The 57,119-nt window shown below is 64.4% G+C and carries 52 protein-coding genes (1 of these 52 running past the window's edge); 24 read left to right on the top strand and 28 right to left on the bottom strand.

Going from position 1 to position 57,119, the window contains the following annotated elements:
* Nucleotides 1-804, bottom strand: partial view of a phosphatidylinositol-specific phospholipase C/glycerophosphodiester phosphodiesterase family protein gene (locus ACIQC0_RS13400; protein WP_400535476.1) — the 5' portion only. 51 nt of this gene lie to the left of the window's left edge; the window shows 804 of its 855 coding nt (coding positions 1-804); the start codon lies at nt 802-804; the stop codon falls past the left edge of the window.
* Between the two features lie 304 nt (nt 805-1,108).
* Here ACIQC0_RS13400 and ACIQC0_RS13405 point away from each other — a divergent pair, with 304 nt between their 5' ends.
* From ACIQC0_RS13405 to ACIQC0_RS13415, 3 genes are all read left to right on the top strand, one after another.
* The gene (locus tag ACIQC0_RS13405) at nt 1,109-1,396 is read left to right on the top strand and encodes a hypothetical protein (RefSeq protein ID WP_400535478.1); all 288 of its coding nucleotides are present in this window, start codon (nt 1,109-1,111) and stop codon (nt 1,394-1,396) included.
* Between the two features lie 233 nt (nt 1,397-1,629).
* Nucleotides 1,630-2,475 (top strand): matrixin family metalloprotease, encoded by an 846-nt coding sequence (locus tag ACIQC0_RS13410; protein ID WP_400535480.1) that lies wholly within the window; start codon nt 1,630-1,632, stop codon nt 2,473-2,475.
* A gap of 186 nt (nt 2,476-2,661) precedes the next feature.
* Complete coding sequence (locus ACIQC0_RS13415; protein WP_400535482.1) at nt 2,662-4,293, top strand: phospholipase D family protein; 1,632 nt, start codon at nt 2,662-2,664, stop codon at nt 4,291-4,293.
* Between the two features lie 19 nt (nt 4,294-4,312).
* Here the strand turns inward: ACIQC0_RS13415 and ACIQC0_RS13420 are convergent, their stop codons facing one another.
* The 5 genes from ACIQC0_RS13420 to ACIQC0_RS13440 form a co-directional block, all read right to left on the bottom strand.
* Nucleotides 4,313-5,749 (bottom strand): DUF222 domain-containing protein, encoded by a 1,437-nt coding sequence (locus tag ACIQC0_RS13420; protein ID WP_400535484.1) that lies wholly within the window; start codon nt 5,747-5,749, stop codon nt 4,313-4,315.
* Between the two features lie 113 nt (nt 5,750-5,862).
* The gene (locus ACIQC0_RS13425; protein ID WP_400535486.1) at nt 5,863-6,336 is read right to left on the bottom strand and encodes an SRPBCC family protein; all 474 of its coding nucleotides are present in this window, start codon (nt 6,334-6,336) and stop codon (nt 5,863-5,865) included.
* 121 nt (nt 6,337-6,457) lie between these two features.
* Nucleotides 6,458-6,970: an OsmC family protein gene (locus ACIQC0_RS13430; protein WP_400535488.1), complete on the bottom strand. Its 513-nt coding sequence runs from the start codon at nt 6,968-6,970 to the stop codon at nt 6,458-6,460.
* Nucleotides 6,971-7,039: 69 nt separating this feature from the next.
* Nucleotides 7,040-7,741: a cache domain-containing protein gene (locus tag ACIQC0_RS13435; RefSeq protein WP_400535490.1), complete on the bottom strand. Its 702-nt coding sequence runs from the start codon at nt 7,739-7,741 to the stop codon at nt 7,040-7,042.
* Nucleotides 7,738-8,493 carry a FadR/GntR family transcriptional regulator gene (locus ACIQC0_RS13440; RefSeq protein ID WP_400535492.1) on the bottom strand — a complete coding sequence of 252 codons (756 nt, stop codon included), beginning with the start codon at nt 8,491-8,493 and terminating at the stop codon, nt 7,738-7,740. The genes ACIQC0_RS13435 and ACIQC0_RS13440 overlap by 4 nt, the downstream gene beginning before the upstream one ends.
* Nucleotides 8,494-8,746: 253 nt before the next feature.
* Here ACIQC0_RS13440 and ACIQC0_RS13445 point away from each other — a divergent pair, with 253 nt between their 5' ends.
* The 8 genes from ACIQC0_RS13445 (at nt 8,747) to ACIQC0_RS13480 (ending at nt 18,119) form a co-directional block, all read left to right on the top strand.
* Entirely contained in the window at nt 8,747-10,282 is a 1,536-nt protein-coding gene (locus tag ACIQC0_RS13445) for an APC family permease (RefSeq protein ID WP_400535494.1), read from the top strand.
* A gap of 20 nt (nt 10,283-10,302) precedes the next feature.
* Nucleotides 10,303-10,908, top strand: coding sequence for a dimethylamine monooxygenase subunit DmmA family protein (locus ACIQC0_RS13450; RefSeq protein WP_400535496.1), 606 nt, complete (start codon nt 10,303-10,305; stop codon nt 10,906-10,908).
* A complete protein-coding gene (locus ACIQC0_RS13455; protein ID WP_400535497.1) occupies nt 10,905-11,876 on the top strand; it encodes a PDR/VanB family oxidoreductase in 972 nt (323 codons plus the stop codon). The genes ACIQC0_RS13450 and ACIQC0_RS13455 overlap by 4 nt, the downstream gene beginning before the upstream one ends.
* 9 nt (nt 11,877-11,885) lie before the next feature.
* Entirely contained in the window at nt 11,886-12,980 is a 1,095-nt protein-coding gene (locus tag ACIQC0_RS13460; RefSeq protein WP_400535499.1) for a heme-dependent oxidative N-demethylase family protein, read from the top strand.
* A 224-nt stretch (nt 12,981-13,204) separates the two neighbouring features.
* Nucleotides 13,205-13,639, top strand: a complete 435-nt coding sequence (locus ACIQC0_RS13465; RefSeq protein ID WP_400535501.1) for an HPP family protein — start codon at nt 13,205-13,207, stop codon at nt 13,637-13,639.
* Between the two features lie 91 nt (nt 13,640-13,730).
* On the top strand, nt 13,731-14,288 hold the full coding sequence (locus tag ACIQC0_RS13470) for a hypothetical protein (protein WP_400535503.1): 558 nt from the start codon (nt 13,731-13,733) through the stop codon (nt 14,286-14,288).
* Nucleotides 14,285-17,167, top strand: a complete 2,883-nt coding sequence (locus ACIQC0_RS13475) for an ATP-binding cassette domain-containing protein (RefSeq protein WP_400535505.1) — start codon at nt 14,285-14,287, stop codon at nt 17,165-17,167. Before ACIQC0_RS13470 ends, ACIQC0_RS13475 begins: the two co-directional genes overlap by 4 nt.
* A 127-nt stretch (nt 17,168-17,294) precedes the next feature.
* Nucleotides 17,295-18,119 carry an alpha/beta fold hydrolase gene (locus ACIQC0_RS13480; protein WP_377214240.1) on the top strand — a complete coding sequence of 275 codons (825 nt, stop codon included), beginning with the start codon at nt 17,295-17,297 and terminating at the stop codon, nt 18,117-18,119.
* A 66-nt stretch (nt 18,120-18,185) separates the two neighbouring features.
* Here the strand turns inward: ACIQC0_RS13480 and ACIQC0_RS13485 are convergent, their stop codons facing one another.
* The 3 genes from ACIQC0_RS13485 to metH form a co-directional block, all read right to left on the bottom strand.
* The gene (locus ACIQC0_RS13485; RefSeq protein WP_400535507.1) at nt 18,186-19,418 is read right to left on the bottom strand and encodes a saccharopine dehydrogenase family protein; all 1,233 of its coding nucleotides are present in this window, start codon (nt 19,416-19,418) and stop codon (nt 18,186-18,188) included.
* Nucleotides 19,419-19,588: 170 nt separating this feature from the next.
* Nucleotides 19,589-19,741 (bottom strand): hypothetical protein, encoded by a 153-nt coding sequence (locus ACIQC0_RS13490; protein WP_377214238.1) that lies wholly within the window; start codon nt 19,739-19,741, stop codon nt 19,589-19,591.
* A 43-nt stretch (nt 19,742-19,784) separates the two neighbouring features.
* On the bottom strand, nt 19,785-23,447 hold the full coding sequence (metH, locus tag ACIQC0_RS13495; RefSeq protein ID WP_400535510.1) for a methionine synthase: 3,663 nt from the start codon (nt 23,445-23,447) through the stop codon (nt 19,785-19,787).
* A gap of 188 nt (nt 23,448-23,635) precedes the next feature.
* Between metH and ACIQC0_RS13500 the strand changes: the two genes are divergently transcribed.
* Nucleotides 23,636-24,547 carry an alpha/beta fold hydrolase gene (locus ACIQC0_RS13500; RefSeq protein WP_400535512.1) on the top strand — a complete coding sequence of 304 codons (912 nt, stop codon included), beginning with the start codon at nt 23,636-23,638 and terminating at the stop codon, nt 24,545-24,547.
* Nucleotides 24,548-24,589: 42 nt separating this feature from the next.
* Here ACIQC0_RS13500 and ACIQC0_RS13505 read toward each other — a convergent pair whose 3' ends face one another.
* The 3 genes from ACIQC0_RS13505 to ACIQC0_RS13515 form a co-directional block, all read right to left on the bottom strand.
* On the bottom strand, nt 24,590-25,465 hold the full coding sequence (locus ACIQC0_RS13505; RefSeq protein WP_400535514.1) for a glycerophosphodiester phosphodiesterase: 876 nt from the start codon (nt 25,463-25,465) through the stop codon (nt 24,590-24,592).
* Nucleotides 25,466-25,860: 395 nt separating this feature from the next.
* Nucleotides 25,861-26,196, bottom strand: coding sequence for a hypothetical protein (locus ACIQC0_RS13510; RefSeq protein ID WP_400535516.1), 336 nt, complete (start codon nt 26,194-26,196; stop codon nt 25,861-25,863).
* 76 nt (nt 26,197-26,272) lie between these two features.
* Nucleotides 26,273-27,667 (bottom strand): hypothetical protein, encoded by a 1,395-nt coding sequence (locus ACIQC0_RS13515; RefSeq protein WP_400535518.1) that lies wholly within the window; start codon nt 27,665-27,667, stop codon nt 26,273-26,275.
* Nucleotides 27,668-27,707: 40 nt separating this feature from the next.
* Between ACIQC0_RS13515 and ACIQC0_RS13520 the strand changes: the two genes are divergently transcribed.
* The 6 genes from ACIQC0_RS13520 to ACIQC0_RS13545 all read left to right on the top strand — a co-directional run bounded on the left by ACIQC0_RS13520 (nt 27,708) and on the right by ACIQC0_RS13545 (nt 36,028).
* Nucleotides 27,708-27,947 carry a hypothetical protein gene (locus ACIQC0_RS13520; RefSeq protein ID WP_400535520.1) on the top strand — a complete coding sequence of 80 codons (240 nt, stop codon included), beginning with the start codon at nt 27,708-27,710 and terminating at the stop codon, nt 27,945-27,947.
* 185 nt (nt 27,948-28,132) lie between these two features.
* A complete protein-coding gene (locus ACIQC0_RS13525) occupies nt 28,133-30,103 on the top strand; it encodes an N-6 DNA methylase (protein ID WP_400535522.1) in 1,971 nt (656 codons plus the stop codon).
* Nucleotides 30,100-31,392, top strand: a complete 1,293-nt coding sequence (locus ACIQC0_RS13530) for a hypothetical protein (protein ID WP_400535524.1) — start codon at nt 30,100-30,102, stop codon at nt 31,390-31,392. The genes ACIQC0_RS13525 and ACIQC0_RS13530 overlap by 4 nt, the downstream gene beginning before the upstream one ends.
* On the top strand, nt 31,393-31,911 hold the full coding sequence (locus ACIQC0_RS13535) for a hypothetical protein (protein ID WP_400535526.1): 519 nt from the start codon (nt 31,393-31,395) through the stop codon (nt 31,909-31,911).
* 81 nt (nt 31,912-31,992) lie between these two features.
* Nucleotides 31,993-35,094, top strand: a complete 3,102-nt coding sequence (locus ACIQC0_RS13540) for a type I restriction endonuclease subunit R (RefSeq protein ID WP_400535527.1) — start codon at nt 31,993-31,995, stop codon at nt 35,092-35,094.
* A gap of 160 nt (nt 35,095-35,254) precedes the next feature.
* Nucleotides 35,255-36,028, top strand: a complete 774-nt coding sequence (locus tag ACIQC0_RS13545) for a DUF6994 family protein (protein ID WP_400535529.1) — start codon at nt 35,255-35,257, stop codon at nt 36,026-36,028.
* Nucleotides 36,029-36,231: 203 nt separating this feature from the next.
* Here the strand turns inward: ACIQC0_RS13545 and ACIQC0_RS13550 are convergent, their stop codons facing one another.
* From ACIQC0_RS13550 to ACIQC0_RS13595, 10 genes are all read right to left on the bottom strand, one after another.
* Nucleotides 36,232-38,250: an ABC transporter ATP-binding protein gene (locus ACIQC0_RS13550; RefSeq protein WP_400535531.1), complete on the bottom strand. Its 2,019-nt coding sequence runs from the start codon at nt 38,248-38,250 to the stop codon at nt 36,232-36,234.
* Nucleotides 38,247-39,995, bottom strand: a complete 1,749-nt coding sequence (locus ACIQC0_RS13555; protein WP_400535533.1) for an ABC transporter ATP-binding protein — start codon at nt 39,993-39,995, stop codon at nt 38,247-38,249. The genes ACIQC0_RS13550 and ACIQC0_RS13555 overlap by 4 nt, the downstream gene beginning before the upstream one ends.
* 103 nt (nt 39,996-40,098) lie before the next feature.
* Nucleotides 40,099-41,088: a cyclase family protein gene (locus ACIQC0_RS13560; protein WP_400535535.1), complete on the bottom strand. Its 990-nt coding sequence runs from the start codon at nt 41,086-41,088 to the stop codon at nt 40,099-40,101.
* A complete protein-coding gene (locus tag ACIQC0_RS13565) occupies nt 41,085-41,342 on the bottom strand; it encodes a hypothetical protein (RefSeq protein ID WP_400535536.1) in 258 nt (85 codons plus the stop codon). Before ACIQC0_RS13565 ends, ACIQC0_RS13560 begins: the two co-directional genes overlap by 4 nt.
* A 10-nt stretch (nt 41,343-41,352) precedes the next feature.
* Nucleotides 41,353-42,690: a TRAP transporter large permease subunit gene (locus tag ACIQC0_RS13570; protein ID WP_400535538.1), complete on the bottom strand. Its 1,338-nt coding sequence runs from the start codon at nt 42,688-42,690 to the stop codon at nt 41,353-41,355.
* A gap of 83 nt (nt 42,691-42,773) precedes the next feature.
* The gene (locus tag ACIQC0_RS13575; protein ID WP_400535540.1) at nt 42,774-43,556 is read right to left on the bottom strand and encodes a DUF1932 domain-containing protein; all 783 of its coding nucleotides are present in this window, start codon (nt 43,554-43,556) and stop codon (nt 42,774-42,776) included.
* A 20-nt stretch (nt 43,557-43,576) separates the two neighbouring features.
* Nucleotides 43,577-44,206, bottom strand: a complete 630-nt coding sequence (locus ACIQC0_RS13580; RefSeq protein WP_377214225.1) for a methyltransferase — start codon at nt 44,204-44,206, stop codon at nt 43,577-43,579.
* A gap of 35 nt (nt 44,207-44,241) precedes the next feature.
* A complete protein-coding gene (locus tag ACIQC0_RS13585; protein ID WP_400535543.1) occupies nt 44,242-45,249 on the bottom strand; it encodes a tripartite tricarboxylate transporter substrate binding protein in 1,008 nt (335 codons plus the stop codon).
* A 67-nt stretch (nt 45,250-45,316) separates the two neighbouring features.
* Nucleotides 45,317-46,819, bottom strand: a complete 1,503-nt coding sequence (locus ACIQC0_RS13590; RefSeq protein WP_400535545.1) for a tripartite tricarboxylate transporter permease — start codon at nt 46,817-46,819, stop codon at nt 45,317-45,319.
* Nucleotides 46,820-46,821: 2 nt separating this feature from the next.
* Nucleotides 46,822-47,325, bottom strand: coding sequence for a tripartite tricarboxylate transporter TctB family protein (locus tag ACIQC0_RS13595; RefSeq protein WP_400535548.1), 504 nt, complete (start codon nt 47,323-47,325; stop codon nt 46,822-46,824).
* A gap of 117 nt (nt 47,326-47,442) precedes the next feature.
* On the opposite strand from ACIQC0_RS13595, the gene ACIQC0_RS13600 reads away from it, so the two are divergent.
* The gene (locus tag ACIQC0_RS13600) at nt 47,443-48,246 is read left to right on the top strand and encodes an IclR family transcriptional regulator (RefSeq protein WP_377214221.1); all 804 of its coding nucleotides are present in this window, start codon (nt 47,443-47,445) and stop codon (nt 48,244-48,246) included.
* A gap of 164 nt (nt 48,247-48,410) precedes the next feature.
* Entirely contained in the window at nt 48,411-50,705 is a 2,295-nt protein-coding gene (gene katG / locus ACIQC0_RS13605; RefSeq protein ID WP_377214220.1) for a catalase/peroxidase HPI, read from the top strand.
* A gap of 88 nt (nt 50,706-50,793) precedes the next feature.
* Here katG and ACIQC0_RS13610 read toward each other — a convergent pair whose 3' ends face one another.
* Nucleotides 50,794-50,982: a hypothetical protein gene (locus ACIQC0_RS13610; RefSeq protein WP_377214219.1), complete on the bottom strand. Its 189-nt coding sequence runs from the start codon at nt 50,980-50,982 to the stop codon at nt 50,794-50,796.
* Between the two features lie 170 nt (nt 50,983-51,152).
* Here ACIQC0_RS13610 and ACIQC0_RS13615 point away from each other — a divergent pair, with 170 nt between their 5' ends.
* The gene (locus ACIQC0_RS13615; protein WP_377214905.1) at nt 51,153-51,629 is read left to right on the top strand and encodes a sensor histidine kinase; all 477 of its coding nucleotides are present in this window, start codon (nt 51,153-51,155) and stop codon (nt 51,627-51,629) included.
* Between the two features lie 102 nt (nt 51,630-51,731).
* Here ACIQC0_RS13615 and ACIQC0_RS13620 read toward each other — a convergent pair whose 3' ends face one another.
* Nucleotides 51,732-52,343, bottom strand: a complete 612-nt coding sequence (locus ACIQC0_RS13620; protein ID WP_400535553.1) for an NADPH-dependent FMN reductase — start codon at nt 52,341-52,343, stop codon at nt 51,732-51,734.
* Between the two features lie 220 nt (nt 52,344-52,563).
* Here ACIQC0_RS13620 and ACIQC0_RS13625 point away from each other — a divergent pair, with 220 nt between their 5' ends.
* Both ACIQC0_RS13625 and ACIQC0_RS13630 read left to right on the top strand, forming a co-directional pair.
* Nucleotides 52,564-53,484 (top strand): SRPBCC family protein, encoded by a 921-nt coding sequence (locus tag ACIQC0_RS13625; protein WP_400535556.1) that lies wholly within the window; start codon nt 52,564-52,566, stop codon nt 53,482-53,484.
* 133 nt (nt 53,485-53,617) lie between these two features.
* Nucleotides 53,618-53,956 (top strand): hypothetical protein, encoded by a 339-nt coding sequence (locus tag ACIQC0_RS13630; RefSeq protein ID WP_400535559.1) that lies wholly within the window; start codon nt 53,618-53,620, stop codon nt 53,954-53,956.
* Between the two features lie 54 nt (nt 53,957-54,010).
* Here the strand turns inward: ACIQC0_RS13630 and ACIQC0_RS13635 are convergent, their stop codons facing one another.
* Together ACIQC0_RS13635 and ACIQC0_RS13640 are read right to left on the bottom strand one after the other, a co-directional pair.
* Complete coding sequence (locus ACIQC0_RS13635; protein ID WP_400535562.1) at nt 54,011-54,295, bottom strand: hypothetical protein; 285 nt, start codon at nt 54,293-54,295, stop codon at nt 54,011-54,013.
* Between the two features lie 246 nt (nt 54,296-54,541).
* Nucleotides 54,542-55,366, bottom strand: a complete 825-nt coding sequence (locus ACIQC0_RS13640) for a hypothetical protein (RefSeq protein ID WP_400535564.1) — start codon at nt 55,364-55,366, stop codon at nt 54,542-54,544.
* A gap of 186 nt (nt 55,367-55,552) precedes the next feature.
* Between ACIQC0_RS13640 and ACIQC0_RS13645 the strand changes: the two genes are divergently transcribed.
* Entirely contained in the window at nt 55,553-56,272 is a 720-nt protein-coding gene (locus ACIQC0_RS13645; protein ID WP_377214213.1) for a GntR family transcriptional regulator, read from the top strand.
* On the opposite strand, the gene ACIQC0_RS13650 is transcribed toward ACIQC0_RS13645, so the two are convergent.
* Both ACIQC0_RS13650 and ACIQC0_RS13655 read right to left on the bottom strand, forming a co-directional pair.
* Complete coding sequence (locus ACIQC0_RS13650) at nt 56,269-56,730, bottom strand: PTS glucose transporter subunit IIA (protein ID WP_400535568.1); 462 nt, start codon at nt 56,728-56,730, stop codon at nt 56,269-56,271. The genes ACIQC0_RS13645 and ACIQC0_RS13650 overlap by 4 nt on opposite strands.
* Complete coding sequence (locus ACIQC0_RS13655) at nt 56,730-56,960, bottom strand: glucose PTS transporter subunit EIIB (protein ID WP_377214211.1); 231 nt, start codon at nt 56,958-56,960, stop codon at nt 56,730-56,732. The genes ACIQC0_RS13650 and ACIQC0_RS13655 overlap by 1 nt, the downstream gene beginning before the upstream one ends.
* Between the last annotated feature and the right edge of the window lie 159 nt (nt 56,961-57,119).

A 57,119-nucleotide genomic window follows, 5' to 3' on the forward strand; every position in this document is an offset into this window, starting at 1 on the left:
GTTGATGTGGTCAACGCCGGCGTCGTAGAGCTCGTTCCAGACGGCCTCGCGGGCGTCGCCGGCCTGGTCCGGGGTGGCCCAGAAGCGGACGCGGTAGCCGTTGGCGTGCGCGGTCTCGACGTAGGCATGCAGCTTGGCGCGCTCCAGCTCCGGCATGGGGCCGACGCCCGGCCAGGTGAAGAGCTTGGTCCAGTTGTTGCTCACGATCGGCATGAAGCTGGCAGGCATCCCGGAGGTGAGGTCGCTGGCGCGCCCGTCGTAGAAGCCGAACCGCATGTCCTTTGCCTGCATGGTGGCCAGTGGACGGTTGCCGCTGATGACGGCGGTGACGGGGCCGGGCTTGACGGTCCCATTGACGTAGCGGGTCATGATGGACGGGTACTCGGCGAGTTCCTTCTCGACGGCGGCATAGGTGGCTTCGCCCTCGCTCTTGATGTCAATCATCAGCTGCACGCTGCCGCTCCACTTGGGGTAGACGCTGTGGCCACCCTGGCGCACCAGGTCCTCGAGCGGGTCCAGGTAGAGGCTCTCGAGGGTAACGCCGGGCTTAACGTCCTCAAGGTCGTGCGCGACGAGCAGTTCGCCGTCCACCAGCCACACGTCCGCCTCGACGCTGGTGAAGCCGTGCTCCAGGGCGTCGAACAGCGGACGCTCGTGCTCGTAGTCGTTGTGGGCGTGGGCGGCCGCGAGCGGCTGTCCGAGCACGGGGGCAGGCGTGGGAGCTTCGGCGCTGGCGGGTGCAACTGCCGTTCCGGTGAGGGCGGCCAGGACGGCCACGGCGGCAAGGGTGCTCTTTACAAACACGGGATTCTCCTAGGATCAGGTTTCTTTGCCGGCGTGGGGGTGGTGCCGGGCAAACGTGAAAAGCCTGCCGTGCGCGGGAGAACGGCGGAGGTCCTGGAAGTTGAATGCAGATTAACTCAGCGGTCCGGTACAGAATATGTGTCCCTATACGTGAGGCCGCCGTGGGCATATAGTGCGGGTCATGTCTTCAAAATTGCCAAGACTGGCAATTCTCGCGCTCACGGTGATGTTCGGAGCAGCGGGCTGTGCCGCGGAACCTACCCCTCTTCGCCTTCTTACATCGGACAGACCTGAAAAAAGTGGGATGGAAGCACTACTGAGGGGAACGCTGGCGGCTGACGAAAGCGGTTGCGTTCACGCGAAGACGGCGACGGACCCGGTGGGTCTTGTCTGGCCCCTCGGGTACACGGTGCAAGGCGACGCAGAGTCCTTCGAAGTGCTCGACGCCGACAAGAACGTTGTGGCACGTTCGGGCTCGCCCCTTGCCATCGGCGGAGGCGGCGTTGGCGGCGTAGTCCAGGACAACTGGACTGAACGAGACTGTGCCAAGGACAGAATCTGGCTAATAGGGAACATCTCCGAACAAGAATGACCGGCATTGCCCGGCAATGAGCCGTTCCTGCCATTACAATCAGCTGACCGTCGCGGAATGCGTTATGGGGATAAGGGGGCGCGGTGGAATCTGGGTTCGGTATGAGGAACTCGCCAAAAACCGGGCAGGAGCTTCCCGCCATCCGGCGTTCACCGAGCGGGCGCATTCCACAGTGGGCCATTGATGAGGCGTTTGGAACGCTGCAGGATCCAGAGCCGTGGCGGACTGCTCCATTGCCTCCGGTAGAAAGGCCGAAGCGCTACGGTCCGAAACGCAGGCCGGGCGCTGCCCGCTGGAGGCCAAAGTCCGTCCTCGGCTGGGCCATCGCGGTCCTCATCGGCATGTCCCTGGCCGGATCCCTGGTGAGCCGGCTCGCTGTTGCCACAGTGCTGCCTCATCTTCCCGGCGCCGACGTCCCACCCGCTGGGGTAGAAGCGGCCGGCGCTCCCCTGAGTGTCCCGCCGGCCACAACGGATTCCACCGCCTATGTCCTGCACCCGGCTCCGGACCAGGACCAGCAGTTCGTGGCCTATGACCCGTGCCGGCCGCTGCACTACGTGGTCCGCCCGGACTTCGCGCCTCCGGGCACGGACCGGCTGATCCGTGAATCAGTGGCCGCGGTGTCCGCGGCCACTGGTCTGCAGTTCGTGGACGACGGTGCTACCGATGAGGCACCGTCCGCAGAGCGCGAGTCCTACCAGCCCGACCGTTACGGCAAGCGGTGGGCGCCAATACTGATCGCTTGGTCCACGCCGGAGGAGTCACCTGATCTTGCCGGGAGGGTCGCCGGGACCGGCGGCAGCTCGTCAATACGTATCGACAGAGAACCCTACGTCTACGTCACGGGGCAGGTTCACCTTGACGCCCCCGACCTCTCACAGACCTTGGCGGGTCCTGACGGGCCGGCACTGGTGCGCGCGGTGATCATGCACGAGCTCGGGCACGTGGTGGGGCTCGACCACGTGAACGACCGCACACAGTTGATGCATGAGGAGAACACCGGCCAGCTGGGCTTCGGCGCGGGTGACCGCGCGGGCCTGGCGGTCCTGGGCACCGGAAAGTGTGTCCCCCGGCTCTAGGAAGCATGACGACGGCGGGAGGCGGCGGCCGCGAACTTTCCCGAAGCTGGGATTCTAAAAATCTTGCCATTCCTGCGCCCGGAACGGTCAGGTCCGTTTTCGGGTGACATTTGCCGCCGCAGCCGTAGGCTACTGAGTAGGCCGGACGCCCGATGCCCGGCCTCAGCTCCCGAAGGGAACGGCAAAGTGGACAGTACTGCTGCTTACTGGTTCTTGAGCGGCGCCGAGCGTGAGCACGCGGCCACCGGTGTGCACGCCGGCCCTGCGGAAACGCCGGCCTGGTCGGAGGGCAACCTGGTCCGGCCTCTGATCCACGGCGCCACCTACTTCGCCCGGCTGCGAGAGGAATTGGAGGCGCTTCAGCCGGGAGACCGCGTGTGGTTCACCGACTGGCGTGGCGACGGCGACGAACGGCTGACAGAGGACGGGCCGGAGATCGGGGAACTACTGGCCCGGCTGGCACGGTCGGGCGTGGAAGTCCGGGGCCTTATCTGGCGGTCCCACGGCGAGCGCCTGTCAGCCCCTATGAGCAACCGGTCCAATGAGCTCCTCACCCGCGAAATCAACGACGCCGGCGGCGAGGTGCTGCTGGACCAGCGCGTGCGCGCCTTCGGTTGCCACCACCAGAAACTGTTCGTCATCCGCAGGCAGAGCGATGCCTCCCGGGACGTCGCGTTCGTGGGCGGCATCGACCTTTCCCACAGCCGCCGGGACGACGCCGAGCACATGGGGGATCCGCAGGCGGTGGACATGGATCCCCGGTACGGGAAGAAACCGCCGTGGCACGACGCCGCCGTCGAACTCCACGGCCCGGTGGTGGCCGATGTGCTGGAACTCTTCGCCGAACGATGGAACGACCCCCATCCCCTGGACCGGCGCACCCCGTACCGGATGCTGCTGCAGCGGCTGGCGGACATGCCCCGGCATCCGCAGCCCCTGCCGGACACCGCGCCGCCCCCGCCGCCGGCCGGGCCCCACGCGGTGCAGCTGCTGCGCACCTACGGGGTAAAGCATCCGCCGTTCCCGTTCGCGCCAGGCGGCGAGCGCAGCGTTGCCCAGGCCTACACGAAAGCGTTCTCCCTGGCCCGTTCGCTGATTTACATCGAGGACCAGTACCTGTGGTCGACTGAAGTGGCGGCGGGTATCGCGTCCGCCTTGGAACAGAACCCGGGCCTGAAGGTGATCGCCGTCGTGCCACGCTATCCGGACTCGGACGGCCGGCTCGGCGGGCCGCCCAAGAGGCTGGGGCAACTGCACGCCATCGAGACCATCCGCCGCGCCGCGCCCGACAGGTTCGGCGTGTTCAACCTCGAAAACAAGGCGGGAACGCCGATCTATATCCATGCCAAGATCTGCATCATCGATGACACCTGGTTCACCTGCGGCTCGGACAACTTCAATCGGCGGTCCTGGACCACTGACAGCGAGCTGACCTGCGCGGTGATCGATACCAGCGCCGGCAACACTCCCGGCGGCGGCTCCGGTGGCTCCCGGCCCCCTGGCGATACGTCCACTGCCCACACGTCCCTCGCCCACGCCGTCCGGCGCCAGCTGTGGGCTGAACACCTGGGCCTTGACGAGGATGATCCGCGGTTCGAGGATTCGGCGGACGGGCTGGACCTGTGGAACGCTGCCGCCGATGCACTGGACGGTTGGCACGAGGCCGGCAGCCAGTCGCCCCGGCCCAAGGGCCATGCCCGGCACCACAGCACTAAACCACCCACGCGCCTGCAGCGCTTGTGGGCAGGTCCGGCAAACCGCTTCTTCGTGGACCCGGACGGACGCCCCCGAAAGCTGCGCGGCACCACCAAGTTTTAGCGGGCGCGCCATCAGGGCGTCAGGCAGCGAGGCGCGTCAGGATGGCCTGTTCCAGCGGACTAACGGGAACGGGCAAGCATTCAGGTGGTAGTAGGGGTGGCTCCCGGTCAGGGTGCTCCGCGGGATAGTGCCGGCCGGTGGGTGAAATCCAGCCTGGCGGTTCATTCTTCGTTGCCTGCGTCGGCGTCCAGGTGGACCGGTGTTTGAGCCGGTGGTGCTTGGGGCACGCTTGTCCCAGGTTGCTGATTCCGGTGGATCCGCCTTGTTGCCAGGCGGTGAGATGGTCGACCTCGTTGTCGAGGAATTGGTTGCTGCACCCCGGAAAGGTGCATCCGCCATCCCGCATCCTGAGCCAGCGCTTCAGCGCCTCCGGAAGGCGGTAGCTGGTCCGCCCGATTTCGAGCGGCGCCCCGTCGCGGGGATCCACCAGGACGCGGTAGAACGAGCTGGAGCCGTCAGCAATGAGCCGGCGAGCCACCGACGGTGGGACCGGCCCCAGCCCGTCGATCTCGGCGGGTTCATCGGTCAGGCCAAGGAGCGAGAAGACCGGGACGGTGACCAGCACATCAGCCTTGGGAGCGGGCACGTCTCCCGGGTTCTCACTCGCACTGCCCAGCAGCATCCCGGCGGCGATGTCGGCACGCAGCTGCGCGAGGTTGCGGGGTTCGCCAGGGTCTTGAACGCCGCGGGCCAGAGCGGTTGTCCTGTTCCAGATGGCACAAGCGGTATCACCCGGCAGGTAGAGCGAGAGCCAGGCCATGCCGTCCCGGTCCGGGGCGTATTCCATGCGCCGGTCCGCCGTGCTCTTTGCACGGCGCAGCTCCATGGACTCGGGGTGGTGGCGTTCACGCCAGGCCCGGACCTTTCGTCGGAAGCGGGCGGGAATCAGGTCGCCCGGCTCCCCACCCCGTGCCGGTGCTTCCGGGTCGAAGAAGTGCCTTTCCAGGGCAGACACCGCCGCCGGGTTGAGGCCGGTGGTTTCATCCACCACGATGCGGGCGTGCTGCCAGCCGACGGCGCCGCTCTCCAGCGCGTCGAGCGTCGCCGGCAGCGAGGTGGTCAGGGCGTGAGCCTCTCCAAGGAGGGCCGAGGCGGCGCATTCGCCGATGGTGAGCACGCAAGCGACCTCGGCCACCAGGCTCATCTCACGCGCGGACGCTTCATGGGCCGTGGCAGGCGGGCCCTCCAGCGCATCGGCCGCGTCCGAGTATGCCCTGACCAGCCGAACCTTCGCCGCCGCCGTCATCGCCTCGATCCGCGCCAGCACCGCCAATCCGTCCAGGCAGGTCTCCGAGAGTTCCTGCAAGGGATCAGCGTCGCAAAGCCGGCCAGGCCCCCGCGGGTCAGCCGGCGGCGAAACGATAGCGGCAAGCTCATTCAACAGGCCAGCCATCGAGGCCACGGCAGCAGCCATCGCGACCCTGCTTCCCGCCTCAACAGCCACCCCGGATTCCATACCCAAAGCATGACAGGGGGGTCTGACATTTTAGGAAGGTGCCGGGGACCCGCGAAAAGAAAGCGGACGACGGCGGGACCTCCCGCCGTCGTCCGCTTTGTCCGCCGGTCTTTCTAGAATTGCCCGGTCGGGCCGCTGTCCTTGACTTCACCACGCCAGCCGCCGGTTTCGGCACCGCGCGATTCGATGAAGTCCTTGAACTTCCGCATGTCGGCCTTGACCTGCATTTCGTCGATTTTCATGGCCGCTCCTGCCTTTTCAGTGGCGGTTTCGGGCGCCCATTCGAAATGGACTTTGACCTTCGTGTGGCTGGCATCCAGCGGCGTGAACCTGATGATGCCGGCATGGGACTTGCCATCGGTGCTGCGCCAAGCGATCCGGTCGTCAGGCTCCTGGTCGACGATCTCAGTATCAAACTCCCGCTGGACCCCACCCACGTTGGTCACCCAATGGTTGGTGGTGTCAGTCAGCTGGGTTACCGATTCCACACCGGACATGAACTGCGGAAAGGATTCGAACTGGGTCCACTGGTTGTAGGCGGTCCGCACCGGTACAGCGACTTCAACGGTCTCTTCAACGTGTTCCATCTGCTTCCTCCTTACGACGGACGGCCGCAACAGCGAACCGGCAGTAGTTGGTCATCCTGCCGGTCAGGCAGCCGCCACCTTTGCACCATATGAGCGATGACTACCCGTGTCCAGACCCTGCCTAACCGATCCGGAGATCAAGCTCCACGGGCACTGCCCGGCGGACTGCATCATCGACGGGGCAATGCTTCAGGCCCCATTCGACAACCTCCCGGACGGCAGCCTCATCGGCGGCAGGTCCCACCCGGACGGCCACCCGCATGCTGGCGGGACCGGCGCTGACCTCTTCGGAGACGCCCAGAATGCCCCGGTCGTCGGACTCACTGTCCACGTCGACCTGGAGGCCCGGCAGTTCCACGCCCTGCTCGGCAGCGCGCATGACCATGAGGGTTGCGGCGCAGGAGGCATAGGCGGCACGGAAGAGCCAGCCGGGCGAGGGCGCAGAACCGGTTCCGCCCACTCCGGCGACCATATCCGTCTCCAGGGAGAAGCCATCCGCGCCAGTGACGCGGATGCACAGGCCGTCCATCACAACAGCCGAGGCGACGGAATCGCGGTAGCGGGCTTCATCGGCATGGGCGCCCAAGTATTCCCTCGCCGACTTGATTGCTTCGGCAATTCGCGGGTTGCTCATCGGTTACCTCCGTCTGGGTCGGTAGAGCTGCCGGCACTCCTCCGTCGGGCGCCGCCGTTCGCGCCTAGCCTAGCGGGAACTCAGCAGCGAAAGCCCAAGATGCGGTGCTTCAATTGGGAGCAATTGATTGTGACTGGGGATACTGCGGATTCTCTCACCGACCAAATACGCCCCGGAGTTTCCCACGACGACGCGGCGGCTTTCGTTTAGCAATGCAGCGTCGCCCGGAATGGCACGCAAAACCGGCATGAAGATGGCTTCAAGCTGGCGAATTCGTATGTCGCAGCCAGCCACCCCAACAAAACGCCCGTCCACGTGTACAGGGGCGGTAAGCGTCAGGATGTACTCGTCCAAGCCAAGGTAGTCGACGTACGGGCCCCAGAGTGAATGCTCCCCTGTCCGGCTGGCCGACGTGAAAAAGGGCATATTCTGATAGTCATAGAAGCGTTCACCACCAGGTGTGAGATCAAATTCCAACTTCTCAATGCCTTGTTCCTTCCTGGTCCACCACTCAAGGAAGCCGTCGCGGTTTTCAATTGCGTCTGCCGAGAAGATAACTCCTGCGCCAACGACGAAACTATGACCTTCCAGGAATTCCCTCGCTATTTTTTCCAAGCGTGCTACGTCCCTGGGAGCGATTTCGAGAGGTATCGACCGATCGTGCCAAGTCGAGGAGACCTGTGTCGCGCAGTCGTGAACATCACGGCTGAGGGTGTTCATCCATGCAGCAATTTCCTTGGCGGCTTCAACCGCACCGGTGTGAGTTTTCATGCGCGCTCCTGCCTCGGGTATCCCAGCGACAACTTCGCATCCACCAGATGGTGGACGTCATGTCGGATATGCGCCAGCACCAGTTGTTGAGCGTCCTCAGGTGCATCGCTCGCGATGGCGCGGGCCAATGCGAGATGCTCGGCCGCCACCTGCTCCGGGTCGCGAACCATGGACACAGCTGACCACAGCGCCTGCACCGTTTCTGCCTGTAGTCGAATCTCAGCGTTCATCAGCCTTGGTGACTGAGCCAACACTGCCAGTTCAATATGGAATCTGCTGTCTGCGCGTGCGCGCAACTCAGGCTTATCGGTCATAACGACGCCCCGCGCAAGATCCAGGAGCCGATTCGCCTCGTGCGGTTCAGCCCGCTCGCACGCAAGTCTTACGGTCGCTGCGGCAATGGCAGCATGTTCGTCGCCAACGTCCCGGATCTCGGCGATGGATGTATCCCGGAACCAGCTCCTGATTACATCAGCCGATGTAAACGGCTGCTTGACGATGAACGTTCCTCCGCTGCGCCCTCTGCGAGTGGCCACGATCCCTTGATCTCGGAGATCAGAGAGCGCTTCCCGCAGGGTGGAGGGCGCGACACCGAACATTTCTGACAGTGCCATCTCAGGGGGGAGCCGTTCACCAACCTTGAGGAGTCCCAGTGAGATCGCCTTGGAGATCCGGTTCACGATGGCTTCCGACCGTTCCGTCTCCGGCAGGGACCGGTACACCTGAGCTTGAAAAGCGGTTGTAGATGCCAACACGACTCCATCGGAATAGGGACTTCAACAGCACCGCCCGGAACCTGCCCTTCCCAGCGGATTTGCTCTGTGTGCAGTCTACTGCAGCCCCGACAAAAACACGGAAATCATGACTTTAGTCCGCGCGGAAGCGTTGAAGCCCGCGACATGCGGGGCAAGTGCCCGGCTATTGCGTTATTAATAATATGAAACTAGGGTTTTTAGCACGTGGTCTCGCTCACAGGTAGATGCGGACCGAACCGAAGGAGTCTAAATGCGTGTAGAGGTGCCCGAATCTGCCGGGGAGGCTGGCGTCGACGACGACGCCCAGCACCTGGCCAGCCTTGGCTACTCGTACGATCGGCAGTTCAAGCGGGAGATGACGTTCTGGGGAAACGTGTCCCTGGGCTTCACGTACTTGTCGCCGGTCGTGGCTATCTATTCACTGTTTGCACTGTCCCTCAGCGTCGCGGGGCCACCGATGTTCTGGTCTTTGGTGATTGTGGGGGTTGGGCAGCTTCTTGTTGCAACCGTGTTCGGCGAAGTGGTCGCAGCATATCCGGTCGCCGGCGGCGTCTATCCCTGGTCACGCAGGCTTTGGGGCCGCAAATGGGGCTGGATGAGCGGCTGGGTTTACCTCGTGGCGCTCCTCACCACCATCGCCAGCGTCGCCTATGGCGCTGGACCTTTCCTGAGCACTCTCATCGGAGTGGAAAGCACCGTCGACGCCACCGTCATTTCCGGCCTTGTAGTCATTGCCCTGGCCACCATCCTTAATCTCGGCGGTACCAAGGTGCTGAACGCCGTGGCAATGATCGGTCTCCTGGCGGAACTCGGCGGTGCCTTGGTCGTCGGTACTTGGCTGCTCGTTACAGCCCGGCACCATGATCTCAGCGTCCTCTTTAACGCGTTCGGTGCCGGGGAAGGCAATAACTATTTCGTGGCCTTCGCTGCTGCCGGCCTGATTGGCATCTTCCAGTACTACGGATTTGAAGCCTGCGGCGACGTCGCCGAAGAAGTCCCCAACCCTGGCCGGACCATCCCCAAGGCGATGCGGATGACCATCTACATTGGCGGGTTCGCGGCCATGTTTGTGTGCCTGTCTCTGATCCTGGCTGTTCCCGACTTCACCGCCGTAATATCCGGCGCGGACGCCGACCCCGTCGGAAACATCCTCGTCTCAGCCTTCGGCCCGGTTGGCTTCAAGGCAGTACTCGCCGTCGTCCTCGTCTCGTTCCTTTCATGCGTGCTGAGCCTGCAGGCAGCCACCTCCCGTCTTGCCTATTCAATGGCCCGGGACGGAATTCTTCCGGCCAGCACGCTCCTAAGCACCTTCAGCGAGTCCCGCCGCGTACCGCCTTATGCCTTGCTCCTGGCGGGACTGGTACCGGCACTGATCGTCATCGGATCGAAGATTTCCAGCGACGCACTGACGGTCATCATCTCCTTTGCTGCAATGGGCATGTACATGGGCTTTCAGATGGTGGTCCTTGCCTCGCTCAGAGCCCGCCTCCTCGGATGGAAGCCGAACGGGGCCTTCCAGCTTGGTGCCTGGGGCATCCCGGTCAACATCGCGGCGCTCATCTGGGGTGTGCTTGGAATGGTCAACATGGCTTGGCCGAGGACACCGGAGGACGGCTGGTTCGCCAACTATGTCGTCCTGATTTCCGCCGTCACCGTCGTCGCCATCGGCCTTGCCTACATGGCTTGGAAGAAGCCGCACCTCAAGGGTGACGCTCCGGCCGCAGACGCCGTTCCTGGCACCGAATCCACGCCCGCACTGGCGTCCGCCACCCGACGGTCTTTGTAGGGCGAGAGGTAGCAGATCCCATGTTAATCACCGGAATAAAGAGCCGGCCCGTGTATGACGAGCTGGCGCCAATGGCAAGCGGACTGCACCACATAGCTGCCGCCCAGGGCAGTGGCGGCAAGCCCTTGATTCGCCTTCTGGAAGCCATGACTCCAGGTCAGCTGGCCACCACGACTGTCCTGTACTCCACGGAATCATTCACAGGGCAGAACTATCTGGCCGATATCCAACAGTTCAAGGTATGCGATCTCATCGTGTATTCGAGCAACGCCGATGCCGTCCGCGCACTCGATGGCAAGCTCGCGACAGCACAGATGGGCACCCGCCTGTATGTTTCGGGTTCAGAGGGGTTCATCGGGACCTCAATGCAGGTAGCCACCGCTTACGGCATGAACCGGGACGAAGTGCTGCGCGAGCACGCGGGTTCCTTTGTCAGGCGCGTGTGGTGCGCGCACTGTGGGCATTACTCGGAGAATGTCACCCGCAGGGTCTTCAGATGTCCCCGCTGTGAACGCAGCCTAGTCGTCCGCGACCACTACTCGGGGCGCCTCGCCGCGTTCCAGGGAGTAAAAGCCGACGGCGAAGTCCCCGGCGAACTGCCAGAGGATGAGGAGCTGGACACATGAGCGGCGCACACCATGGAGCCCTGCAACTCAAGGTCAAGCGTATTGAAGAGCTCACGCTGGAAATCAACAGGTACACCTTCTGCGCTGCCGACGGGTCCTGGTTGCCGCCCTTCTCCGGCGGCAGCCACATCACGATCCTCATCCCCACCGATGGCGGGACCAAGCGGAACGCGTATTCGCTGATGAGTTCGCCGTATGACACCAGCGAGTACCAGATAGCTGTCCGCAGGGTCGACGACGGTAAACGCGGCTCCCTATCCATGCACACGAACGTCCGTGAGGGGGATGTGTTGCTTGCTTCCATTCCGGCGAACCTTTTCCCGGTCTCCAAGCACGCCAGGCACCACCTCTTCATCGCCGGCGGCGTAGGCATAACTCCAATCTATGCGCAGCTTGATGAACTGAGCCTCAAGGGAGGCGCGTTCGAACTCCATCTTGCAGTCAGGGGGCCGGAACATGCGGCCTTGGGACATGAGCTGAAGGAACGGTATGGCCAGAGGGTTACCCTTTACGGCGATGACGGCATAACCCGGCTGAATGCCAGGGAGATCCTGGCGGGACGCCCACTTGGTACGCATGCGTATGTTTGCGGACCAGCGGGCATGGTCGACGACGTCATCGAGGCGGCACATGTCCTCGGGTGGACAGACTCGAACATCCACTTTGAACGGTTCGAGGACCTCGGGTCTACCGGTGATCCGTTCACCGTAACCCTGGCCCGTTCCGGGGCTGTAATCGAGGTGTCCCCCGAGCAATCGCTCCTGGAAGCGGCAGAAGAAGCCGGCCATAAACTGCCCTACCTGTGCCGTGGAGGCGCATGCGGCGAGTGCGAGACCCAAGTCCTGGACCTTGAAGGCACCATCGACCACCGGGACGACTGGCTGACGGAATCGGAACGGGCAACGAACAAGCTCATCATGCCCTGTGTCTCCCGTGCCACCTGCTCAAGACTCATCATCGACGCTTAAAGGACCACAATGACCGCAATTTCTGAGTCCGCTCAATTCAAAACGGATGAAACGTACACGCCGGACGGGGAATACCAGTTTCAAAACTCCCGCGAGGCCGTACGCCGCCTCCCCTTCCCGTTCCCGGATGACAACTACATGTACTCCATGAACCTGGAACCGCACGTTCCGGCAGGCAACGGAGCACTGAGGGCAGCATTCGATATCGATGAACACTACATTTCCGAATGCGCCCACCGCGCCCAGATGCTGAAGGACATGCCAGGCGTTCATTACCTGGCGCTGCCCCACATGCTGGAAGCCCAATGGGACCTGCTTGAGCTCATCTTCGAGTCATACGCCAGTGATTTCCCCGAACACTTCACCCTCACTAAGAACGGGAATGAATGGCGGTGGCAGAACCGGCTCCTGGGCGTCGATGATTCGTTCACGTTCGGCGATCCCGCCACCCTGCCGATGGAGCCGATGGAGTACGCCACGCGTCAGGCGCAGGGAGAGTTTGTTGTGCTCGAAGAGCGGGACAACACTCTCGTCATCGGCGCGGGCATGACCACCCAGCGGGCCGATTACTCACTGCAGTTCAACATGGGCATGAGCTTTTTCGAATTCCACGGACCCGTCCCGAAGCTTCATGAAACGGGCATCCTGGACAGGGCCCTAAAGTTCCTGCTCCGAATGAAGCCGGGACATCCCGTAAGGCGCGTCAATTGGTCCCTCACGGTCCATCCGCGCCTTGAAACCTCAGTAGAAACGCTTCCGGAATGGGCGCCTGACCGTGCGACTGTCACCGCTGACAACGCGGGCGAAAAGGTGTACCTCCGCATCGAGCTGCAGCCCCTGCACCGGCTTCCCCGTTCAAACGCCATAGTCTTCCCCGTCCGCACTTATCTGGTCAGCCTCGCTGAACTGGTCCAGTACGCTCCAGATTGGGCAAAACGAATGCATCGTGCCCTGGCCTCCCTGGATTCGGAACTCGTCGATTACAAGGGCTTCCACCGCTACCACGCTGCTGCGGTTGAGTGGCTGGCAAGGCATGACGACGGCGCGCCCCTCGCGACCGGCTATCCCTGGGCCCCGGAAGGTATCCAGCCCGGCGTCGAATAGCCCAACAAGGGCGAAGCAAGGCAGGAACACCAGCCGCAGCAGTTTCAGCGCCGCGGCTGGTGATCCGCCCCTTTCCTGTTCAGGGCACGCTAGCCTATCCGTTGCCGGATTCCGGAGGAAAACCTATGTCCGTTACCCTTCCTGCCCGGCCGGCCACTGGTCCTACAAAGCACCCATCTCGGTGGTCATCACAGGCTCCTGCCCGGCCTCCTGCGGCGAATGTCATGGCAGCAACCCTTACGAGCCTCGTGGCACTGACCTGCCTCGTGCTGCTCGGTAATCTTTCGGGCCACCTCCTGCTCATCCCACCGATGGCTGCCTCGATGGCGCTTGTGGCCGCGGCGCCACAATTGCCCCTCGCCCAACCCAGGAGCGTGGTCGGTGGCCAGGTGGTTTCCGCCCTGATCGGTATTGCGACGGGACTGGCTAGCCACTCCATCTGGGCTGCCGCAGTTGCAGGCGCCTTGGCCGTCGGCACGACTATGTGGCTGAAGATGCCGCACTCACCCGCAGCGGCCACGGCAGTAATAGGCACCATGGTGACGACAGGACAGGTGTCGTTCGTGATCTGCACCAGCGTCGCCGCATGCGTGCTCGTCGGATTTGGCATTCTCAGCTCACGCCTCCGCGGAGCCAGCTATCCCCTCTATTGGCTCTAGCTACCGGCGAATCGCCGTCCCCGCGACGGCCACCGCGTCACACAACGCCACGCCATCCCGCTGACCACGGCCAAAGTCCTACGCTTTACAGGTGACTTTGACTAACCTCCGCACCGCCGCCGCGAGCTCCCTCGCCGCCGCTGGCCTCCTGTTCTCCCTCGCTGCCTGCTCCGTCCCGGCAACCAGCCAATCGCCGTCGTCCCCCGCCGCAGAATCAGCGAGCGCCAGTGCCACCGCTTCCGGCCCGTGCGAGGGCGTCCAGGTCATCGTCGATTCCGGTGCCCTCGAGCAGGAGGCCGCGGACACCTCCGCCTGCATCGCCGTGGAAGGCCCGACGGCGGCCGCCAAGGTCCTCGAGGAAGCCAACGTTAAGACGGTGGGCACCGAGGCGTACCCCAACGAGCTGGTGTGCCGCGTAAACGGCGTGCCCGCCGCTGACTTCGACATCAAGCACAAGGGCGGCACGTACCGCGAAGAGTGCAAGAAGATGCCGGCCGCCTTCGCGTACTGGGCCCTCTGGGTCAAGGCGACCCCCGACGCCGAATGGGCCTACGCCCAGGAAGGCCTCGCCACCCTGAAGGTCAGCCCGGGCCAGAGCCTGGAACTGCTCTTCACGGTCGACGGCGAACCGGCCGCGCCCAAGGCATGACCTTCCGACCCGCGCCGTTACGCGCGGCGGCGGCTCTCGCCGTCGTCTTTGTCGCGGCGCGGGTCATCTACCGCGTCCTGTTCAACGGGGCGGGGACCGGCGCGCCACTGCTGCTCGATCTGCCGCCGGTTCGGCTGCCCGCCCCCTACGCCCATGTGGTCCTTTTCGGCCCGGTGACCGGACAGGGGCTGTGGGACGCGGCCCTGTCCGCCCTGCCGATCGCCGGGGTCATCCTCGCGTTCGGCGTCGTCAATGCCTTCGTGGACATCTCCCGAGGGTTCCTGTTCCTGGCCCGCGGCGGCCCCCTGCAGGGCATGGGCCGGATGCTGGTGGTGGCGTGGGCGGCGCTTCCGGCCATGGCCGACGCCGTGACCTCTGTGCGCCTCGCCTTCCGGCTGCGGGGCGAACGCTTCGGGTCGCGCGCCCTGGTGCCCGTGCTCGAGCGCACCCTCGAGCACGCCAGCCGGGTTGCCGCTGCCCTGGAGCTGCGCGGCTTCGGCAGCCGGGCAGCTCACCGTCCGTCAGGGCACCGCCCCTCAGCGCACCGCCCCGTGGACGACGGCGGCGGCCCGCTTCTTGTGCGCGACGCCCGGTTCCGCATCGGCGAGGCACAGATACACGTCGCTGCTCTCCAGCCCGCGCGCGGGTCCGTCACCGTCATCACCGGGCCGACCGGCTCGGGCAAGTCGACCGTCCTCCGGGGGATCGCCGGGCTCCTCTCGCACATTGATGGCGGCTACATCTCGGGCACGCTGCGCGTCGAAGGACTGGACCGCGCCAGCACCCCGCCCCGCGACACCGCCCGGGTGATCGGCGTCGTACTGCAAAACCCGCGCGCCGCCTTCGCCAGCACCAAGGTCCGCGACGAAATCTCCCTCGGCCTTGAGCTGCGCGGGGTTGCGGCCGCTGATGCCAATGCCCGCGTCCTGGAGATCGCCGAGAGCACCGGGGTGTCCGCGCTGCTGGACCGGAACCTGAGCACCCTTTCCGCGGGTGAGGCGACGCTCGTGGCCATCGCCGCCGCCGTCGTCGAACATCCGTCGCTGCTCCTGGTGGACGAGCCGCTCGCCGACCTCGACACCGCCGCCCGCACCCGCGTCACCGCCGTGCTGCACTCCCTCGCGCGTGACGCAGGGGTTTGCGTGATCGTGGCGGAGCACCGAGCGCAGCCTCTTGTTCCGGTGGCCGATTCGTGGTGGACCGTCAACGGCGGCGCGCTGGTTCCGGGTGTCGCGCCTGTGCTGGCGGCACCGTCGCTCCCGGCCGCTGTGCCGCAGCCGGCCCATCCAGCTGACTCCCCCGTGCTGGTTGCCGCAAACCTCGCCGTGCACCGCAAGGGCCAACCGTTGGTGCGCGACGCGTCCCTGACGCTGCACCGCGGCGAAATCGCTGCCCTTGTGGGGCCGAACGGTGCCGGGAAGTCGTCGCTGCTGGTGGCGCTCGCGCTTCATAACGGCAAGGCGGCTGACGGTAACACAGGGAACATAACGTCCGACGGCGGCAGGGTCGCCCTGGTGCCGGATGCCTCCGACGACCTCTTCACGAGGGATACCGTCGCGGGCGAGCTTCGCGCGGCGGAGCGGCGGGTGGCACGCCAAAAGAACGGGGCGCGGACCGCGGCCGGCTTTGCTGCGTCGCACCTGGCCCGTCTGCGGGGAAACGTGGCGACGCCCATCGGAAACGAGCATCCCCGGGACCTGTCCGCGGGCGAGCGCAGGATCCTGGCCATCGCACTGCAGACCATGGACCAACCGGACGTCCTCTTGATCGATGAGCCCACCCGCGGACTCGATCCCGCGGCGCTAACAGCGGTGGCGGCGGCACTGCGGGCTGCGGCGGAGGCAGGTTCGACTGTCCTGATCGCCACCCATGACCACGACTTTGCGCACAGCCTCGGCGCCCGGATCATCCCGATGCGGGACGGGGTCGCACCCGCAGCCCCGCAGGAAAAGGTAGAGGCCAGTGCAGCCGCAACACAAAGCCCCGCGACACAAGCCATCGCCCTGCCCCGCTTCGACAACCAGCCAGTAGGCCCTCCGGCCCCCGCCAAACCCCGCCGGATCCGGATGCCGCGCGGTGCCGAATTGGCTATTCTCGCGGCGGCGAACCTGCTGGCCCTCGGCGCCTTCTGCTGGCCCCTGCTCGCAACGGCCCTGCCCCAGGATGCCGCGGCTGCGCTGCCCTACGCGGCGCTGGCCATCGCGCCGCTCGCCGTCGTCGCTGTCGTTGTGTCCCTCGACGGGTCGGTCCGCTCGGCACATACGGTGGCGCTGCTCGGTGTCCTGGCTGCGGTGGGGACGGCCGTGCGGGTGGCGAGCACCGGCGTCGGGGGTGTGGAGGCGGTGTTTATCCTGCTGATCCTGGCCGGGCGGGCGTTCGGTCCCCGTTTCGGCATGCTGCTGGGCGCGGCCACGATCGCCGTTTCGAGCGCACTGTGGGGCGGGATCGGGCCGTGGACGCCGTTCCAGATCTTTGCCTGTGCGTGGGTGGGTGCCGGGGCGGGCCTGCTCCCCCGGCGGGTGCGCGGGCGGGGGGAGCTGTGGATGCTGTGCGGCTATGGTGCGGTGGCGTCATACCTGTTCGGGCTGCTGACGAACCTGTGGTTCTGGCCGTTCGCCGTGGGTGCCGGCACGGGCATTTCCTACCTGCCCGGCGCGCCGCTGGAGACCAACCTGGCCAGCTTCCTGCTGTACTCGCTGGTGACGTCGACGGCGGGATGGGACACGGTGCGTGCCGTGACCACGATCGTCGGGATCATCCTGGTGGGGCGGGCAGTCCTCGCCGCGTTCCGGCGGGTGAAGCCGGTGTCCGGTGCGGGCGGGCAAGCCGCGCAGGCTTCCTCCGCCCAGGCCCGGGACCGGCTTCACCTCGGGGTCTGAGGACACCGGACAGCCGACATCATGGTCCCTGTCGGGGAGCCTTGAAGGTCATAGAGCGAGGATTCTAGGATTCGCTATTTCCTGTGGATAGTCTGGGACAGGACGCCTACGGAGGGTCAGTGAGAACGTGATCAATGCAGCTGCCGCCGTAATCGGCCGGAACAATGTCACCATATCGGGCCGGGATGACGGGCCAGTGATGATGTTTGCCCACGGTTTTGGCTGCGATCAGGCTATGTGGCAGAAGCTTCTGCCTTATTTCGTTGATAATTACCGGCTGGTGCTTTTTGATCATGTTGGTGCAGGACACTCCGACATCAGCGCCTATGACTGGGAGAAGTACGGGTCCCTGAATGGTTACGCTGCGGACCTGCTGGAGATTTGCGCCGCCCTTGAACTTGAGGACGTCATCTTGGTGGGCCACAGCGTCAGCACGATGATCGGCGTGATCGCCGCAGTGCAGGACCCCAACCGTTTTTCCCACTTGGTCCTGCTCGCTCCTTCGCCCCGTCATACGGATGACCCGTACGACGGCTACGTGGGCGGCTTTTCGCGGGAAGACATCGAGGGCCTGCTGGCATCTCTGGACAGCGACTATTTCGCCTGGGCCGCGGCCTTGGCCCCCGTGGTCATGGGCAACCCGCAGGCGCCTGAATTAGCGGAGGACCTGCGTGTCAGCTTCTGCAGGACAAATCCAACCATCGCACGGCACTTCGCCGGCGTAACCTTTTTCTCCGACACCCGCCCTGAACTGAAAAAAGTGCGCACCAGCTGCCTGATTCTGCAGTGCTCCGAAGATCGGCTTGCCCCACCGGACGTGGGCGCCTACCTGCACCAGAACCTGGAACACAGCACCCTGGTGCAGCTCCGGGCGACCGGGCACTGCCCCCACGTCGGCGCCCCGGAGGAGACGGCCCAGGCGATTCTGCACTACCTTGACTCCCGCTCGTGACGGGCGCCGCTCGCGGCAAGTTCATCCAATGACTGCCCGTTTTCAGGCGAGCTGCAGGATCTGGGTTCAGGCGAGTTTGGTTGCCTGGTAGGTGTGGCCGGCCGCACGGAGTCGCTCTATGAGCACATTGCCCAGGGCAGTAGCCGGTGTCAGTGACCCTTTGGCGGTCGGCAGCCGGTCACCATCGAGGGCAAGAGCGAGTGCAGTCTCCCCTGCCATCACGGCGGTGGCGGCATAGCCGGGATCACCGGGGCCAGCGGCAATCGCCTGGTAACGCTGGCCGTTCTCGGTGCAGGCGGTCACCTGGGAGTGGAACCAGCCCGCCCGCTGCATGCGGGTGCTCGGACCGGCACCTGGTGCCGGAAGACAGCGGTCGAGCACCCGGCGGCTGGGCGGGAAAGCCATCGCGCCCGTGAATGCCCGGAGCCCGACTGCCATCGCCCTGGCGATGACCGCTCCTGCGGGTCCGGGGGCTACCCCCATCACCTCGCCGTACTGAAGGGAGCGGCCGTAGGTCCAATCCTGCAAGGCGTTGCTGCGGCGCACTATCCGGGTGTTGAGCGGGGCCATGATGAAAGGCGCGGTCCAAGTGCCGTCAGCGGAACGGCGCACGGGGCCGGCGTCAGGAGGCTGTGGTGTCGTCGGCTCCCGGGTGCGGTCTGGACTCAGGGCGTAGGGGTCCGCGGCTAGGGACCTCAGGGCGGTGCTCGATCGCATCGCGTCGAGCTGCCCGCGCATCGATTCGAGCGTGCCTCCGCTGATGCCAGCCTTGGCCTTGGCAACGAGTTGGACCTCGGCTAAACCGCCGGCACCATCGGCCTCTGCAGCCTGATAAAGCAGCAGTACGGCGAGGTCGGACGGGACGGAGTCGTAGCCGCAGGAGTGCACGATCCTGGCCCCGTTCATCCGGGCTAAAACGTCGTAGCGATCGATCGCTTCCCGGATGAAGGACACCTCACCCGCGAGGTCGGCGTAGTGGGTACCGGCCCGTGCACAGGCCTCGACGACGGGCAGACCGTGCTTCGCGTACGGGCCGACGGTGGTGACGAGCACGCGTGTGTTCGCAGCCAGGGCGGCGATTGAGTCCGCGTCCTCCGAGTCGGCTTCGATGAGGGCCCATCCGTGCGCCCCGACCGGCAACTGCGACCGAACCGCTTCGAGTCTGGACTTGGACCGGCCTGCGAGTCCAACTCGCATCCCACCCGGTGCATGCTCGGCGATATAGGCGGCGATCAGTCGGCCAACGAAACCCGTCGCTCCGTAGAGCACGAGGTCATGTTTCCGGGATGAGGTGTCCATGACTGCAGATTAGTCCGCCCCGGCGTTCTGGCTTCTACGCGCCCTTCGGGACACAGCGGCGGGTGAAGCCGGTGTCCGGCGCAGGTGGAAGCGCCGGCGGGGACGCCGCCAAGATGCAATCCGCCCGCGGCAAAGACCGGGTTCAGCTCACCCCATGAAGTTCCGTGGCGTCAGGCGCGGGTTCTGCGCTTAAGCCAGCCCCACACGGCGGTGGCCACGAACAGGATCAGGCCGATGAACGCCAGCCACAGGAGGCCTTCCAGCACGAAGCCGAGGACGGAGAGGATCAGCCAGATAATGAGCAAAGTGATGATGATTCCCATAGGGGAAGCCTAGGCCCTCTCCCGGTGCCGCGGGCGTACCGACTCACACCTTGAAATACTTCGCCTCCGGGTGGTGGAACACGAACGCGTCGGTGGACTGCTCGGGGTGCAGCATCAGCTCATCACTCAAAACAACGCCCATCCGCTCCGGCTTCAGCAGCTCCGTCACCTTGCGGCGGTCCTCCATGTCCGGGCACGCGGGGTAGCCGAGCGAGAACCGCGCACCGCGGTAGTCGAGCTTGAAATACCCTGCCGTGTCCTTGGGCTCCTCGGCGGCAAAGCCCAGTTCCTTCCGGATGCGGGCATGCCAGAACTCGGCCAGTGCCTCGGTGAGCTGCATGACCAGGCCGTTGAGCTCGTAGTAGTCGCGGTACTGGTTCGCCGCGAACATCTTGGAGGTAAACTCTTCAATCTTCGAGCCGGCGGTGACCAGCTGTACCGGCAGCACGTCGATCTGCCCCGATTCGCGCGACTTCACGAAGTCGGCCAGGCACAGGTGCCGGTCGCGGCGCTGGCGCGGGAAGTCGAAGCGCAGCCGGTCGGTGCCGATCGGGCCGCCTGAACCGCCGTCGGGGGCGAGCAGGCCCGCGGGGCCGAGGACGCCGTCGCGGTCTTCACCGTGGTGCAGCACCACCACCTGCTCCCCTTCTGAGACCACGGGGAAGTATCCGTAGGCGACGGAGGCGTCGAGCATGCCCTCGGCCAGGATGCGGTCCAGCCAGTAGCGCAGGCGAGGCCGGCCCTCGCGTTCCACCAGTTCCTCGTAGGAGGCGCCGTCCTCGCCGCGGCCGGGCTTGAGGCCCCACTGGCCCATGAAGGTGGCGCGCTCATCGAGGAACGCCGAGTAGTCGTGGAGCGATACGCCGCGCACAATGCGCGTGCCCCAGAACGGCGGGGCGGGCACGGGGTTATCAAGTGCGACGTCGGACCGGCCGGGCATGGCCTCCGGCTCGGTCACCGTGAATTTGGCGCCGCCCTTGTGGATGCGCTTCTTCAGCGGCGGCAGGCCGACGTCATCCGGCGACTCGCCGCGGGCCACGCGCACCAGCGGTTCCATGAGGGCAAGGCCCTCGAAGGCGTCCTTGGCGTACCGGACCACGCCGTCGAACTGTTCCGCCAGGTCCTGCTCCACATAGGCGCGGGTCAGGGCGGCGCCGCCCAGGATCACCGGCCACTTCTTGGCCATGCCGCGGGACTGCAGCTCGGCTAGGTTTTCCTTCATCACCACGGTGGACTTCACCAGCAGCCCGGACATGCCGATCACGTCCGCGTTGTGTTCCTCGGCCGCGGCGATGATCTCGGCGATGCCCTGCTTGATGCCGATGTTGACTACCTTGTAGCCGTTGTTGGTGAGGATGATGTCCACCAGGTTCTTGCCGATGTCGTGCACGTCGCCGCGCACGGTGGCGATCACCATGGTGCCCTTGCCGGAGGAGTCGGACTTTTCCATGTGCGGTTCCAGCAGGGCGACGGCGTTCTTCATCACCTCGGCGGACTGCAGCACGAACGGCAGCTGCATTTCGCCGGCGCCGAAGCGTTCGCCCACCACCTTCATGCCCTCGAGCAGGTGGTCGTTGATGATGCCGAGCGGGGTCATGCCCTCGCTGCGGGCCAGGTCCAGGTCCGCCTCGAGGCCCTTGCCTTCGCCGTCGATGATGCGCCGCTCCAGGCGTGCGCCCGTGGGCAGCGCCGCGAGTTCGGCGGCGCGCTGGTCCTTGAGGGCCGCGGTGTCGACGCCGGCGAACATGTCGAGCATGATGGCGAGGGGATCGTAGGTGGTGTTGCCGTCGGCGTCGTATTCGCGGCGGTCCCACACCAGGTCCAGGGCCACCTTGCGCTGGTCCTCCGGGATCGAGGCGAGCGGGACGATCTTGGCGGCGTCGATGATGCCGCTGGTCAGGCCTGCTTCGGTGGCCTCATGGAGGAAGACGGAGTTCAGGACGATGCGCGCGGCAGGGTTCAGGCCGAAGGAGACGTTGGAGACGCCGAGGGTTGTGTTGATGCCGGGGTACTTGGCGGTGATCTGGCGGATGGCCTCGATGGTTTCGATGCCGTCCCGCCGGGTTTCTTCCTGGCCGGTGGCGACGGGGAAGGTCAGGGCGTCCACGACGATGTCCTCGACGCGCATGCCCCATTCGCCCACCAGGGCGTCGACGAGGCGGGAGGCGATGGCGACCTTGCCGTCGGTGGTGCGGGCCTGGCCCTGTTCGTCGATGGTCAGGGCGATGACGGCGGTGCCGTGTTCCTTGACCAGCGGCATGATGCGGGCGAAGCGGCTGTTGGGGCCGTCGCCGTCCTCGTAGTTGACGGAGTTGACCACCGGGCGGCCGCCGATAAGTTCCAGGCCGGCCTGCAGGACAGGCGGCTCGGTGGAGTCAATGACCAGCGGGAGGGTGGAGGCCGACGCGAAACGGGAGACGATCTCCTTAACGTCCGCGACGCCGTCGCGCCCCACGTAGTCCACGCAGACGTCCAGCAGGTGCGCGCCGACGCGGATCTGCTCACGGGCGATGTCCACGCAGTCGTCCCAGCGCTCTTCGAGCATGGCCTGGCGGAAGGCCTTGGAGCCGTTGGCGTTGGTGCGCTCACCGATGGCCAGGTAGGCGGATTCCTGGTCGAAGTTCACGTGCTGGTAGAGGGAGGCGATGCCGGCTTCGCGCTCAGTGGGGACTCGGGCGGGGGCGGGCCTGCCGCCGTTGGAGGTCCCGCCGTCGTCCGCGGTTTTGCGGGTGCGGAAGGGCGCAAGGCGTTCGACGACGGCGGCCAGGTGCTCCGGCGTCGTACCGCAGCAGCCGCCCACCAAGCCCAGGCCGAATTCGCGGACGAACTGCTCGTGCGCGGTGGCGAGTTCGGTGGGCGAGAGCGGGTAGTGCGCGCCGTTGGCGCCGAGGACGGGCAGGCCGGCGTTGGGCATGCAGGCGATGGCGACGGAGGACTGCTTGGAGAGGTGGCGGAGGTGCTCGCTCATCTCGTCGGGGCCGGTGGCGCAGTTCAGGCCGATGGCGTCGACGCCGAGCGGCTCGAGCGCGGTGAGCGCGGCGCCGATTTCGGAGCCCATGAGCATGGTGCCGGTGGTCTCGACAGTGACTTCGACGAAGATGGGGAGGCGGACTCCCTTGGAGACGATGGCCTGCTTGCAGCCGTTGACCGCGGCCTTGGTCTGCAGGAGGTCCTGGCTGGTTTCAATGAGGAACGCGTCGGCGCCGCCGTCGATGAGGCCCTCGGCCTGCAGGGCGAAGGTCTGCTTGAGGTAGTCATAACTGGTGTGGCCGAGGCTGGGGAGCTTGGTGCCCGGGCCCATCGAGCCGAGGACCCAGCGCATGCGTCCGTCTGTTGCTTCTGCGGCTTCGGCGCGTTCGCGGGCAATCCTGGCCCCCTTTCGTGCCAGTTCCTCAATGCGGTCGTCGATGCCGTAGTCCGAGAGGTTGGACCAGTTGGCGCCGAAGGTGTTGGTCTCCACGGCGTCGATGCCGGTGGCGAAGTAGGCGTCGTGGATGTCCGCGATGACGTCCGGGCGGGTGTCATTGAGGATCTCGTTGCAGCCCTCGAGCCCCTGAAAGTCCGTTTCGAGCTGCAGGTCCCGGCCCTGCAGCATGGTGCCCATGGCGCCGTCGGCAATGACCACACTGTGGTTCACGGCGTCCAGGAGTTCCTGCGCACGGGCAGGGCGGGGCACGGATTCGATGTCGAGCGCAAAACGGGGCATCTAAACAGGTTACGGGCGGGGGCTTGCAGGGCGGCTGTGTGTGTCTGAGTGCTACGACGGCGGGGGCGCGTGGGCGTGGTCGGGCCGGACCGCGGCGTCGTTGCCGTGGGCCGCAGACGCCGCAAGGTCCGGTCCGGTAACGCCGCAGCTCCGAATGAGTAGTAGACATCAGCAACGGAAGGCGGACATTGGGCGTTCGGCAGGAGTCCGCGGCGTGGGCGGCCACGCTGCGGCGGCACACCATTCCAACAGAGCTCGGCCCCTGTACCGTTCGTGTCCAGCAGGGCTTCGGAAACGGGTCTCCAACGACCGCCGCACCGGAGGTGTACTTGCACGGCGCCGCAGGATCCTGGACCAGCTTCCGGCCGCTGCTTTCCGAAGCATCGCCCCGTGATCGTGTCCTCATTGATCTACCGGGCTGGGGCGAATCCACGGGGGAAGCCCGGCTGGAACACCTCAGCATCGAGGCGATGGGGCACGCAGTAACCGACGTTCTGAACTCGCTCAACTACACCCGGTGGAACCTCGTGGGCCACTCCATGGGAGGCTTCCTGGCTCTGCATATTGCCGCGGCGTGGCCGGAGCAGACTGCCAGCGTCGCAGCCATTTCGCCCACGTCGTTCGCCGTGTCTAAGGCCGCCCGAAAGCCACTGCGCAGCCTCCCCCGGTTCCCGGCAGTTGTGGGAATGATGCTGATCATGCGCACGCTGGCGGTCCTGGGTCCAGCAGCGCCGCCACTGATCGGTGCGGTCGGCTCCACACCCCTGATGAAACTGCTGATGGCGCCCTTCTTCGCAGATCCCCGGGGCATCTCCGCCGGGGTGATCCGCAGGCTCGGCCATGACGTCCGTCCCGCCGGTTTCTCCGCGGCTGCCAGGGCAGTGGCGCACTACGACTTCGACCGTTGGCGCGGCATCCGCTGCGCCGTGCTGGCGACGCGCGGCGAAACTGACGTGTTCACATCAACATCCGACTTGGACCGGCTGGCCTCCACCGTACCGGTTGTCCAGGCTGTGGCGATCCAGCATTGCGGCCATTTCGCCAACCTCGAGCAGCCGGAAAAGGTGCTCCGGCTGCTCGAGGACCTGTGGTCAGAGTGACCCGGCGAACGCCACTCCAGGAAGGTTCAGCTACGCGGTCTCCTAGAGGATGTCGCGCAGCACCTGGGGGTAGTTGGTGATGACCCCGTCGACGCCCCAGTTGATGGCGCGGCGCATGTCCTGGCCGCCGTTCACGGTCCAGGTGTACGTCTTCAGTCCGTAACGGTGGATCATTTCCACGGTGCCCTGAGTCATGTTGCCGAGGGCCGGGTTGGCGGCCTCTGCCCAGGTGGCGGCATCGGCGAGTTGCACCTCGGACGGCGCGCCGCCGAAGAGCAGGCCTACAGGTACGTCCACCGCGAGCGTGTCGAAGGCGCGCAGCCACAGGTGGTTGAAGGACTGCATCATCAGCCGGCCGTGCCGCTGGGCGTAAACGAACTCGGGAAGGGCCCGCAGCTCCCTGTCGACATCGGTCTCGATGCCGGGGTACAGCTCGGGCGACTTGACCTCCAGCAGCATGCCGGCCTTTTGGCCCACTGCCTGCGCCCACTCTGCGAGGGTCGGCACCCGCTGACCGGCGAACTCGGGCGCGAACCATGAGCCGGCGTCGAGCTGCTTGATCTCGGCGAGGGTGAAGTCGCGGACGTTCCACGGCGCCCGGTCGGGGAAGACCTGCTCGACGTCGGTGGTGCGGGCAAGTGTGAGGTCGTGAACGACTATGAGAGCGCCATCGGCAGTGCGCTGGATGTCGTTCTCCACCACGTCTGAGCCGTGCTTCAGCGCGAGCTCCACGGAAGCGAGGGTGTTCTCCGGGGCTGCCCCGCTCGAACCCCTGTGGGCGATGACCTGGACGCCTGAATCAGCCTTGTCCTGGAACGTGCTCTGGGCGGCCTGCGCGGCCGGTGCGATTAACCCGCTCAGGGTGGCTATAACGGCCAACCCCGTGACGATGCCTAGCCCGCGTTCTTTACGGCGCATGAATAGCCTCTTTCTGTTTCCAAACCGGCCTGTGCAGGTTTCTCCACCTACGCTCTCGAAACCCTGTGGACTCGAGCCGAACCGCCCATGACCGGCAGGTGAACTGTGCCGCACAGCTGCCACGTTCAGCTTTGCTGCCGTGACGGTTGGCAGCGCTGAGCGGACGACGGCGGGACCTCCTGCCGTCGACCGGTTCTGTTTGTCAGGCGTCGGTCAGGGCGAGGCTGCACGCTGACAACAGCGACCAGAGATCGGGCTCTGGACGGATGTACTCAGCCTTGCCCGCGACGCTCGTGTAGTCGCCGCGCATCAATACCTTTTTCGAGGAGACGGAACTTACGTCCTTTGTCATGCGCAGACACAGCAAGAAAGGATCATCAATGGCTGTCGTGGCCCTACGGCGCCGCTTTTTCAATCTGGTCTACAGGTTCCTCTTCCCTACCAAACATGCCGGCAAAGAGTAGTGCCAGCACAACAAGAAGGAACGCAACGCTGAACGCGATGACGATGCTGAATACGACATTCTCATTCCGAGTGACGACGATAGCGAGGCTGAGTCCCAGCGAGATCAGGTTGAGAACAACCGCTGCTTCCCGCCACCGAATGAGCCTGTGGCGCCATGTCCTGCTCGGAATATGGGCAGGCGATAGCCGATCCTCCAATGCCAAGAAGACCAAAAGCGCCGGAATCACCTGGGCGAGCAAACCTGCGGCACTCACGTCAATAGTCATGGGCGGATCCTATCTGGACCCACTGACGCTCTCCATGGACTACGGAGATCGCGTTGGTGTTGCTGTCACCCACGTGCTACTTGCTAATAGTCGAATCTCCAGCCCCACTTTTGGTGTCTGAACGCTCAATCGCCGTGGGGCTCTGTCGTCGCGCCTCAATTCCCTGGGCTACGTGCAGGATCGTATCTTCGACAGTTTCCCCGATGGCTTTGGGAACGGAAGCTACCCCTTCGGCCACAGCAGCGGCGGAGTTCACCACGACATCCCCAGCTTTTTGACCAAGGCGGATCACGGATTCATGCCACTGCGTACGCTCGATCGACGCCGGTTCCGGCATACCGAAGGACGAGCTAAAGACACGCAATAGTCGCTGCATTTCCTCAGCGGCAGTGTAAAGCTTTGGCATTTCCAAGGGGTTCGTAATGCGGGTAAAGCTATCCACATCCACCGCTTTTGAAATAGCGTCTGACAAGTTTTGGATTGCCGTGCTGGTGGTGGTCATACGCTGCTCGCGCGCCTTGGCGATATGCCGCTCGTGAGCCGGGGAGTCCGACCCATCCTGCGCACTTCGGACAGCCTCGAGGGCGTCCATGCGAACCATGTTTGTCAGAGCCACTGCAGCAATGACCAGCCAGTGCTTTACTTCGCCCCTTGCTCCGATCTCAGCATTGTTGACCCGCTTGCCGAAGTTCTTGACGGTAAGACTGTCGGCAATGGTGTGCAGGTGGTTCAAGGCGACGGCGTGAGCCTGGGCAAGCGCCGCCGCCTGCCCAGATACCTGATCCCACAGGGCATCGTTGAGCCGCCCGGTCTCTTCGAAGTACCCGAACGCCTTGTCCAGGACGTGGGTAGTGCCCTGCACGTTACCGAGTGCCTCGTCACGATGATCCCGGATGATCGTGTCCAATTTCGCGTCCACAGCCTGAACAAGATCGTCGAGTTCCTTAAGGGCCACGCGGATTGCCAATGTTGCAGCCAATATCTGCATGTTCGCGGCAGCGACCGGGTTGACCGGTGTAGAGGCCACCAGTTCGATAATGCTGTCAATCCTGCCATCAGAGTGGCGCAGCACTCCACTGACAGTTTCCACTTTTTCCTTGGTGGACCCGAGCAGTTCCACATACCGGGCGTAGGACTCGGGAGTCATGTGGAACGAGTTGCCTTCGATATTTGCCGACAAAGCCGTGGCCGCCACCCCAGATATGGCCGCCAGCAGATCTGCCACCCCTGAGCCCAAATTTGAGCGGCGCTCTTCTTTAACGTCCAACTTGCGGAAGAGCTCCGCAATTGCTTTCGGGTCGCCTGCCACCAAGGCATTTCTGCCATCGACGTACAGCGAAAGGTCACGGTCATTGTCGGTCATGCCAACATCTTCACACACGCCAGCCATGGCAGGGCGGGCGCCACTTCCGAGGTCCCAGGTCTGCCTGCCGAGCTGTGTCATCCCGCCATACGTTTCCTTCATCGCCATCTCGCACGGTGCTACTCTCGCGGGAGGAACCAATCAACGTGTGGAGAAGACTGTGGCTGGAGCAACGGACAAGGTGGCAGATGCGATCAAGGCCAGCGGCGTGAAGGTGAAGCAGGCTGCTGCCAAAATGCATGACCTCACCACCGACCCGGTAGTGCAAGCGAGGGCGCGGAAGCTCGCTGAAAAGGGCGCCGAGGCCTACCAACTAGCCAATAGCCCAGAGGCGAGGAAGGCGTACCGTCAGGTCGCAGCCTTCTTGAAGAAGACACGCAAGAAGTAAGGCCAGTCAGCCAACGCTTCGCAGCCAGCAGTTCTCCATGCCCACCGACGTTGCTCCTCGCCAATAGAATGCAATGGCAAGTACGTGCGTGATCGATTAAACGCTGCACGGCAATGGGGGCACCGATGACGTTATCGGCCAAAGTCCGCGCACCCCACTGCCCCGCAGCAAGGAAAGTGGTAACAGTGGCCGGCAACAACAACGCCAACCTGGTGTGGAGCATCGCGAACATTCTGCGGGGCACCTACAAACCGGCCCAGTACGGCTCGGTGATTCTGCCGTTCACCATCCTGCGGCGTCTGGACTGCGTCCTCGAGAAGACGAAGGATGCCGTCCTCGCCGAAGCGGAAGCGAAGAAGAACCTCAACATCCCGCTCGACACGTTCCTGCAGAAGGCCTCGGGCCACAGCTTCTTCAACACCTCGAAGTTCAACTTCGCCAAGCTCCTGGACGACCCCAGCAACATCAAGGCGAACATCCTCAACTACGTTCAGGGCTTCTCAGAGAACACCCGGGACATCTTCGAGCGCTTCGAGTTCTACAAGACCCTCGAGAAGCTGGACAGCGCCGACCTGCTCTACCACGTGACCAAGGACTTCGCCGCGATCGATCTCCACCCGGAGGCCATCAGCAATATCGAGATGGGCCTCCTGTTCGAGGAGCTCATCCGCCGGTTCGCTGAAACGTCCAACGAGACCGCGGGTGAGCACTTCACCCCGCGCGAAGTCATCCAGCTGATGGTGCAGCTTTTGCTGAATTACGACGACGACGTCCTCAACAAAGAGGGCATCGTCCGGTCCATCTATGACCCCACCGCAGGGACGGGCGGTATGCTCACCGTCGCCCAGGAGCACCTGCACGGGCTGAACCCGAGCGCCTCCCTCGTGGCCTACGGCCAGGAGATCAACGACGAGTCCTACGCCATCTGCAAATCAGACCTGCTGATCAAGGGCCAGGACATCTCCAAGATCTCGGTCGGCGACACCCTCGCCAACGACCAGAACATCGGCCAGCAGTTCGACTTCATGCTGTCCAATCCGCCGTTCGGTGTCGAGTGGAAAAAGATCCAGCCACAGATCCAGAAAGAGCACGAGCAGTACGGCTTCGAGGGCCGGTTCGGGCCCGGACTTCCAAGGGTCAGCGATGGCTCCCTGCTGTTCCTGCTGCACCTGATCCGCAAGATGCGCCCGGCGCACGAGGGCGGCTCGCGCATCGGCATCGTCCTCAACGGGTCCCCGCTGTTCACCGGTGGCGCCGGCTCCGGCGAGTCGGAGATCCGCAAGTACGTCATCGAGAACGACCTCGTCGAAGCCATCATCGCGCTGCCCACGGACATGTTCTACAACACTGGCATCGCCACCTATGTCTGGATTCTTTCCAACAGCAAGAAGCAAAAGCACCCGGAGCGGGTCGGCAAGATCCAGCTCATCAACGGCGTGGATTTCTTCCAGAAGATGCGCAAGAGCCTCGGCTCCAAGCGCAAGGAACTGGGCGCCAAGGACATCGAGCGGATCGTCCGGCTTTATGGGGCTTTCGAGCATGACGCCGATACCTCCAAAGTTTTCAACAACCAGGATTTCGGCTACTCCACCATCACTGTGGAGCGCCCGCTGAAGCTCAACTTCGCCTGCACCCCGGAGCGGATAGAAGCTGCCCTGGCGCAGAAGCCGGTGGAAAAGCTGTCCGACGACGACCGGCAGCTTCTCGAAAAAGCGCTCATCCGGGTGGGCGAAGACGAAGTGAAACTGTGGAAGAACCGCGAGGCGTTCCTCAAGGTTCTTAAGCCCGCCCTCTCCGGTGCCGGCCTCAAGCTGGGCGCGCCGGTCCTGAAAGCCGTTCTCGCCGGGCTGTCCGAACGCGATGAGTCCGCCGATGTCTGCAAAGGGCCTAAGGGAACGCCCGAACCGGATACGGATCTGCGCGACACCGAGAACGTCCCGCTGGACGGGGACATCCAGGACTACTTCTCCCGGGAAGTTCTTCCGCATGTCCCCGACGCCTGGATCGACGAGTCCAAGACCAAGGTCGGCTACGAGATTCCGTTTACCCGGCACTTCTACAAGTACGTGGCACCCAGGTCGCTGGACGAGATCGACGCTGATTTGAACAAGCTCATCGGAGAGATCACGACGCTGCTGGCCGAGGTTGAGAAGTGACAAGCCTCCAGCCGTACGACGAATACAAGCAGTCCGGTGTGGAATGGATCCCCGACGTGCCGACAAGCTGGCAACTTGCACGCCTGAAGTCCAGAGTCCAGCTCGTCACTGACCGCGCCGAAGGGCGTTCCTACCCTGTGGCTCTGGAAAACATCGAGGGGTGGACCGGCAGGCTGGTCGAATCCACCACAGAGTTCGCAGCCGAGGGCATCGAATTTTCGGCCGGCGATGTCCTTTTTGGCAAGCTAAGACCCTATCTCGCGAAGTCCTGGGCAGCAGACCGACCGGGCGAGGCCGTTGGAGACATCTACGTGATGCGTCCGGGCACGAACCTCAACCCGAAGTTTCTGAACTACCTAACGTTGAACTCGCAATTCATTGCCTTGGTGGACGGCTCTACTTTTGGATCCAAGATGCCTCGTGTCAGCTGGGACTTCATTGCCAACATCCTTCATCCCTTCCCTGATCCCGAAGTCCAACGCCAAATTGTGGCATTCCTCGACCGCGAAACCGCCCAGATCGACGAACTGATCGGCAAGCAGGAGCGGCTCATCGAACTGCTTGCCGAGAAGCGCCAGGCCATCATCACCCAAGCCGTCACCAAAGGCCTCGACCCCACCGCCCCCACCACGCCCTCCGGGATCCCCTGGCAGGGCCCGGTGCCTGAACATTGGACCGTGCAACCGCTGAAGAACCTGATGCGGATGCAGACTGGCGTCACGCTGGGCAAAGATTTCTCCGATGTCGAGACCGAGACGTACGCGTACCTGCGAGTGGCTAACGTCCAGATTGGTTACGTAGATCTTAAAGACGTCAAAGAAATCGATTTACCAACAGAAGTCGCAGCCTCTTCTATTTTGCAGCCAGGCGATGTGCTGATGACTGAAGGCGGCGATCGCGACAAGCTCGCGCGTGGGTGCATCTGGGATGGATCAATCAGCCCATGTGTTCACCAGAACCACATCTTCGCAGTTCGCACCGGTCCTCAGCTACTCAACAGTTTCTTGGTCCTGCTGTTGGACGCGGACCCTGCGCGCGCTTATTTCTACCTGACGGGAAAACAGTCGACCAACCTTGCATCCACAAACTCGACCACCGTCAAAAACTTCAGGTTCGGTGTCCCGCCGATCAGCGAGCAACTTCGAATTGTGACCCATCTGAAGACCAAAACGCTCCAGATTGACGACCTTGTCGAGAAAGCCAAAGCAGTTATCTCGACTCTAAAGGAGCGTCGCTCCGCCCTGATCTCAGCTGCCGTGACGGGCAAGATCGAAGTAGGGAGCAGTTAGATGGACGGACAGTCCATAGCGAACCTGATAACCGCCCTAGGTGTCGTTGCGTCGATCGTACTTGGAGCCCTCAACATGCGAAGTCAGCAGAAGCTGGCCCAAGCAGCAGCGGACCGTGCCGAAGCCGCTGGCCGAGTCAGTGCCGACAATACGGAAAAGGTAATTTCTGCGCTGGAGAAGATGGCTGATACGGCAGAGATTCTTGCTGAGCAGCCACGGCGTGGCATCCTTCCCCCCGAGGCTGCGAAACGCGCCAGGTGGCGACTCGACCACTACAAGGGCGATACCTATCAATTGACCAACATTGGTAATGCAACCGCCGCCAATGTCGATGTCAGCGCTCATGAATCCCTTATTTTCCAGGGACCAGAGTCGCCCATCGTCCTGCGTCCGGACGAGGGCGTTACTTTTCTTGCGGCGGCTTCGCTCGCCACCCACGACAAGACGATTACCGTCCGGTGGGACGCGGAGGACGGGACATCGGCGGACTGGAAATACCCTCTTCCTCCGAAGCCCTAGTCCGACGGGGCATAGTTGAAATGTCCGCGAAGCACTACGGCAGCATCACAAGCACGAAGGCCTGCAATCAGGGGGAAGAATATGGCGCAGCACAATGAAATAGTCCTTGAGGAGGAGATCTGTCAGGCGCTCGCGGGCGAGGGATGGATCTACGAGCCGGGCCGAAAAGCGAGTGACCTCTACGACGCCACCAGGGCCCTGATTCCGGAGGATGTCTTCGCCTGGCTGGAAGACACCCAGTCGGACCAACTGGCTAAAGTCCTGAAGCCCGAAGACTCCCCCGCCGAGCACGAGGTGGCCAAGCGGCTCCTCCTTGACCGGCTATGCGCGGTGCTGGACAAACCCGCCACAAAGGAAGCCGGGATGCTCTCGGTGCTGCGTTCAGGGTTTAAGGATGTCGCCGCGAAGTTCGACATGTGCCAGTTCCGGCCAGCCATGGGACTGAACCCCGAAACGCTTGAGCGGTATAACAAGGTGCGCCTCCGCGTCCTGCGCCAGGTCCACTATTCCACCGTAGACACCCTGAAGAGCATCGACCTGGTCCTGTTCGTCAACGGTCTTCCGGTGGCGACCATCGAGCTTAAGACCGATTTCACCCAAAGCATCAACGACGCCGTCCAGCAGTACCGCGCGGACCGGCTGCCGCGGAACGGCAAAAACAAAGACGAGCCGCTGCTCTCCTTTGGCCGGCGCGCCTTGGTGCACTTCGCCGTCAGCAACGATGAAATCCAGATGACCACGGACCTCAAGGGCAAGGACACCTACTTCCTGCCCTTCAACCTCGGCGACAACGGCCGCGCCGGCAACCCGCCCAACCCCAAGGGATCGGCCACGAGCTACCTCTGGGAACAGGTCCTGCAGCGTGACTCGTGGCTGAACATCATCGGTAAGTTCCTGCACCTGCAAGTCAGCGACAAAACCAATCCGGTCACCGGCCAGCGGGAAATCCGCAAGTCATTGCTCTTTCCCCGCTACCACCAATGGAACGTGGTCAACGAGCTCATTGAGAGCGCCCGGACCGAGGGGCCGGGCCACCATTACCTGGTGCAGCACTCGGCGGGCTCGGGCAAGACGAACTCCATCGCCTGGACGGCGCACCAGCTCAGTGCCCTACACGACGCCCAGGACAAGAAGATCTTCGACTCGGTGATCGTCGTCACCGACCGGACCGTCCTAGACGCCCAGCTGCAGGACGCGATCTACCAGATCGAACACAAGTCCGGCGTCGTCATTCCCATCCGCGGCAACGCCGGGTCAAAGTCTGCCGAACTCACCGAGGCGCTGACAGCGCGGACGCCGATCATCATCGTCACCATCCAGACCTTCCCGTTCGCGCTGAAGGCCATCGCCGAATCCCGGGCGCTGAAGTGTCGGAACTTCGCGATCATCGCGGACGAGGCGCACTCCTCCCAGACCGGTTCCACCGCCAACAAGCTCAAAAAGGTGCTCTCCGCCGAGGAACTGGCGGACGTCAACGACGGTGGCGAGTTCGACGTCGAATCCTATCTTGCCGCCGAAATGGCAGAGCGTGCGGACGCGAAGAACATCAGTTATTTCGCGTTCACGGCCACGCCCAAGGCCAAGACCCTGGAACTGTTCGGCCGTAAAGGTCCGGACGGCCTGCCTCAGCCGTTCCACGTGTACTCCATGCAGCAGGCCATCGAAGAACGCTTCATCCTGGATGTACTGCAGAACTACACCAGTTACAAGGTGGCGTACCGGCTGACGCACGACGGCCGCGACTACGACTCCAATGACCCGGGTTCAGCTGACACCGTCGAAAAGTCGGAAGCTCTGAAATCTTTGATGAAGTGGGTCAAACTGCACCCCTACAACATCAGTCAGAAGGTTCAGGTGATCGTGGAGCACTTCCGTGAGAACGTCGCCTGGCGGCTCGGCGGCAAGGCCAAGGCGATGGTGGTCACCGGCTCGCGAAAGGAAGCGGTCCGGTACAAGCTCGCCATCGACAAATACATTCACGACGCCGGCTACGCCGGTTTGGGGACGATGGTCGCCTTCTCAGGCGAAATCGCCGACGACGAGTCAGGCCCCGACGTGTTCACCGAGCTGAGCATGAACCCGGGGTTGAAGGGTCGGACGCTGCCCGAGGCGTTCGCCACCGACGAATACAAGATCATGCTGGTGGCCAACAAATTCCAGACCGGCTTTGACCAGCCGCTGCTGGTCGCCATGTATGTGGACAAAAAACTGTCCGGGGTCTCAGCGGTGCAGACGCTGTCCCGGCTGAACCGGACGGCCGTCGGCAAGGACCAGACTTTCGTGCTGGACTTCGTCAACGACCCCGCTGAAATCCTCGCTTCCTTCCAGCCGTACTACCGCGAGGCCGCCCTGGAAGACGTCTCCAACCCCAATGTGGTGCATGACCTTCAGGCCAAGCTTGACGCGGCCCAGATCTACCTTGAATCAGAAGTGGACGGCCTGGTGAAGGCCTATGTCCTGGAAGAAGGCAACAACGCCCTCTCCAGTTGGACGACACCGGCGAAGTCCCGGTTCAACACCCGCTACAACGAAGCTGTTGCGGGTGGGAACAAGACTGCGCAGGACGAGCTGGACCTGTTCCGCAAGGACCTGGGGTCTTTCATCCGCGCTTACGACTTCCTCTCCCAGATCTACGACTATGCCGACACGGACCTGGAGAAGCGCTCCATCTACTACAAACATCTCCTCCCGACCCTTCGCGTGAACGACGCCAAGGTGGCGCTGGACCTGTCCGGCGTCGTCCTGGCGAAATATGCACTCAAGGACAAGGGCGAGGCACAGCTGAAGCTCTCGGGCGAGGGCGAACTCCTCAAGCCGTTGACGGATCCCGGGACCGGGCAGACCAAGGATCCTGTCCTGGTGACCTGGGAAGAGGTTATTCAGCAGGCCAACCTGCCGTTCGAGGGCGAGGAACTGGACGCGGTGGCGCACTTCGTCGAAGGAGTACGGCGCGAACTCGTAAAGAACGAGACGCTGCAGAAGCAGGCCCGGAACAACTCCCGCAGCCATTTCGGCAGCAGTCCGCACCTGGAATCAGCCGTCACGGAAGCGGTCTCGAACTCCATGGACAGCCACTACAACCTCAGTCTCCAGGCACTTGGCGACAAGACGAAGATGCACGCGCTCCTAAAGATGCTCAGCGAACTGGTCTACGAGGAGTTGCAAGCATCCAAGGCAACCTGAGGCCATCGTCGTTTGCTCCAACTCCAACAGAACTCGGAGCAAACTCGGAGAACACCAAACGGTCTCACCGAAGATTAACATCCACGGGCCTGCTCGATCCGCGGTTGTTTCAGCTGCAAGTTCCGCGGTTCGCAATGGGCGCGCACGTAGACTTCCTTCCATGCGCGTCTTCGACATTGCCTTCGACTACCTGCTCGACACCACGCCTCCGGGAACGGACGCCGACTCCAATAGTCCGCGGCTGAAGGCTGACCATCAGCTGCTCTGGACGAAGGAGCTAGGCGAGGGGCAGCTGTTCGAACTGACGGTCTCGGAAGATCCCAAGGTGCGTCGGGAAAACTACCTGATGTTCGAGCAGACGCCCGACAAGTCGTTCACAGTCGGCAGTGACGCCATCACGAACTCCTACACCAGGTGGGTCAAGCCCAAGGCCTTGGTTGAGGCTAAGGCCGAGTTGAGTGAGGAGCAGAAGAGCCGCTATCTCGACCCGCCGTACACGATCGGCAGCGCCATGATCTGGCCCGTCAGAGGAATACACCTGCCCACCCTCAACACCGCCAGGGGAATGCGGCAATCTATTGCCGACCGGATGGACCTGACTCTGGAGTGCATCCGGCGCCACTACGCCGGGGAGCCAGGCAGCCCCCTCGCCGATGTCATCACCAACTATGGGGACTTCTTCGAACTCTTCGGTACGTTTGAGAATTTCGTGGAGTTTTTCCACTTCCAGGACCTCGTGACGCCGGAGGGGAAGATCGCTTTCTTCCTCGATGAGGATGAGGACACAGTCTTCACGCGCCCGGGCGTCCCGGCCACGAAGGACGAGTACACCAGGATGCGGGAAGCCTCACTGAAGTTCATAGCGCTGCGGGGCAACCGGATGGCCGACTGGGTCGAGGAGAACCACCGCGACGTTGAGGTCCGACGGCCATAACCAATGAGGGTCTGAGGTCCGCTAGATGCGCCATTTTCATAACGGAAAAATATAACGGAGTTGCGGGACAATCCTTTTGCCCCCTCATTCACCATCACTCACCATGGTTCACGATCAAGAGAAGCAAGGCCATGCCGCGTCTTCGAGGGAAACAACACCCGCCTCAAGCAAACTGCCGATGACGTTCTGGAAACGAGCGAGCTTCAAACCTCCGCCGCCGGAGCCGCAAACTGGGCCTCATACAACCGCGCATAAGCCCCGCCAGCAGCAAGGAGCGAAGCGTGCGTGCCCTGCTCTACGATCTGGCCGGCCTCCATCACCAGGATGAGGTCGGCGTCGCGGATGGTGGACAGGCGGTGGGCAATGACGAACGACGTCCGGTCGGACCGCAGCGCACTCATCGCCTTCTGCACCAGCACCTCGGTCCGGGTGTCCACCGAAGACGTCGCCTCGTCCAGGATCAGCACCGACGGCCTGGCAAGGAACGCCCGCGCAATCGTTAGCAGCTGCTTCTCCCCCGCGGACACGTTGGCGCCCTCGTCCTCCAGCACCGTGTCGTACCCGTCCGGCAGCGAGCGCACGAACCGGTCCACGTACGTCGCACGGGCCGCTTCCAAAATCTCAGCCTCAGTAGCCGAAGGCCGCCCGTACGCGATGTTGTCCCGGATCGTTCCGCCGAACAGCCACGTATCCTGCAGCACCATCCCCATCCGCGAGCGCAGCTCGCGCCGCGGCACTGAGGTGACGTCCGCGCCGTCGAGCGTTATCCGCCCCGCATCCAGCTCGTAGAACCGCATCATCAGGTTCACCAGCGTGGTCTTGCCCGCCCCGGTGGGCCCCACGATCGCCACCGTCTGCCCCGGCTCCGCCACCAGGGAAAGCCCGGAGATCAGCGGCTTGTCCGGCGAATACGAGAAGGACACGTCCTCGAACACGAGCCGCCCGCGGCCGAACACCGGCCCAGAAGAAGCAGGTGGCTCAACAGACTCCTCCTCCTCATCCAACAACGAGAACACCCGCTCGGCAGAGGCCACCCCGGACTGCAGCACGTTCGCCATGGACCCCAGCTGCGCCAGCGGCATGGTGAACTGCCGCGAGTACTGGATGAACGCCTGCACGTCGCCCAGCTGCATCGCCCCGGAGGCCACCTGCAGGCCGCCCACCACGGCGATCCCCACGTACACCAGGTTCCCGATGAACGTCATGGCCGGCATGATCAGCCCGGAAATGAACTGCGCCCCGAAGCTCGCGTCATAGAGTTCCGCGTTCTTCTGCCGGAACCGCTCGCCCACCTCTTGCTGCCGTCCGAACACCTTCACCAGCGCATGCCCGGTGTAGGTCTCCTCGATCTGCCCGTTCAGCTCCCCCGTGTGCTTCCACTGCGCCACGAACAGCTTCTGCGAGCGCTTGGCGATCAGCGCCGTGATCCCCAGCGTCAGCGGAATGGTCACCAGCGCGATCAGTGCCAGCGTGGGCGAGAGGATGAACATCATCACCAGCACGCCCAGCACCGTCAGCAACGAGGAGACCGCCTGGCTGATGGTCTGCTGCAGGCTCTGCGAAATGTTGTCCACGTCGTTGGTCACCCGACTCAGCAGCTCACCGCGCTGGATCGAGTCGAAATACCGCAGCGGCAGCCGGTGGATCTTCTCCTCCACATCCCCGCGCAGCTTGAACACCGTCCGCTGCACCACGCCGTTCAGCACATACGCCTGCACCCACATAAACGCCGACGACAGCACATACAGCACCAGCGCCCACGTCAGCACGTTCCCCAGCGCGGCAAAGTCGATCCCCTGCCCAGGCGTGAGCGCCATGGCGCTAAGCATGTCCGCGCGCTGCCCCTCCCCGGAGGCCCGCAGCTGCGCGATCACCTGCTCCTTGCTGGCCCCGGCCGGAAGCTCGCGGGAGACGACGCCGGCGAAGATCAGGTTGGTGCCCTCCCCCAGCAGCCGCGGCCCGATCACGGACAGCGCCACCCCGGCCACCGCCGTCACGAACACCAGCAGCAGCCACGCCCGCTCCGGCCGCAGCGTCCCCAGCAGCCGTTTGGCCGACGGCCAGAAATTCATCGCCTTCTCCGCCGGGACGTTCATCCCCGCGAACGGTCCGCCGCGCCCTGGGCCCCCTGCCGGACGCGGGATGCGTACGACGGCGGTGCCTCCCGTTGCCGAGGCGGGTGCGGCTTTGGTGCCGGGTGCGGGAGAGGACTCCGGGCTCATACCGTCTCCTCCGCCGCGAGCTGGGAGGAGACGATCTCGCGGTACGTCTCGGATGTCTCCAGCAGCTCACTGTGCGTTCCGCGCCCGACGATCCTGCCGCCGTCGAGCACTAAAATCTGATCCGCGTCCACGATGCTGGAGACGCGCTGGGCGATGATCACCAGGGTGGCGCCGGCGGTGCTGCGCTTGAGGGCCTGGCGGAGCCGGGCGTCGGTGCCGGTGTCCAGCGAGGAGAAGGAATCGTCGAAGATGTACAGCTCGGGCCGCTTCACCAGGGCCCGGGCGATGGCCAGCCGCTGCCGCTGCCCGCCGGAAACGTTGGTGCCGCCCTGGCTGATGGGCGCGTCCAGGCCCCCGTCCATCCGCTCCACGAAGTCCCGGGCCTGCGCGATCTCCAGCGCCTCCCACAGCTCGTCCTCGGTGGCGTCAGGCTTGCCGTAGAGCAGGTTGCTGCGGACGGTGCCGGTGAACAGGTAGGGCCGCTGCGGGACCAGGCCGATGTGTCCCCAGAGCAGGTCCGGGTGCAGCTCGCGGACGTCCACGCCGTCGATCCGCACCGAGCCGGTGGTGGCGTCAAACAGCCGGGGCATGAGGTTCACCAGGGTTGTCTTGCCGGAGCCGGTGCTGCCGATGATCGCCGTCGTCTGCCCCGCTTGGGCGGTGAAGCTGATCCCGGCGAGGACCGGCAGGTCGGCACCCGGGTAGGCGAATCCGACGTCGCGCATTTCCAGCCCGCCGTTCCTTCGCCCGTCGGGAGACACAACGCTGCTGACCGGGTGCTGCGGCGGGCGGACGCTGGACTCCGTGCGCAGCACCTCGCCGATCCGGTCGCCCGAGACGGCAGCGCGCGGGATCATCACGGCCATGAATGTGGCCATCATGACGGACATCAGGATCTGGATCAGGTAGCTGAGGAACGCGATCAGGGTGCCCACCTGCATGGAGCCGTCCTGGATCCGGAACGCACCGAACCAGATCACGGCCACGCTGGAGACGTTCAGGACCAGCATCACCACCGGGAACGCGAGCGCCATGAGCCGGCCGGCGCGCAGGGCGGTGTCCGTGACGTCCTCGTTGGCGGAGGCGAAGCGCGCGGTCTCGATGTCCTCGCGGACGAACGCCCGGACCACCCGGATGCCGGTGAGCTGTTCGCGGAGGACGCGGTTCACGGTGTCGATCCGCTTCTGCATCTTGCGGAACAGCGGCACCATCCGGGCGGTGATCAGGCCGACGGCGAGAAGCAGCACCGGGACGGCGACGGCGATCAGCCAGGACAGCTCCACGTCCTGCCGGATGGCCATGATCACGCCGCCGATGCTGAGCATGGGGGCGGTGACCAGCATGGTGGCGGACATGAGGACCAGCTGCTGGACCTGCTGGACGTCGTTGGTGGACCGTGTGATGAGGCTGGGGGCGCCGAACTTTGTGACTTCCTGCTCGGAGAACTCCCCCACCCGCGTGAAGATGGCACTCCGGAGGTCCCGGCCCACGCCCATGGCGGCCTTCGCGGCGAAGTAGACGGCGATGATGGCGCAGGCGATCTGCAGCAGCGTGATCCCGAGCATCAGGGCGCCGAGGCTCAGGATGACCCCGGTATCGCCCTTGGCCACGCCTTCGTCGATGATGTCCGCGTTCAGGGTGGGCAGGTATAGCGACGCGATGGACTGCGCCAGCTGAAAGACCACGACGGCGGCCAGCAGCTTGCGGTGCGGCCGCAGGTATTCAACAAGCAGTTTCCAGAGCAAGGCGGCTCCCGGTCCAGGGCCACGGGGGTGGCGCGAAGACCAGTTTACGTCCGGCCGCCGGGAACCGGCATCGGCCAGGACGATGAGAAGCGGTCGTTCCAGGTCATGTGATTGCGGTGGCGTTGGCCGGGGACCCCGTGCCTCCGGTGATGTTCAGCGGCTTGATGCTGATGAAGGCGTCCCACCTGCCGTTGCCCCTCATGTGGCGGGCCAGGGGGCCGAGTTTCCAAAGTTCACCCAGGGGCATGCCGAGTTTAGCGAGAAGTTGTTGGTGCATCATGCCGTGGTCGTTCGGTGCTGGGAGCTGGAACGGGCTGCCGGACACGACAGGAAGGCATTCGACGGCGAAGTTGTCGGCGGCGACGACCGCGAACTGGCTGTCCCAGGCCCAGGCGACAAACTCCCGGGACTGTGCGACTCCTGATGCCTTGCGTCTCTCCCGGATCCGCTGTTTTTCTCCAGCGGCCAGGGCCAGGAACCATTCGCACCATCCGGTGTGGAGCATGAGGATATCGCCAGGGCGGGTGCGGAGGGATTGGGCCGCCATGGCTGTCCGGATCAGATCAAGGCCGAGGGCTTCGCCGGCCGCGTGGTCGATGGGCTCGCCGAGGCTGTTTCGGTATCCGTCGAGATCAATCAGTATGGCCCTGCCGGCGATTGGGTTTTCTGCCCATTCCTGGACGCCGAGGTCCGGCGTTCCTTCAATGATCCGGTCATCCGGGGTGCCGTTGTAGAAGCCGACATCGTCGGCCCGGCGGTGCCTGAGCCCGTCAATCTGGGTGGATCCCTGGAGATAGTACCCATCCAGGTAGTCGTCCCGGTGGGCGGGATGCGATGAGTAAATGGTGTGCCGAGGTGCCCTGCGTTTGAGGGACATGCCCGGATCGAAGGCGTCTGCCGGGTAGTCCAGGCCGAACACGGTGCCGGTCCTGATGCAGTCTTTGGCCTCCAGGACCGCCTTCTTGCTGATGAAGGAAGGGGTTCCACGGCCGGACTCGGGGAACAATCCCCATGAGGTGCCTGTGAGATCACCTTTCCTTTGGAGCAGCTCGGCGAAGTTTGGGTAGGTTGATGCTTCCCCGGTTGCCGTCACCGGGACGTTGCTTTCTCGGCGGCTTGCTCCTGTTTCTGTGGGTGTTTGTAGCTGAGCAGGAATCCTGCGACCGCGCACACTGACGCCGTTATGCAGATGGGTGTCTTGATGAACTCGTTGAAGAATTCCAGCCACTGGCCTTGCCCGGCGGTCAGCGCGACAGCTTGCCCGGATACGAATACGACTCCGCCCAGGAGGAGCGCGGCCAGGGTCAGGATGAAGATGACCTCGATGATTCTTCGGATGTTGTGCATCTTGTTTCCTTTAGATCGGCAGGACGCCGAGGATGATCAGGACGCCGATGCCCAGCAGGGGCAGGGCGTAATGCGTGAGGAGCCGTGCAAAGGTCTTGAAGGGGTCTACGTCGGCGATACCGCATGCCACATACAGCGGGGCGCCTCCTGGCGGAACCGCGGCTTCGCAGGAGGAGAAGACCAGGACCGCCACTGCTGCGGTGGTTACCGGCACTCCCGCGGCCACGAGGGTGGCCACTCCTACGGTTCCGACGGCGGCCATGGTCGCCGTCGCAGAAAGGGGCGCGGCAACGGCAATGACGATCAGGCCGATCAACACCGCCAAAAGCCACAGGGGCAGGTTCATCCCGTTCAGCAGAGTGGTCATTTGTTTCGGCAGGCCGGTGGCGGCGAGGGCGTTGGCTCCGGCGAAGGCGAACAGGACAGTGATGCCCACAATCCCGAAGCGCGGTGCGGAATTCCTCAGCAACTCCCACCAGGCACGGCCGGCCCTGGGGAGCGTCTTTCTGCCAAGGAGCACGCCGGTGATGATCAGGACTACCGGGATCCACACGATGACGCTGACAGCCTTGGTAACGTCTACGCCGGTCCAGTCCGACAGTGAAGCAGCAATGGCGCCGGAGGTGATGATGAGCGGGATCGCTACGACGACAAACAGGAACATGGTCGCCCAGCCCCTGCCGAACGCCGCCCGTACCGGCAACCGGTGGGCAGCGTCCAGCGGGGTCATGCCGCTTTTGCGGACCAACAGCCAAGTGACAATCAGCCGGTGCAGGAAGCACCACAGACCGCCGAACAGCAGGGGCAGGACGAGCGCGTTGATGTCCAGCAGCGGACCGACGGTGGCGGAGCCGACAAGAACGAACATCGAGGCGCTGAAAGGGAACGTGATTCCCATGCCCGCATTGCCGGCTACCAGGGTGGCCGCGGAAGGCTTGTCGAGTTTGGATTTTTCCATCCACGGGATGGTGACGGACCCAACCGTCGCGGCGATCGCGGCCTGGTTGTGGACTACCCCGCCGAGACCTGCCGACGCCACGGTTGAGACCCAGGCGGGTCCGCCTTTGACTCCGCCGATCAGGGAATTCAGCAGATCAATGAGTCTGTCCAGCACACCGGCCTTGTCCAGCAGGTATCCCATAAAGACGAAAGCCATGGTCGCATAAACGATTTCATCGGTGATGGCCGCGGACAGTGCTGCCCACCCGACCTGTCCCGCTGCGGCACCGGTAAAGGGGAGCACTGTCAGGAACCCGAGGATCATGGCCTCCCCAACGCTGCGCTTGATCACAGTCGTCCACAGCAGGATAACCGCCAGATAGGCTCCCAGTGCCCAGATGCCGATCATTGCCCTGCTCCTGACGTTGTAAAGCCGATTCCCGCGCGGTTGGCAGAAACTTCTGACTTCATTGATTCTTTCCGACCCAGGGGTCAGCGCAAGACCGGCGCCGATTCCGCCGCGGCAAGGCGGGCATGGACGGCGGCAGATGCGGCCGTCATTTCCACCGGTACGCCGAGCTCGGAAAGGTAGTTCGCGGTTTCCTGCATTTCCTTGGAGCGGCGCAGGGCATGCTTGGCGGTACCGGTGAGGAACCTGTCGATGACTGCCTGTCCATCGCCGGCGAGCTGCTTTGCGATCTGGCCCCGGATCCAGTCCTCGAGTCCTGCGGCTTTGCCGGCGGTGACGGCTTCGACGACCACTGCTGCCAGGCCTTTCATCAGGACGCTGCGAAGGAGCTTGTGGGCCATGGCAGCGCCGGGTTCCCCTTCGGCGATTTCGACTTCCACGCCCAGCGGGCGCAGCAGGTCCGCGACAGCCTGCGCCCCGGGACCCGAGACCATGAGCGGTGTTTTTTCGCCCAGCGCCGCTACCGGTCCGAGGATGGCGACGTCGGCGAAGTCCGCCTTGCTGGGGAGCTGGCCCAGTTCGCGCATGACCTCCGGGGAAGATGAAGTGAAGTCCGCGTAGCAGCTACCGGCCGAAAGGACGGGCAGGCACTCCTGGGCTACGCTTCGGGCAGCGGCAGCCCCCGTCATCACGAGGACGAGATCGGCACCCCCGCAGGCTTCGGCGGCCGTCGCGGCGCGGGTGACCCCGGCCGGAGTGGTCGGGGCTACAGGATCAAACCCGGTGACTTTGTGGCCGGCGGCGGTGAGGGCGGCGGCGTAGGTTGCTCCGGCTTCGCCGAGGCCAATGACGGTGCATGCTGTCATGATTCTTGGATCTTTCTTGCTTAGCCGCGGGCCGCGACAATGGTTTGGCGGCGGTTGGTTTCGTCTTCGAAAACGGTCTCGGCCGCTTCGGCGACTGCGGCGGCCTGTGCGCGGGGAATGACGACGACACCGTCGGAGTCGCCGATGATGACGTCGCCCGGCAGGACAGGAACGCCGCCGAAGGCGATGGGTATTCCGAGGCGCGAGGGGCCGTTCTTGTAGGGACCGGCAGGTGTGGTTGCCCGGGCGAAGACCGGCATCCCAATTTCGGCCAGGGCCTCGGCATCGCGGGCGGCCCCGTCAAGGGCGAAGCCGGCGATGCCGAGGTTGATGGCGCGTTCACCGATGAGCTCCCCCAGAAGAGCCCTTGACTCATCTGCGCCGCCGGCCACGACGATGACGTCGCCGGGGCGGGCCAGCCCCAGAGCCTGGTGGATGCCCTGGTTGTCGCCCGGGCGGGTCCAGACGGTGAAGGCCGGTCCGGCGAGGCGGGCACCTGGCCAGATCGCCTGAATCGCAGAGTGGGCTACGCCGAGCCGGTCCATGGCATCACCGATGTTGGCGGCCGGAAGCTTGGCGAGCCGTGCTACAACGTCCCTGTCGGGGCGGGGGAAGTCAGCGACGGTGGTGTCGAGGGCTGGGGTTGTCATGAGGGTTCTTTCGGTGGGACGGGCGTGGAGGAGGGTCAGTCTTTCTTTTGGACCAGCGGGAGAACCTTCTTGAAGTCCTCTTCCTGTGCGGCCCAGAACTGCTCGTAGTCGTCACCGTTGAGGTAGCTGGTCTGCAGGCCCAAGTCCTCCATCTTCTGGACGACGGCCGGGTCTTCGATGGCCTTCTGGATGGCTGCTTCGAGCTTTGTGGCGACGGCGTCGGGCAGGCCGGCCGGGGCGGAGTAACCGCGGGCCGTTCCTGCCACCAGGTCGTAGCCTGATTCCTTGAACGTGGGTACGTCCGGCAGGGAGGGTGCGCGCTCTTCAGACATGACCCCCAGGACGCGTGCTTTGCCCTGCTTGGTCAGGTCAGTCACATCGCTGACATTGGCTACCAGGATGTCCACGTGCCTGCCCAGGAACGCGGTGGTGGCCTGGGACGCGCCTTCAGAGAAGTGGACCGGGGCGAACTGGGAGCCCGTCGCTTCCTGGATCTGGGTCATGGCGAAGTGCTCGCCGGTCTGCAGGCCAGTGGTGGAGGCGGTCATGGACTTTGGTTTTGCCTTGGCCGCGTCCAGGAGGTCTTTCAGCGTCTGGTACGGGCTGTCCGGCTGGACGGCGATGACGGTGGGGTCAATGACCTGCCGGCCGAGGGGCTGGAAGCTGGCCCGGGTGTATTTGGCTCCGCGTGCAGGATCCAGGGGTGAGACGACAACGGAGGGGGAACCGGTTGCGCCGATGGTGTAGCCATCGGGTTTGGCGCTGGTCAGCTGGGTGTAGCCGATCTGCCCGCCGGCACCGGGCTTGTTGATGACCTCGACGTTGGTGCCGAGTTCCTTCTCCAATACCGGCTGGATCAGCCTGGCGGCTGTGTCGACTGCTCCGCCGGAGGAGAACGCGACGATGATTTCGACGGACTTTCCCTTCTTCGGGAAGTCGTCGGCGGCGGCGGCGTTCGGGGAGCCGGCGTTGGCACCGCAGCCGGTGACGGCGATGAGGGTTGCTGCCGCGAACGCAGCGGCGAGACGGGGGCGGATGGTCATGGTACTTCTCCTTTGAAGGGTGTGTATTTCGTGCTTGTTTGAGGAAATGAGGCGGTGAGGGGGTGGTTTAGGTTTCGGGGTCTTCGTTCAGCGCCTTGGGTTTGCGGAGTTTGAGCAGCGGGCTGAAGACGATGAGGAGTCCGAGTCCGATGAGGACTGCGGAGATGGGGCGGTTGACGAAGATGCCGAAGTCACCCTGGGAAATCTCGAGCGATTCCCGCAGTGAACGTTCCATGAGGGGTCCGAGGACCAACGTGAGCACCATCGGGGCGAGGGGGATGTCCAGGTGTCGCAGTGCGAGTCCGAGAAGTCCGAAGCCGATCATGACGAAGACGTCAAAGACACTGAAGTTGATCGTGTAGGCGCCGATGACCATGAAGAGCAGGATCAGGGCGGTCAGGATTGAATACGGTACCCGGAGGATGGAGGTCCACAGCCCGACCAACGGCACATTCAGCACCAGCAGCATCAAGTTTCCGATGAACAGGCTGGCAATGATCGCCCACGCGATTTCCGAGTTTTCCGTGAACAGGGTCGGGCCTGGGGTCAGGCCCTGCTGGAGGAAGGCTCCCATCAGGACAGCGATCGTGGGGGAAGCCGGGATGCCGAGGGTGAATAAAGGGATCAGTGCAGCGTTCGCGTGGGAGTTGTTGGCCGTTTCGGGAGCCGCAACGCCCTCGATGGCGCCCTTGCCGAGTTCATTACGGTGCCGGGAAAACTTCTTCTCGGCGCCGTAAGCCAAGAGCGATGAAACAGAACCGGTCATGCCGGGTATGAGGCCCAAGCCGAAGCCGATGCCGGTACCGCGGGCCATGGCCGGCGCGCTCCGGCGCCATTCCCCGCCCGTGGGCATGAGCGAACGAAGGTTCGGGGCGTGGACTGTGGGCGTTTGGGTCCCTTTTCGATAGGACAGCAATTCCGAGAGTCCGAAGACACCAACGATCACGGCGACGAAGCTGACACCGTCCAGGAGCCGGTCCATTCCGAAGGTGAAACGCGGGGCGCCGGCAACGGGGTCAATGCCGACCATGGCAATCAGCAGTCCCAAGGCGCCGGAGATGACGGCCTTGACCATGGATTTTCCGGCCAGGGCGACGAGCAGGGATATGCCTACCACCATCAGGGCGAAGAATTCCGGTGGTCCGACGAGCAGACCCAGTTCGCCAAGCGGCTGGGCCGCGGCGACCAGCCCGATCGTCGCTATGGTTCCCCCCACAAAGGACCCGACGGCGGCGATGGTCAATGCCGCACCTGCTTTGCCCAGTTTCGTCATGGCGTAGCCGTCGATGGTGGTGATGGCCGAGGCCGCTTCACCGGGAGTGTTCAGCAGGACGCTGGTGATCGTTCCTCCATAGGCGGTGCCGTAGAAGATGGCGCACAGCATGATGATCGCGCCGGTCGCGTCCAGGTTCAGTGTCAGGGGGATCAGCAGAGCAACACCGGCGACCGGACCGATGCCGGGCAGAACGCCGATGATGGTGCCCAGCAGGCAGCCAAGGAAGGCGAACAGGAGGTTCTGCCACGTCATGGCGGCGGCGAAGCCGCCAAGCAGTTCGTTGAAAATATCCACGTCTAGAATCCGATCGTGTTCAGCAGGGGGAAGGCAGAGACCGGCAGCGAAACGTTCAGGCCATAGTTGAAGGCGTAGAACGCGCCGACGCTTCCGGCCAGGGCGATGATCAACGAGGAGACCCACGACCTGCCGCTGCGCAGCTTCAGGTGGAACATCAGAAACAGGAACATGCTCAGCTGGAACCCCAGCAGGTCCATCGCAGCGGCGAGGATCGCCAGGCTCACGACAACGGCGACCACCAGTCCCCGGTCCACTCCTTCTGCTGTATCACTGGGGCGGCGAAACTCCTGGATCAGCCAGATGACCGCCATCGCGGCAAGCACGGCGCCCATGGCAAAGGGAAACAATCCCGGCCCCGGCCCGAGGGAAGTCCACAGGCCCAGGCCGACAGAGCTGATTAGGACGTAAATCCCGACGGCCGTGAAAGCGCCGATGCCCACCAGGACGGAGGGTGCAACGCGGGCGGCGGGCTGGGTCTTCGTCATCACTGACTCCGTTGTCATGAGTTCCTTCTTAGTTCGACTAGCTCTTTCATAGAATGGAAGAGCATTACGTGCATAGAAATAGTGACACCAGACACAGGGGCTGTCAAGCGCAAGACAATTACATAGAATGAAACAATGACGACGGCAGCCCGCACGGGTTCAATGGCATCGGCGGAAGAAACGCCCAAGGCCTCCAACATGCGTTCCCTGTCCAGGGCCCTGGAGGTCTACGCTGAACTCCAGCGAGCGGAGCGGCCCCAGCGGCTGAGCGATTTGGCCAGGGCATGCGGCATGAGCCTGCCGACCACCCTGAGGATCCTTCGGGTCCTTCAGGACTTCGGCATGGTCAGCCAGACGGACAAGTCCTACCGGATTGGCCCCGCTGTTCTCCCGGCCGCCAGGAGCTACCTGGAAAACGATCCCCTCGTCGTCTCCTCCCGCCCCATCCTGCAACAGCTGGCCACCCAGACCGGACTCACGGCCTCCCTGTACACCCGCCTCGGCTACGAACGAATCCTGGTGGCCCGCGTGGACGGCGACGCGCCCCTTCGTTACGACCTTCCTCTAGGTAAGCGGTTGCCCCTCACGCTCGGCGCAGCCGGTAAGATCCTGCTCGCATCCGCCTCCGAGGAAGAGCTTCAGCAGGTAGTGGCTGCGGCAATCGCCGCCGGGCACGAAGATGAGTCATTTACCCTCGAGGCCTTGCAGGCGCGCATGCCCGAAGCCGGCACGGACTACGCCTGCTCGGCCGATGAGCGCGCGAACGGGGTGCGGTCCGTTGCCGTGGCCCTCACCAATAGAACTGGCCTGCCCAGCGAGTCCATCTCGCTGACCAGCCCTGTGGAGGCTGCAACCGAAGAGACCCTCATGGCCGGTGTCCCGGAACTGAGGCGCGCCGCCCGCAGCTTGTCCGCACTGCTCGAAGGCTCCGTCTACTAGCATGCTGCGCCAGCTGGGTGTGTGGCGCAGGCCGCAGCTGTTCAAAGCTGAGCAGCGCTGATCTCCATCCACCCTGCTACGACACCCCCGTCCATGTTCAAATGGGAGGGTTGAACCGGCCGCCCGAGTCCGCGTCACGGCCTCGGCCACTTGGAAGGAACCACATGACCGATCGCCCGGAACACCCTCCGGTCCCCGCCCCCGGAAGCGCCCAAGGCCTGGACAGCAAGGCCAGCGGCGGCTGCCCGGTGGACCACGGCAGCGTGACCTCGCACGGCAGCGAGAGCGAAAACCCGGCCATTGATTCGCCGCAGCCCAAGGCGCACCGGCCGCGGACCATCGCGGACTGGTGGCCCAACCAGCTGGACCTTTCCGTGCTCCACGCGCACAGCCCGAAGGGCAACCCGCTGGGCGCGGGCTACAGCTACCGGGAAGAATTCCAGAAGCTCGACCTTGACGCCCTGAAGCAGGACATCACGGACGTCCTCACCACGTCCCAGGACTGGTGGCCGGCAGACTTCGGCCACTACGGCGGCCTGATGATCCGCCTGAGCTGGCACGCCGCCGGCACCTACCGCGTCCACGACGGCCGCGGCGGCGCCGGGGACGGCAGCCAGCGGTTCGCGCCGCTGAACAGCTGGCCGGACAACGCCAACCTGGACAAGGCCCGGCGCCTGCTGTGGCCCGTCAAGCAGAAGTACGGCCAGAAACTTTCCTGGGCTGACCTTCTGGTCCTCGCCGGAAACGTCGCCCTCGAATCGATGGGCTTCAAGACCTTTGGCTTCGCCTTCGGCCGCGAGGACGTCTGGGAGCCCGAAGAGATCTTCTGGGGCCCGGAGGACACCTGGCTCGGCGACGAACGCTACGTTGCTGAGGGCCAGATGGCCGAAGACGTCGGAGCCACCGAGATGGGCCTGATCTACGTCAACCCCGAAGGCCCTGCCGGCAACCCGGATCCCAAGCTCGCCGCAGCGTTCATCCGCGAGACGTTCAAGCGGATGGCCATGAACGACGAAGAGACCTTCGCGCTCATCGCCGGCGGCCACACCTTCGGCAAGACCCACGGCGCCGGTGATGCCGACGCGCACGTGGGACCCGAGCCTGAGGGCGCGGACCTTGAAAACCAGGGCCTCGGCTGGCTCAGCACCTACGGCAGCGGCAAGGGCGCGGACACCATCACCTCCGGCCTCGAAGTCACCTGGACCGACAAGCCGACCCAGTGGAGCAACCGCTTCCTGGAGATCCTGTTCGAGTACGAATGGGAGCTGGTCAAGAGCCCCGCCGGCGCGCACCAGTGGGTTGCCAAGGACGGCCCGGAGATCATCCCGGACGCCCACGACCCCAAGAAGAAGCACCGGCCCACCATGCTCACTACGGACCTGTCGCTGCGCTTCGACCCGGCCTACGAGGCCATCGGACGCCGCTTCCTGGCCAACCCGGATGAGTTCCAGCTCGCCTTCGCCAAGGCCTGGTACAAGCTGCTGCACCGCGACATGGGTCCGGTCGGCCCGCACATGCTGGGGCCGTGGGTCCCCGAAGCGCAGCTCTGGCAGGACCCCGTTCCCGCTGTGGACCACGAGCTGGTCAACGACCAGGACATCGCGTCGCTCAAGGGCCAGCTCCTGAATTCAGGCCTTTCCCTCTCGCAGCTGGCCACCACCGCCTGGGCTGCCGCTTCCACCTTCCGGAAGACGGACCGCCGCGGCGGCGCCAACGGCGCCCGGATCCGGCTGGAACCCCAGCGCAGTTGGGAGGTCAACGAACCTGAGCAGCTTTCGACGGCGTTGGCAGCCCTGGAGCGCGTGCAGCAGGAGTTCAACTCCGCCCAGGCCGGCGGCAAGAAGGTCTCGCTGGCGGACCTGATCGTCCTCGGCGGCTGCGCCGCCGTCGAAAAGGCCGCGGCCGACGCCGGGTTCCCCGTCACGGTGCCGTTCCGCCCGGGACGCACCGATGCCGCCCAGGACCAGACCGACGTCGAGCAGTTCCAGTACCTGAAGCCGCGGGCGGACGGGTTCCGAAACTACGTGCGCGCCGGCGAGAAGCTCCGCCCGGAGACCCTCCTGCTGGACAAGGCGTACATGCTGGACCTGTCCGCGCCGGAAATGACGGCCCTGGTGGGCGGCATGCGTGCGCTGGGCACCAACATCGGCGGGTCCGGCCACGGCGTGCTGACGGACCGGCCGCAGGTCCTGACGAACGACTTCTTCGTCAACCTGCTCTCGCCCGGCACCAAGTGGAAGGCCTCCGAGTTTGAGGAGAACGTCTACGAGATCACGGACGTGTCCACCGGCGAGCTGAAGTGGACCGCCACCCCGGTGGACCTGGTGTTCGGCTCAAACTCGCAGCTGCGGGCCCTCGCCGAGGTCTACGCGGGCGATGACGCCAAGGAGAAGTTCGTCAACGACTTCGTGGCCGCCTGGACGAAGGTCATGGAGCTGGACCGCTTCGACCTGCGCTAACCCCCACTGCACCGCAACGCGGGGTCACTCCCGGCCCGATAACCACCCGGGCCGGGAGCGACCCCGCGTTGCTGTGTTCCGGTAAGTGTCAGTCCGTTTCCGGCTTTTCCAATCCGTGCGGGACCTCCTCCGGCTCGAACGTGTTCCTGGTGTCGTCCGCTCCGACACCCACGCCGTCCGCCCCGGCAGGGATCCCGCCGTCGTTCTTCTCACCGGTGGTGGCCGTGATGTCCTGCGACTCGCCTTCGGGCAGAGAATCCGGGGATTCGATGGTCATGGTTCCTCCTTCAATGGATGGGGCATCCACGCTAACAGCCGCGCGCCGGAAAAGCTCCGGACCGTGTCGCGAAAATTTGATGGGATCTTGAGGGGATCCTTGCGTCCCTTTGCACTTCAGGGTCCACTCTGGTGCCATCAGACAAACCAGCCAATGGGGAGCAGGAAGTCATGGGGATCGCGGCAGGTTTCGAGGCAGCAGTGAGCACCGTAGGGGGCGTGCTCACCGACCCCTATCCGCCCGATTTCCGCACCTTGGGACTGGCCGGCTGCATCGACCGCCTGGCCACGCCCCTCCGGGAACAAGGAACCGCGGTCCGCTGGGATACTCCGCACTGGGGCATCGAGATTCCGGCGGACTGCGCGTTCCTCCTCTACCAGTCGGCCCGTGAGGCCCTTAGCAACACTTACAAGTACGCGCACGCAGCACACGTGACCGTGCGGCTCGCCGCTGTGGACCACGGCATCCGCCTGGTGGTGTCCGACGACGGCACGGGGTTTGACAGCCAGCTCGCCGTGAGCGGGCGGCACCACGGGTACGGGCTGCGGCTGATGTCCGTAGCCGTCCGGTCCGCCGGCGGCACGGTGTCCGTCACCAGCAGCCCGGGCAGCGGCGCGCAGGTGAGCGTGACGCTTCCGCTGGACTAAACGGCTGGACTCAGCGGTCAGGTTTAGAGACTCGGATGCCCGCCTCAACGGCGCGGCGGGCATCCGTAGATAGTGCGGGCGGGGCCGTTCCCGGCAAGGCGCCTACCGCGTGAGCTTGGCGGAATCCGTCTGCTGGTCGCCGATATGGCCCGGTGCGTTGGCGGCTAGGACGCGGGCAACGAAAGCCTCGAACTCCTCCATGTAGTGGCGCAGGAAGCTGGCGGTCCCCTCATTGGTGATTTCTCCGTCGTCCGCGAAAACTGCCGCGTCGAAGTGGACGTAGGCCTCCGGGGAATTCAACTGCGGCGCGTCCAGGAAGCTCAGCACGCTGCGCATGGAGGACTGCATCACGGCGGTGCCTATGCTGCCGGGCGAGGCGCCAATAATGCCGGTTGGCTTGCGGGCGAAGGAGTTGCTACCCCAGGGCCGCGAGCCCCAGTCAATGGCGTTCTTCAGCGCGCCCGGGACGGAGCGGTTGTACTCCGGCGAGATGAACAGGATGCCGTCTGAGGCTTCGATGGCCTCCTTCAGCGCGGTGCCTTCGGCGGGGAAGTCCGCGTCATAGTCGGGGCTGTACAGCGGGAGGTCTTTGATGGGGATCTCGGTGAATTCGAGGTTGTCCGGAGCGAGTTTGATCAGTGCCTTGGAAAGGATCCGGTTGATGGAGTTGCTGGCCAGGCTGCCTACGAAATAGCCGATCTTGTACGGTGCCATTTGGTTTCCTTCCACTGCGCCGGCACGCCGGCTGAGCATGTTGACTGGAAAAGGTGCCGCCGGCGGACGGCGGCTGATGCACTGGACTCCCAGTCCAGCACAGAACCTCCAACCCGACCAGAGGCCCTCTGGAATCCATCGCATGCTGCAGGTATGGTAAGCATACTGACGAATTTTCCAATGTTCGTCGGACCCCCCGGTAACAAGCGAAGGAGACGTTATGAGCACGAAGGTGGAAAAACGCATTCTGGTGAACGTACCGGTGAGCACGGCCTACAACCAGTGGACCCAGTTCGAGGAATTCCCGCACTTCATGGGCGGTGTTAAGAGCGTCAAGCAGCTGAGCGACGAGCAGCTGGAATGGGTCGCGGAGATCGGCGGCGTCCGCAGGCAGTGGCAGGCCCGCATCCTTGAGCAGGTCCCGGACCGCAAGGTGGCCTGGGCTGCGACCGAAGGCGCCACCAACGCCGGTGCCGTGGAGTTCGAGGACGTGGGGGGCGGCCAGACCTCCATCCGGCTGACCCTCGAGTACGAGCCCGAAGGCGTCGTGGAGAAGGTGGGCGACAAGCTCAACGTGGTGGACCGCCAGGCCGAAGCAGACCTCAACCGGTTCAAGGAATTCATCGAGGACGAGGGTTACGCCTCCGGAGCCTGGCGCGGCACGGTGAACCCGGGCGCCACGGTGGGGACACCCGGCGTCGAACACGCTGCCGGTTCTATGGGCGACTCCGGCAAGGCGGGCGTCTCGGGCAAGGTGGCCGCGGCCGGCGTCGCAGCTGCAGCAGGCGCGGCCGCGGCCGTCAACGCCGGCACCAACAGGGGTGCCCCCGCTGCTGCCGACGAAACGGTGACCCCGGCGACCACCGGCGAACCGGCCACCGTCACGCCGATTACTGCGGACACCACGGCAGCGCCGGAACGCACGACGGCGGCGGGCGGCTCAGCAGGCTCGGTCGCCGACCTGGGGAATGACAGGATCGGCCACGCGTTCGACCAGACCAACGGCCTGGTGGACGTCGAAGGCGAGTCGGACGAGACCGCCGAAGGCGAGAACCTGAGCGCCGGTGAGCGCCGCGAGCGTGGACTCCGGGACGACGACGGCGGCATCCCGCCCGTCGGCGGCAACCTGGGCACCCACTAGCCTCCACCTCCCGCAACGCGGGGTCACGTCCGGCCGCCTAAGACCACTCCATTGGGCCGGTGTGACCCCGCGTTGTCTTGTGCGTGGGGGGTTCTGCTTACAATCGAAACCTCAAACGACTACTGAGGGATCCATGAAGAAATTCGCCACCGTCCTGATCGCTGCCGGCCTCGCCGCCTCCGCCACGGCCTGCTCACCGTCCAACCAGCTCTCCAACGCCGAAACCTGCGAGCGGGTCCAGGTGGTCCTCTCCAGCCCGTCCAACGCAGCCGGCAAGACGGGCATGAACATGCTGGCCAACCAGATCCGTCCCATCCACGCGGTAGCGTCGGATGACCTCAAGGAGCCCCTCGCCGCGATCCTGGAATACACGGACGAGCAGGCCAAGGAAACCCCTGACGAGGCCAGGCTCGCCGAGCTGACCCCGGGCTACCAGGAAGCCAGCAACACCTTCAGCAGCGTCTGCCAGTAGGTTTATTGCACGCCTGGACCCCGGGGCAGGGCCAGGCGTGCAATCCGGACAGGATCAGGCGTCCCCATCCCAGGTGCCGGGTTCGTCGATGGCCTCTTCGGGCTTGGACTCTTGCCCGGATTCCCCGCTCCCCACATACGACGGCGGTACGGGCCCGGGCGCGTGGGCCTGCTGGTCCTCACGGATATTGCCCGAGTGGGACCGTTCGGGGTGGGCCGGATCGGCGAATTCCGCAGGGTCGCCGGGAGCCTCCCGCTGGGACGCCTTCTTCGCTTCCTCAGGGTCGCCGGGGCCGCGCAGGTCTGCGGTGTTACGGGGCTGGTCATCTGGAGTAGTCACGGTTCTGCCTTTCTGTGAACTGCCGCTAAACAGGCTGGGAATTCGCCCTTGGGGGAAACAAGTGCACCACCGGCCCGTTGAACAGTAGGCCCTGCTCCGCAACGCTGGCGGAACTCACGGCACTTGGCGACGGGTACCGCCGGCTCCCCGGTTTTGGCAGCTTCCTGAAGATCGACGCTTCCCTTCCGGCGCCGGATGTCCTACGCCAGGTGGCGGCGCTCACCGGCGAAGCTCAGCCCACAGCCGTCATGGGGAGACGCTAGGGGAAGCAGTAGCCGTCATGGAGTCTCCGGTTCCTTCAGTGGCCGTAGGCGAGACGGAAACCTCCGGCGAGGGAGACTCAGTGGACATAGACGTTTCGGTGGATTCGGGGCTGGAAGTGGCGCCACCGCTGTCGTCCGTCTTGGCGAGGACTTCATTGACCAGTTCCTCAAGTTCCTTCTTGTCCTCGTCGTCCAGGTTCGAGCCGCTCTTGGTGGCTACAACCAGCAGCCGCCCCTCCGCTGCGGAAACCTGCATAAGCTGCTCCTGCTCAGCTCCGGTACGGGTGCTGCTGGTGGCGAAGGTTTCCTCCGCCTCCGTCTGGGCGTCGAGTTCCTCGCTGGTGACCTCATACTTCTGGCCCACCGCTTCAACGGTGAACTTGGCGCACTGCTCCATCTTGCCGCTGACCTCGCGCAGGGCCTCCACGGCGTCCGGTCCGTCACTGCCGGACTGGGCGGAGAGGCTGCGGGGCTCGTTCCCTTCGGACAAGGCGACGGCCACCGAGCCGCTTTCCACGCTCTCAAGCAGGCCCGCCGTGGCGATGTCCTTGCAGTCAGCCGGGTCCACCTTCGCCGTGCCGAGGAGGAGCTTGGCCATGTTGCCGCCCTGGTCCACCTGCTCCTTGGAGTACAGCTTCAGCTCGTTGCCGTCCGCGTCCTTCATACCCGAGATGAGGTCGCGGAGCTCGTCCTCCGAGTAGACCTTCGCGTCAGTGCCTTCTGTCTCCGCGCCCGTGGCCGAGGGGCTGGCCGAACCGCCGCCTCCGCCCGTGCAGGCCGCCAAGGCCAGCAGAGCCGCAGTGGTCAATCCAAGCGCTGGTACTTTTCGCATCAGGTAACACCCCTTTGAGATAGGAAGCATGCTTAGTGTCTATAGATTAGCACCCGACGCGACGTTGGCAATGTGTAATAATCCGAAGCACTGGTCCTCTCTGGACCGCTCCACTACGGACCGCTCCACTACGGACCGCTCTACTACTGACAAGGGACCGACTTGGCGGCATCAATCAATAACTCGCAGGTCCCCAAGCACGAGCAGCTGCGCGTGATCATCCTCAAGCTGGCCAAGGAGGAGCTGGAGCCGGGGGCCCGACTGCCCAGCGAACGGGCCCTGATGGATGCCTACGGCGTCAGCCGGATCACAGTACGCGCCGCGCTGGGCCGCCTGGTGAACGAAGGCCACCTGGTCCGCGTTCCGGCCAAGGGAACGTTCGTGGCCGATTCCGCGGTCCAGTCCACGCTCCACCTCGCCTCCTTCACCCAGGAGATGGAGGCAATGGGCCACGTTCCCAGCACGGTGGTCCTGGTGGCCGAATCCATCGCGGCCCCAGAGGACACCGCAGATGCCCTTGGCCTGGCCACGGGTGCGGACGCCATCCACCTCAAGCGCCTCCGCCTGGCGGACGGCCGCCCCGTCAGCGTGGATGACGCCTGGTACAACCCGTCCCACGCCCCGGGCCTCCTGGACATCGACCTCACCGGATCGGTCTATAAGGCGCTGGCTGCGCAGTTCGGCCACCAGATCGACCGGGCGCGGCAGACGGTTCGGTCCGAGGGTGCCCCGGCGGATGTCGGGGCACTCCTCGGCACCGGGACTGGCGCCCCGGTCCTGGCGTTCGACCGGGTGTCCTACTCCGGCCCGCTCGCAATCGAGCACTCGCGGTCCTGGTACCGCTCGGACCGCTACTCGCTCACCATGGAAGTGCGGCTCTAGGCATCCAGGGTGAACAGCCCGGCGCCTGCGGCCACCGCGCCGCTGGCCGCGAGTGTCGCCGTGTCCTTCTTGGAATCGAGCACGACGACGGGGCTCACCATCGAGTATCCCGCGGCCAAGGCGTGGGCGGGATCCACACGCATCACCGGAGTGCCGGCATCCACCGTGTCGCCCTGCGCGATGAGCAGGGTAAAGCCGTCGCCCTTGAGCTTGACGGTGTCGATTCCCACGTGCGTAAGGACGCCGCGCCCCGATTGCTCAACGACCACGAAGGCGTGCGGCAGGAGCTTGATGACCTTCCCGGAGACCGGGGACACGACGTCGAATGTTTCACCGGCGGGCGGCTCGACGGCAGCGCCGGAGCCGACCATCTGTCCGGCGAATACCGGATCCGGCACCTCCGCGAGGGGAATGACGGTGCCGCTGATCGGAGAGTGAACCACCAGGGAATCCGCCACTAGAGGAGGTCCTCGATGTCTTCTGCGAGCGTGTCGGCCTCAGGTCCGACGATAACCTGCACGGCGGTGCCGGCAGCGAGGACGCCATGCGCGCCGGCGGCCTTGAGGGTCGCCTCGTTCACCAGTGACCCGTCCTTCACCTCGGTCCGGAGCCGAGTGATGCACGCTTCCACCTCGATGATGTTGCCGGCGCCGCCCAGGCCTTCGATGATCTTTTCTGCTTTGGACATGACTGCCCTTTCTGCCGGTGCCTGTCAGGCACTCCTCCATCCGGGTCCGGCGGACCCGGTGCGACCAATGATTGCGCTCACCGCCCGCCGGGTCCACCCTTGGGGGGGGCTCCGGGCCCCCGGCCGGATTTCCGGCTGGCTTCTTGACAGCGGCTCGTG

This window comes from Pseudarthrobacter sp. NPDC092419 (genome assembly GCF_044755045.1).
In the GTDB taxonomy this organism is placed as follows: domain Bacteria; phylum Actinomycetota; class Actinomycetes; order Actinomycetales; family Micrococcaceae; genus Arthrobacter.

Coding starts and splice junctions, on each gene's coding strand:
- ACIQC0_RS13615 (WP_377214905.1), top strand. CDS start 51,153: ATGGGGATCGCGGCAGGTTTCGAGGCAGCAGTGAGCACCGTAGGGGGC.
- ACIQC0_RS13580 (WP_377214225.1), bottom strand. CDS start 44,206: ATGACAACCCCAGCCCTCGACACCACCGTCGCTGACTTCCCCCGCCCC.
- ACIQC0_RS13570 (WP_400535538.1), bottom strand. CDS start 42,690: ATGATCGGCATCTGGGCACTGGGAGCCTATCTGGCGGTTATCCTGCTG.
- ACIQC0_RS13505 (WP_400535514.1), bottom strand. CDS start 25,465: ATGCGCCGTAAAGAACGCGGGCTAGGCATCGTCACGGGGTTGGCCGTT.
- ACIQC0_RS13510 (WP_400535516.1), bottom strand. CDS start 26,196: ATGACTATTGACGTGAGTGCCGCAGGTTTGCTCGCCCAGGTGATTCCG.
- ACIQC0_RS13465 (WP_400535501.1), top strand. CDS start 13,205: ATGGCAGCAACCCTTACGAGCCTCGTGGCACTGACCTGCCTCGTGCTG.
- ACIQC0_RS13535 (WP_400535526.1), top strand. CDS start 31,393: ATGGACGGACAGTCCATAGCGAACCTGATAACCGCCCTAGGTGTCGTT.
- ACIQC0_RS13420 (WP_400535484.1), bottom strand. CDS start 5,749: ATGGAATCCGGGGTGGCTGTTGAGGCGGGAAGCAGGGTCGCGATGGCT.
- ACIQC0_RS13620 (WP_400535553.1), bottom strand. CDS start 52,343: ATGGCACCGTACAAGATCGGCTATTTCGTAGGCAGCCTGGCCAGCAAC.
- ACIQC0_RS13405 (WP_400535478.1), top strand. CDS start 1,109: ATGGAAGCACTACTGAGGGGAACGCTGGCGGCTGACGAAAGCGGTTGC.
- ACIQC0_RS13630 (WP_400535559.1), top strand. CDS start 53,618: ATGAAGAAATTCGCCACCGTCCTGATCGCTGCCGGCCTCGCCGCCTCC.
- ACIQC0_RS13475 (WP_400535505.1), top strand. CDS start 14,285: ATGACCTTCCGACCCGCGCCGTTACGCGCGGCGGCGGCTCTCGCCGTC.
- ACIQC0_RS13545 (WP_400535529.1), top strand. CDS start 35,255: ATGCGCGTCTTCGACATTGCCTTCGACTACCTGCTCGACACCACGCCT.
- ACIQC0_RS13450 (WP_400535496.1), top strand. CDS start 10,303: ATGTTAATCACCGGAATAAAGAGCCGGCCCGTGTATGACGAGCTGGCG.
- ACIQC0_RS13430 (WP_400535488.1), bottom strand. CDS start 6,970: ATGAGCAACCCGCGAATTGCCGAAGCAATCAAGTCGGCGAGGGAATAC.
- ACIQC0_RS13485 (WP_400535507.1), bottom strand. CDS start 19,418: ATGGACACCTCATCCCGGAAACATGACCTCGTGCTCTACGGAGCGACG.
- ACIQC0_RS13550 (WP_400535531.1), bottom strand. CDS start 38,250: ATGAGCCCGGAGTCCTCTCCCGCACCCGGCACCAAAGCCGCACCCGCC.
- ACIQC0_RS13600 (WP_377214221.1), top strand. CDS start 47,443: ATGACGACGGCAGCCCGCACGGGTTCAATGGCATCGGCGGAAGAAACG.
- ACIQC0_RS13585 (WP_400535543.1), bottom strand. CDS start 45,249: ATGACCATCCGCCCCCGTCTCGCCGCTGCGTTCGCGGCAGCAACCCTC.
- ACIQC0_RS13610 (WP_377214219.1), bottom strand. CDS start 50,982: ATGACCATCGAATCCCCGGATTCTCTGCCCGAAGGCGAGTCGCAGGAC.
- ACIQC0_RS13565 (WP_400535536.1), bottom strand. CDS start 41,342: ATGCACAACATCCGAAGAATCATCGAGGTCATCTTCATCCTGACCCTG.
- ACIQC0_RS13515 (WP_400535518.1), bottom strand. CDS start 27,667: ATGGCGATGAAGGAAACGTATGGCGGGATGACACAGCTCGGCAGGCAG.
- ACIQC0_RS13445 (WP_400535494.1), top strand. CDS start 8,747: ATGCGTGTAGAGGTGCCCGAATCTGCCGGGGAGGCTGGCGTCGACGAC.
- ACIQC0_RS13575 (WP_400535540.1), bottom strand. CDS start 43,556: ATGACAGCATGCACCGTCATTGGCCTCGGCGAAGCCGGAGCAACCTAC.
- ACIQC0_RS13625 (WP_400535556.1), top strand. CDS start 52,564: ATGAGCACGAAGGTGGAAAAACGCATTCTGGTGAACGTACCGGTGAGC.
- ACIQC0_RS13460 (WP_400535499.1), top strand. CDS start 11,886: ATGACCGCAATTTCTGAGTCCGCTCAATTCAAAACGGATGAAACGTAC.
- katG (WP_377214220.1), top strand. CDS start 48,411: ATGACCGATCGCCCGGAACACCCTCCGGTCCCCGCCCCCGGAAGCGCC.
- metH (WP_400535510.1), bottom strand. CDS start 23,447: ATGCCCCGTTTTGCGCTCGACATCGAATCCGTGCCCCGCCCTGCCCGT.
- ACIQC0_RS13455 (WP_400535497.1), top strand. CDS start 10,905: ATGAGCGGCGCACACCATGGAGCCCTGCAACTCAAGGTCAAGCGTATT.
- ACIQC0_RS13435 (WP_400535490.1), bottom strand. CDS start 7,741: ATGAAAACTCACACCGGTGCGGTTGAAGCCGCCAAGGAAATTGCTGCA.
- ACIQC0_RS13490 (WP_377214238.1), bottom strand. CDS start 19,741: ATGGGAATCATCATCACTTTGCTCATTATCTGGCTGATCCTCTCCGTC.
- ACIQC0_RS13655 (WP_377214211.1), bottom strand. CDS start 56,960: ATGTCCAAAGCAGAAAAGATCATCGAAGGCCTGGGCGGCGCCGGCAAC.
- ACIQC0_RS13540 (WP_400535527.1), top strand. CDS start 31,993: ATGGCGCAGCACAATGAAATAGTCCTTGAGGAGGAGATCTGTCAGGCG.
- ACIQC0_RS13425 (WP_400535486.1), bottom strand. CDS start 6,336: ATGGAACACGTTGAAGAGACCGTTGAAGTCGCTGTACCGGTGCGGACC.
- ACIQC0_RS13595 (WP_400535548.1), bottom strand. CDS start 47,325: ATGACAACGGAGTCAGTGATGACGAAGACCCAGCCCGCCGCCCGCGTT.